Consider the following 55263-nt stretch of genomic DNA (forward strand, 5'->3'; position numbering starts at 1 on the left):
AAGAACGTGCGCTCTGGTCTATTCACTATCGTCAAGCGGATTCTTTGAATTGCGTATCGCATTGAGTAAAGCATCAAAGTCGCAAACGCGAAAGCCGCCAGTTGAATGCGGGTGTTCATGCGCATTCATGTCATAGCGTCTTCTTCGAACGCTTGATGTATTATTATTGCTCACAAGCGTAGCACAGCCAGTCGCTGTTTCCCTTGATATGCATCATGCTCTTGCCCTGTCTTTATAACCAAACAGCTATCTTCCAAGGATCTGCATATGTTCAATCTTCATTCACAGCTCGTCAATGATGGCATTTGGATAGGAGACTTCGAGTTAAGCACTCTCCTGCTGATGAATGACCGTCAATTCCCTTGGTTCATCCTGGTGCCGCGCAGGGAGGATGTCACTGAAATATTCCAATTGGATCAAGAGGATAGAGTTCAGTTGTTGAATGAGTCCTGCTGGCTGGCCGAGGCCCTGAAAGATGGTTTTGCTGCGCACAAGATCAATGTCGCCGCATTAGGCAATATGGTCAGTCAGTTGCATATTCATCATATTGTTCGTTATCGGGAGGACCCGGCATGGCCTGCACCAGTGTGGGGCAAGTTGCCGCCAGTAGCCTATGGCGAAGAACAATTGAATGAGTGTGTCAGCCGTTTGCAGGCAGTGTTGACAGCCAACTTCACCTATGCGGAGCGGTTCAGTCGATGAGTGACGAGCTGGTAAACAGGATGGACGAGTTGGAAACCCGGCTGGCTTTCCAGGATGACACCATACAGGCGTTGAACGATGTGGTGAGTCGTCAGGAGTTGGAGCTGGAGAGATTGCAGCGGGCGCTGGAGTTGTTGGCGCGTCGGCAGGCCGACCTGGCGGCATCCATGCCGGGGGAAGCGGAGGACGATCAGCCCCCGCCCCATTATTGATCCATCGGCTCGCTGTTCAGTCGAGGGGTTCGACGTCCTCGGCCTGCAGGCCTTTCTCGCGGCGCGCGACGACGAACTCCACGCGCTGGCCTTCTTCCAGCACACGATGGCCCTCGCCACGGATGGCGCGAAAGTGCACGAATACATCTTCACCCTGATCCCGGGAGATGAAGCCGAAGCCCTTGCTGGTGTTGAACCACTTGACCGTGCCCGTTTCCCGCGGGCTGCTGCCGAGGTGGCGACTGCCGCCCGGGCGGGACAGCATGCTGGTGAGGGTAAGTACGGCAAACAGGCAAACGCCGGCGATGCTGATACCAACCGCTACTGTCAGCAACGGGCCGGCCATGGGGCTGACCAGCAGGACGGCCAGGGGTGTCAGGGCGCCTACCAGTAGGAGCAGCGAGCCGAGCATGGCCAGGGCGCTGCGTACTCCGGAGCGGCTGGCGAAGTTGTTGCTGAACTGCTGGATGTTGACCAATCCCAACAGCATGGCGGTGATTGCCGATAGATCGAGGAGGCCGTTCTGGGTGAAGAAGGGGATGCTGAAATACAGGCCGCACAGCAAGGCTGCAAGACCAATGACCAAATGAAGATAACGGATACTATTCAAAGCGATTCATCCTGTTGCAACGGTATCTTTGACGTGATTCCGGCGTGCTTGTGCGACGACCGGGAGCGCACTCTAACCCGAAATCGTTGCCGTCACAAAGAGGATGGCAGAAAGGGAGGGGGCGGATGATCATCCGCCCCGCAGGGTCTTACTTTTCCAGCAGGCTGCGCAGCATCCAGGCGGTCTTTTCATGGGCCTGCATGCGCTGGGTCAGCAAGTCGGCGCTGGGCTCGTCACTGGCTTTCTCGCAGGCCGGGAAGGCTTCGCGAGCGGTGCGGGCACAGGCTTCCTGGCCCTCGACCAGCAGGCGGATCATGTCGGTAGCATCCGGCACGCCTTCCTCTTCCTTGATCGAGCTCAGCTCGGCGAAGGCCTTGTAGGTGCCCGGAGCGGGGAAACCCAGGGTGCGGATGCGCTCGGCAATATCGTCGACGGCCAGTGCCAGCTCGTTGTACTGGGTCTCGAACATGGTATGCAGGGTCTGGAACATCGGGCCCTTGACGTTCCAGTGGAAGTTGTGGGTCTTCAGGTACAGGGTATAGGTATCCGCCAGCAGCAGGGACAGGCCCTTGGCAATTTGTTCGCGATCCTTCTGGCTGATACCGATATCAATCTTCATGTCTGTCTCCACGATCGAAGCGAAAATGTCCATCCAGTATATGCCGTGCCCGGCCGGGCTCAAGCCCTGTTTGCCAATCACCGGCATTGTGGTTGTCTATGGGCGTCTTTGCGCTGGGCGTGGCATTGCGCTGGCAATGCTCGCCTGCCGGTGGTCACTTCGGGTATATTATGGCGCTTTTATCTATCCGCGCTGACGGATGGGCCAAGGCGATTGGCCAGGACGCAGCTGCTCTGTCGACAACAGGATTCCACACTCATGATGCGTACCCACTATTGCGGCCAGTTGAACGAAACACTGGCGGACCAGGAAGTTACACTCTGCGGCTGGGTCCACCGCCGCCGCGACCATGGTGGGGTGATCTTCCTCGATATTCGTGACCGTGAGGGTCTGGCCCAGGTGGTGTTCGACCCGGATCGCGAAGAGACCTTCGCCCTGGCCGACCGGGTGCGCAGCGAGTACGTGGTCAAGGTGCGTGGCAAGGTGCGCCTGCGCCCGGCTGGTGCGGTCAACCCGAACATGGCCTCCGGTGCGATCGAGGTGCTGGGTTACGAGCTGGAAGTGCTGAACCAGGCCGAGACCCCGCCGTTCCCGCTGGACGAGTATTCCGATGTCGGCGAGGAAACCCGCCTGCGCTATCGCTTCATCGACCTGCGTCGCCCGGAGATGGCCGCCAAACTGAAGCTGCGTTCGCGGATCACCAGCAGCATCCGCCGCTACCTGGACGACAATGGCTTCCTCGACGTGGAAACGCCGATCCTGACCCGTGCCACCCCCGAGGGTGCCCGTGACTACCTGGTACCCAGCCGCACCCATCCCGGCAGCTTCTTCGCCCTGCCGCAGTCGCCGCAGCTGTTCAAGCAGTTGCTGATGGTCTCCGGCTTCGACCGCTACTACCAGATCGCCAAGTGCTTCCGTGACGAAGACCTGCGTGCCGACCGCCAGCCGGAATTCACCCAGATCGATATCGAGACCAGTTTCCTCGATGAGCAGGACATCATGGGGCTGACCGAAGGCATGATCCGCGGTCTGTTCAAGGAAGTGCTGGATGTGGAGCTGGGCGACTTCCCGCACATGAGTTTCGAAGAGGCCATGCGCCGCTATGGCTCGGACAAGCCGGACCTGCGCAACCCGCTGGAACTGGTGGATGTCGCCGATCAACTGACTGAGGTCGACTTCAAGGTGTTCAGTGGCCCGGCCAGCGATCCCAAGGGCCGCGTGGCCGCACTGCGGGTACCCGGTGGCGCCGCCATGCCGCGCAAGCAGATCGACGACTACACCAAGTTCGTCGGTATCTATGGTGCCAAGGGCCTGGCCTATATCAAGGTCAACGAGCGCGCCAAGGGTGTCGAAGGCCTGCAGTCGCCGATCGTCAAGTTCATTCCCGAGGCCAACCTCGAGATCATCCTCGACCGCGTCGGCGCGGTGGATGGCGATATCGTGTTCTTCGGTGCGGACAAGGCGAAGATCGTCTCCGAGGCGCTGGGTGCCCTGCGCATCAGGCTGGGCCATGACCTGGAGTTGCTGACCTGTGAATGGGCGCCGCTGTGGGTGGTCGACTTCCCGATGTTCGAGGAAAACGACGACGGTAGTCTCAGTGCGCTACACCATCCGTTCACCGCGCCCAAGTGCACCCCGGAAGAGCTGCAGGCCAACCCCGGTGCCGCGCTGTCGCGCGCCTACGACATGGTGCTCAATGGTACCGAGCTGGGTGGCGGCTCGATCCGTATCCACCGCAAGGAAATGCAGCAGACGGTATTCGATATCCTCGGCATCAGCGCCGAGGAGCAGCAGGAGAAGTTCGGCTTCCTGCTCGATGCGCTGAAGTACGGTGCGCCGCCGCACGGTGGCCTGGCCTTTGGTCTGGATCGCCTGGTGATGCTGGTGACCGGCGCGCAGTCCATCCGTGAAGTCATCGCCTTCCCGAAAACCCAGAGCGCGGCCTGCGTCATGACCCAGGCGCCGGGTGCGGTGGATGCCAAGGCGTTGCGTGAGCTGAACATTCGCCTGCGTGAGCAGCCGAAGGTCGAATAAGGCGCTGCCGGCAGGCCCATGGATTGCCGCGGGCCTGCGGCCCTCGCAATGACGAGAGGTGGGGCTATGGAGAGTGAGGTTGGGCGGGCAGCGACGGGGCCTTATCACTCACCGTCATTGCGAGTCGGCATCGCCGACGTGGCAATCCAGGCCAGGGCGCAGATGTTGCAGTAGAAGATGATTGTTGTCAGGAGGTTTCTATGGCTGGTCATTCCAAATGGGCCAATATCAAGCATCGCAAGGCGGCCCAGGACGCCAAGCGGGGCAAGATCTTCACCAAGCTGATCCGTGAACTGACGGTCGCTGCCAAGCTCGGCGGCCCGGTGCCGGCGGACAATCCGCGGCTGCGTGCAGCGGTGGACAAGGCGCTGACCGCCAACATGACCCGCGATACCATCGACCGGGCCATCGCCCGCGGTGCCGGCAGCAACGATGCCGACAACATGGAAGAGCTGACCTACGAGGGTTACGGCTCCGGTGGTGTGGCGGTACTGGTCGAGGTGATGACCGACAACCGCAATCGCACCGTCAGCGAAGTGCGCCATGCCTTCAGCAAATGTGGTGGCAATCTGGGTACCGATGGCTCGGTGGCCTATCTGTTCACCCGTCGGGGGCAGATCAGCTATGCGCCGGGCGTTGATGAGGATGCCCTGATGGAAGCCGCGTTGGAAGCAGGCGCCGAGGATGTGGTCGGTAACGAAGACGGCTCTTTCGATGTGTTTACCGCCTTCGAGGATTTCGGCACGGTCAAGGACGCCCTGGAAGCGGCCGGTTTTCCCAGCGAGGCGGCGGAAATCAGCATGATTCCCTCGACCACCACGGCCCTGGACCTGGAGACCGCCCAGAAGGTGATACGCTTGGTCGACATGCTGGAAGATCTGGATGACGTGCAGAACGTCTATTCCAATGCCGATATCCCGGATGACGTGCTGGCACAGATGGAGTGACCGGCCCTTTCGACGCACTCGGTAAAAGGGAGGCGGTGCCTCCCTTTTGCATGTCAGGCACAGGACAATTGAAACTATGGCGCTGATTCTCGGTATAGATCCAGGCTCACGTATCACCGGCTTCGGCATTGTCCGGGAGGGCCGCCATGGCTGTGAGTACGTCACCTCCGGTTGCATCCGGCTGGGCGATGGGCCGTTTCCGGAGCGGCTGAAGCAGATCTTCGACAATCTCAGTGAGCTGATCGGCAACTACCAGCCGCAGGTGCTGAGCATCGAGCAGGTATTCATGGCGCGCAACCCCGACTCTGCCCTCAAGCTGGGTCAGGCCCGCGGCGCGGCGATTGTCGCTGCCGTGCACGCGGGGCTGCAGGTGCATGAATATACCGCTCGTCAGGTAAAGCAGGCGGTGGTGGGCACCGGGGCGGCGGACAAGGTCCAGGTACAACACATGGTCACCCAACTGCTGGGATTGTCCGGCACGCCCCAGGCCGATGCCGCCGATGCCCTGGCCATCGCCTTGTGCCATACCCATTCCAGCGGGCTCAAGGAGCAGGTGGGTGCAGGGGCATTGATCGGGTTGCGCAGCGGCCGCATGCGGCGACGTTAGGGAGCGAACGAGATGATAGGTCGACTCAGCGGAATTCTGCTGGAAAAACAACCGCCGCACATCCTGCTGGATGTGAATGGCGTGGGCTACGAGGTGGACGCGCCCATGAGCACCTTCTACCGCTTGCCGGCAGTGGGGGAGAAAACCACCCTGCATACCCATCTGGTGGTGCGTGAGGATGCCCAACTGCTGTATGGCTTCGCTGAGAAGCGTGATCGCGAGCTGTTCCGCGAACTGATCCGGCTCAATGGTGTGGGGCCGAAGCTGGCCCTGGCGTTGATGTCCGGGCTGGAAGTGGACGAGCTTATCAGTGCCGTGCACGCCGAGGATACCAGTGCGCTGACGCGCGTGCCGGGGGTCGGCAAAAAAACCGCCGAGCGGTTGCTGGTCGAACTCAAGGGCAAGTTCAAGGCCTGGGAAACGCTGCCCGGGGTGACTGTGCCGATAGCTGCGGGCAGTGCCGCACCGGCCGCCAGCTCCGCTACAGCCGATGCGGTCAGCGCGCTGATCGCCCTGGGCTACAAGCCGCAGGAGGCCAGTCGCGCCGTGGCCGCGATCAAGGAAGACGGGCTCGGCAGTGAAGAGTTGATTCGCCGTGCCCTCAAGGGCATGGTTTAATTCCCCCATTGGTCACCCATCAACCGAAGCACCACGGAAGCCCCATGCTGGAAGAAGATCGTTTGATTGCCGCCGCGCCCCGGCAGCAGGAAGAAATCATTGATCGGGCCATTCGCCCGTATCGTCTGGCCGACTATATCGGCCAGCCTGCAGTGCGCGAGCAGATGGAGCTGTTCATGGCGGCGGCCAGGGGGCGCAGCGAGGCGCTGGACCATGTGCTGATCTTCGGCCCGCCCGGCCTGGGCAAGACCACATTGGCCAACATCATCGCCCAGGAAATGGGCGTGAAGATCAAGAGCACCTCGGGGCCGGTGCTGGAGCGGGCAGGGGACCTGGCGGCGATGCTGACCAGCCTGGAAGCCGGCGATGTGCTGTTTGTCGATGAGATTCACCGACTGTCGCCGGTGGTGGAGGAAATTCTCTACCCGGCGATGGAGGACTACCAGCTCGATATCATGATCGGCGAAGGCCCGGCCGCGCGTTCGATCAAGCTCGACCTGCCCCCGTTTACCCTGGTCGGTGCCACCACCCGTGCCGGCATGCTGACCAACCCGCTGCGTGATCGTTTCGGTATCGTCCAGCGCCTGGAGTTCTACGGTACCGAGGACCTGGCCACCATCGTCTCCCGCTCCGCCGGTATCCTCGGGCTGAAAATCCAGCCTGAGGGCGCCTTCGAGATCGCCCGCCGCTCCCGTGGTACGCCACGGATCGCCAACCGCCTGCTGCGCCGGGTGCGTGACTATGCCGAGGTGCGCGGGCAGGGCAGTATCAGCCAGGAGATCGCCGACAAGGCGCTGGACCTGCTGGATGTGGATGCCCAGGGCTTCGATCATATGGACCGCCGCCTGCTGCTGGCGATGATCGACAAGTTCGATGGTGGCCCGGTGGGTGTCGACAGCCTGGCTGCGGCGATCAGCGAGGAGCGCCATACCATCGAGGATGTGTTGGAGCCGTTCCTGATCCAGCAGGGCTTCATCATGCGCACGCCGCGTGGCCGCGTGGTCACCCGGCATGCTTATCTGCATTTTGGCCTGAATCTGCCGGCGAACATGGCGCAGCAGGCCGGCGATCTGTTCAGCCCGTGACCCGGGCCGCTGGCAGCGTCGCCTCAGTCAAAAATATTTTCAATTTGGAGGCTACTCCCGCTATGCAAACCACCAACTTGGCTCTACATTATGCCGGCTGACATTCCAGGGCAGCCATTCGCGCTGAAGGCCCGAGTCTACTTCGAGGATACCGATGCCGGCGGCATTGTCTATTACGTCAATTATCTGAAGTTCATGGAGCGTGCCCGCACCGAGCTGGTTCGTTCCCTGGGGTTTGATCAGAGCGCGCTGCAACGCGAAAACATCATCTTTGTCGTCCATTCGGTAAGCGCTCGTTACCACGCGCCGGCGCGCCTGGACGATGAACTTGTGGTGAGTGCCGCTGTCTTGGAACTCAAGCGCGCGAGTGTCCGCTTCGCTCAGCAGGTGCGACGGGCAGACGGTGTGTTGTTGTGTGAGGGGGAAGTACTGGTGGCCTGTGTCAGTGCCGATCGTTACAAGCCCAGAATTATTCCAGCGGACCTGAGCAGCGCCTTCGCGCTGATGCAGGGTCGCCAAGAGAAGCAAGAGCAAGGAGTGGCAAAGAGTGCAAGCTGATCAAATGTCGATGTGGCACCTGATAAGCGGTGCCAGTGTTCTGGTGCAGCTGGTCATGCTGACGCTGCTGGCGGCGTCCGTCGCCTCCTGGGTGCTGATTTTCCAGCGCAGCGCGGTTATCCGTGCGGCGAAGAAAACCCTGGATGATTTCGAGGATCGCTTCTGGTCCGGTATCGACCTGTCCAAACTGTACCGCCAGGTGACTGGCAACCCCGACCCGGATTCCGGCCTGGAGCAGATATTCCGCGCCGGCTTCAAGGAATTCTCGCGTATGCGCCAGCAACCGGGAATGGAACCGGAGGCAGTGATGGAGGCGGTACAGCGTGCCATGCGGGTGGCGATCTCGCGGGAAGAGGAAAAGCTCGATCAGCATTTGCCGTTCCTCGCTACCGTCGGCTCCACCAGCCCCTATATCGGCCTGTTCGGTACCGTTTGGGGGATCATGAACTCCTTCCGCGGGCTGGCTACCGTGCAACAGGCCACCCTGGCCACCGTCGCACCGGGGATTGCCGAGGCGCTGATCGCCACCGCGATCGGTCTGTTCGCTGCGATTCCCGCCGTTATCGCCTATAACCGCTTCTCGGCCCGCTCGGAGACGCTGATCGGTCATTACTATACCTTCGCCGACGAATTCTCCAGCATCCTGCATCGCCGCGTGCACGCCAGCGAAGGGGAGTGAGCATGCAAGCCAGAGGCAGACGTCCGAAGCGCAAGCCAGTAGCGGAGATGAACGTCGTCCCCTATATCGACGTGATGCTGGTGTTGCTGGTGATTTTCATGGTGACCGCGCCGATGCTCAACCAGGGCGTGAAGGTCGACCTGCCGCAGGTTGCCAGCGAGGTACTGCCGTCGGATTCTAACCAGCAGGTGCTGACACTGTCGGTGCTGGCCGACGGCACCTATTACTGGAACCTGGGCGAAACGGTGGATACCGAGAACCAGAGCGATACCGCCGTGTCCCTGGAGCAGATGACCGACGGCGTGACCAAGATCATGCGTGCCCGCCCGGATACCCTGGTGTACATCCGTGGTGACCGCGATGTGAACTATGGCGTCGTGGTTACCGCCATGGCCTCTCTGCAGCAGGCGGGCGTGCCCAACGTCGGCCTGATCACCGAGGCCCCGTGAAGAACAAGCCTATGCCGGAATCGCGCCAGGATCGTCTCACCGCGCCGGTGATCAAAGCGCTGGGGCTGCACCTGCTGGTGCTGCTCCTGCTGTTCGTGTCATTCAGCACGGCGCCGCAGTTCGAGCCGGCCAAGCCGATCGTGCAAGCCACTCTGGTACAGCTGAACTCGAAGAGCCCGGCAACCACCCAGACCGATCAGAAGATCGCCGGCGAAGCCGAGCGTACCGCGGCCCAGCGGCATGAGGCCGAGGAGTTGCAGCGCCAGCAGGAGAAGCAGCAACAGGAGCAGGAGGCGGCGCGCCGTGCTGCCGCCGAGCAGGAGCGCCAGGCCGCCGCAGCCACAGCCGCGGCCAAGGCAGCGGAAGACAAGGCAGCTGAGGAACGTCGGCAGGCTGAGCAGGTCGAAAGGCAGAAGGCGGAGGAGGCCAAGCGCAAGGCTGACGCAGCGAAGAAGCTGGCTGAAGAAGAGGCGGCGAAGAAGGCCGCCGAGGAAGCAGCCAAGCGCAAGGCGGCCGAGGAAGAGGCTAAACGCAAGGAAGAGGAAGCCAGGCGCCGCGCAGCGGAAGAGAAGCGCAAGGCCGATGAGGCGGCCAAGAAGGCGGAGGCCGATCGTGTGGCCCGGCTCAAGCGCGAGCAGGAGGAAGCCAAGGCCAAGGCGCTGGCCGACCTGCTGGCCAGCGAGACACAGTACCAGCGGGCACAGGCCGACCAGGTGGGTGATGAAGTGGCCGCCAGCTATGATGACGTTATCCGCCGTTACGTCAGCGAGCAATGGCGACGTCCGCCTACCGCGCGTAATGGCATGGTCGTCGAAGTACGCATCAGCATGCTGCCATCGGGTGATATCACCGATGCGGTCATCCTGCGCTCCAGTGGTGACGCCGGTTTTGACCAGTCGGCACTGCAGGCGGTACGGAATGTGGGTCGCATTCCGGAAATGCAACAGCTGTCCAGGGAAAGTCCGGCAACCTTCGATCGTTTGTACAGACAGCGTACCTTGCGCTTCAAACCAGAGGATTTGGCATTTTGATGAACACAATGAAGTACTGGCTGACATGTGCTGCCATGCTGCTGCTGGCTCAGGTCGCCCTGGCCCAGGAGGCCATCGAAATCACCCGGGGCAGCGACCGGGCCACGCCTATTGCGGTAGTCCCCTTCGGCTGGCAGGGCAGTACCCCGCTGGCCGAGGACCTGGCTGAAATCACCGGCAATGATCTGCGCAACTCCGGCATGTTCCAGCCCTTTGCCCGGGAAAACATGCTCAGCCATCCCACCCGCGCCGAGGAGATATTCCCGCGGGACTGGAAGATGCTGGGTGTGGAGTATGTGCTGGCCGGGCAGGTAACCGGCAGCGCCGAGGGCTATCAGGTGCAATACCACCTGTACAATGTGGCGCGGGAACAGGTTCTGCTGTCACGCACTGTCAGCGGCACCCAGAACCAATTGCGCGATATGGCCCACCGGGTCAGCGACGAGGTGTTCGAGCATATCACCGGTATCAAGGGCGCCTTCAGCACCAAGCTGCTGTATGTGGCTGCCGAGCGTTTCTCCGCTGACAATATCCGCTATACTCTGCAGCGTGCGGATTACGATGGTGCGCGTACGGTTACCCTGTTGCAATCGCGGGAGCCGATCTTGACGCCGTCCTACGCCCCGGATGGGCAGCGTATCGCCTATGTTTCGTTCGAATCGCGACGCCCGGAAATCTTCGTGCATTACATCCAGACCGGTCGGCGTGAGCGTATCACCAGTTTTGAGGGTCTGAACGGTGCCCCGGCCTGGTCACCGGATGGAAAGCGCCTGGCATTTGTCCTGTCACGTGACGGCAACCCGGAAATTTACGTCATGGATATGGATAGCAAGCAGATGCGCCGGGTAACCAACCACTATGCGATTGATACCGAGCCGACCTGGCTGGACAACAATACGCTGGTGTTCACCTCCGATCGCGGGGGGCGGCCACAGATATACAAGCAGAACTTGAATAGCGGCACTACAGAACGCCTGACCTTTGTCGGCAACTATAATGCCAATGCCAAACTGTCAGTTGATGGGCGGACCATGGTCATGGTCCATCGCCAGGATGGCTACCGGAATTTTCATATTGCAACTCAGGATCTGGAAAGGGGCAATCTGAAAGTTTTAACAGAAACGTCGTTGGATGAGTCGCCTACTGTCGCACCTAACGGCACTATGTTAATTTACGCTACCCGTCAACAGGGACGGGGTGTACTTATGCTGGTTTCGACCAATGGTCGTGCACGGTCGGAGATTCCGACGAAGTTCACAGACCTGCGCGTACCATCATGGTCCCCATACCTGCCATAGGGTATACCAATACTAAACCATACGGGGTTTATCAGGAGTCTATGATGGAAGTTATCAAGTTCGGCAAGTTTGCAGCACTGGTTGTCGCTTTCGGCGTTGTGGTTGGTTGTTCTTCCAAGGGCGGTGATGCAGCTGGCACAGGTGCAGTCGACCCGAACGCTGGCTATGGCAGCTCCACTTCTTCCACTTCTGGCAGCAGTGTCAGCAGCGAAGAAGCGGCCCTGCGCGCCATCACCACTTTCTACTTCGAGTTCGACAGCTCCGAGCTGAAGCCTGAAGCCATGCGCGCCCTGGATGTACATTCCAAGGACCTCAAGGCCCAAGGCAACCGCGTAGCGCTGGAAGGCCACACCGACGAGCGTGGTACTCGCGAGTACAACATGGCTCTGGGTGAGCGTCGTGCCGCTGCCGTTCAGCGTTACCTGGTTCTGCAGGGCGTGTCTCCTGCTCAACTGGAGCTGATCTCCTACGGTGAGGAAAAGCCGGCCGCCACTGGTTCCAGCGAAGAAGCCTGGGCCCAGAACCGTCGCGTAGAACTGCGTAAGTAAGAGGTCGCATGAAAGGGTATCAGGGATTCGTACTGGGTTGTCTGCTATTGCCGGCTGCGGCACTGGCTCAGGTTCCGGTAATGGAAGGCAGTTCGGGCAACAATGCCCGCAACTACCCGCAGGCGCAGGCCCAGTCGCTGCCTGATACCCGATCTTCCTCGGCTGGCCTTTCAATGGAAGGCCAGCTCATGCAACAGCTGTATCAGATGCAGCAGGAAGTCTCCATGCTGCGCGGCCTGCTGGAAGAGCAGGAGCATCGACTGAAGAAGTTGGAAAAGGATCAGCTTGATCGCTATCAGGATCTTGATCGCCGACTTTCCATGATTTCCACAGGTTCGTCTGCGCCGACCAGGCCGAACGGATCTGCCGGCGAGCACAGCCTGCCGCCGATAACGCCAGCGCCCAATGGCGAGCGTGCCGATCAGGCTGGCGAGCAGCCCGCCGACCCGGCGCGGGAAAAACTGCTGTATGAAGCTGCCTTCGACCAGGTCAAGGCGAGGGACTTCGAAAAGGCGGAAATGGCTTTCAATGCCTTTCTGCGGCGTTACCCCAACAGCGAGTACGCCGGCAATGCCCAGTACTGGCTGGGCGAGGTGTATCTGGTACAGGCGGACCTGGATTCCGCCGGGCAGGCTTTTGCCAAGGTCATCAGCCAGTATGCCGGACACCGCAAGGAGGCTGACGCACTGTACAAGCTCGCGGAAGTGGAGCGGCGGCTGGGCAACCGGGACAAGGCTGTACAGCTTTATCAGGAAGTCCTCAGCAAGCACCCCGATGCGTCCGCAGCCCAGCTGGCGCGGCGTGAGCTGAATGCCTTGCAGTAACGGCACCGGCCTGCAAAAAAATAAAAAAATTTCTTGAGTTTCTTATTCAAATCAGTAAGATATCGCGCATCCAACGGGTCGTTAGCTCAGTTGGTAGAGCAGTTGGCTTTTAACCAATTGGTCGTAGGTTCGAATCCTACACGACCCACCATCTCTTGCCGCAAATGCGGCATTCTGGCCGGCAGGCCGCCCTGTTCACAAGCTTAAGCACACCCCGGTATTTTCCTGTCGAATCGTTGCAGCTTCTGTTCGGCTGCTCGTTTTTGGTTTGATACCTCCCGCTCCCGTCATGACCTTTGCGCCCCGATGCGTTCGATGCCGGCCGGCCCGGTGTGCAGTGTGCTGCTGGTGAAATTAGGTTGAACCACCGTTCCGGCGCTACGGTCCCTTGTTTACCACTCACTTGCAATACCCGTAGGAGCTACTTCATGAGCACCGATTCGAAAGAAGTGATTTCCACCCTGAACGACCTGATCGAAACCTGCAAGGATGGTGAGGAAGGCTTTCGCGTTTGCGCCGAGGACATCAAGCGGCCGGAATTGAAAACCCTGTTTACCCAGCGTTCCACCGAGTGCGCGCAGGCGGCTCAGGAGCTGCAGGCGATCGTCATTCGCCTGGGCGGCGACCCCGAGGACAGCACCAGTGTGGCCGGAGACCTGCATCGCCGCTGGGTAGACCTCAAGTCGCTGGTTACCGGCAAGAATGATGAGGCGATACTCAACGAGTGCGAGCGTGGCGAGGATGTGGCCAAGAAGAGCTATCGCAAGGCGCTGGAAAAGACATTGCCCGCCGATATCCGCGATGTGGTGCAGCGCCAGTATGATGGCGTGCTGCGCAACCATGACCAGGTGAAGATGCTGCGCGACGCCGAGCGTGCCCGCAGCTGACGCGGCATAGCCTACATGAAGCCGGCGCCAGCTGCCGTGGCGGCCGCCACCAGTTGCCCGCCGGCGCTTCACTACGTCACCGACAATACGCCAGGCTACGGCCGTACCATCGTCAAGGGTAAAGCTGTCTATTTCGATGAGAAGGGGCAGCGCATAGGCGACCGCCAGATCATCGCCCGTCTCGATTCGCTGGCCATTCCTCCGGCCTACCGTGAGGTGTGGATCTGCACTGATCCATTGGGCCACCTGCAGGCCACCGGACGCGATGACCGGGGCCGCAAGCAATACCGCTATCACCCGCTCTGGCGGGAAATCCGTGATACCGCCAAGTATGATCGTCTGCTGGCTTTCGGCAACGCGCTGCCGCGCTTGCGTCGGGAGTTGGACCGGCGCTTGAGAGCCCGCAGCCTCAGTCGCGACCGGGTGGTTGCCGGAGTGATCATGCTGCTGGATGAAACCTGCATCCGGGTCGGTAATCCGGAATATACCCGACACAACAAATCCTACGGCCTGACTACCTTGCGCAACCGTCATGTGAAGGTGCGCGGGGATAATATCCGTTTCCAGTTTCGTGGCAAGAGCGGTATAGAGCAGCAGGTGAGTCTGCGCCACCCCCGTCTGGCCAGGATCCTGCGTCGTTGCCGCGAGCTGCCAGGCCAGCACCTGTTCCAGTATCTGGGCGATGATGGTCAGCCGTGTGCGATCAGCTCATCGGATATCAATGCCTGCCTGCGGGAGCTGACCGGGGCGGACTTCACCGCCAAGGACTATCGCACCTGGGCCGGCAGTGTGCTGGCGCTGGCCTGCCTGCGGGACAGACTGGCCGAGGGGCAGGCGCCGAGCAAGCAGGCGGTGGTCGAGGTGGTGAAGGAGGTGGCCGGGCAGTTGGGCAATACGCCGGCGGTATGTCGCAAATGCTATATCCATCCGGCGATCATCGAGGCGTTCCTGGATGCTGATCTCGGCAATATCCGCTGGAGTGCCGGCCGGAGCCGGCGGCGCTGGCTCAAGCCGGAAGAGGTCGATCTGCTGCTGTTCCTGCGTGATTGCCCGGCTGATCGGTCAGGGTAGTCGCTGCTGGTCGCGCTGTTCCTCGATACCCTGGTATTCACCGGGCGGGGAGACCGCACGCCAGCTTTCCAGGTAGAACACGCCAATGCTGACGATGGCCAGCATGCCGGCACCGATGATGCAGGCACCATAGAAGTAGGCCTTGTCCTGATGCAGACGCATGAAGTGCGGCAAGCCGAAATACAGCTGCAGGGCGGAGAACGCCGCTGCTATCGGCAGTACCAGCAGCACCAGCCAGCGCTCGGGATACAGGGCGGCCAGCCCGGCCAGCATGAAGGGCACCGAGAGGAAGGTGGCGAAGGCGATACCATGCAGCGCGGAAGGGCGGAACGGTGTGCGAAACAGTACCCAACGCACGATATAGCCCATGACGATGGCATTGGTGACAAAGGCCAGCCAGACCGCGACTGCCAGCAGGGAGGCACTGGTGCTGCTGAGGAAGTGGCGCTTCTCCGAGCCGAACAGCGCCCAGCCGGCCACGCTGCTGCCATAGTAGACGCACAGGGCGGGAATCAGCGAGCCGATCAGAAGTACCGGGATGAAGCCGTAGGGGCTGTGTTCAACGCTGTCATGGATGCGCTGCCAGGTGCTGCGTGGCGCATAGAACAGGCCGGGGACGTATGTGAACATGGGGCACCTGTTTTTCTTGGGGGCTTGTAGTTCTTGACTGGGGGCGCCGGGGATAGTTCCGGTTGGCTTGGCCGGGGCTTTTCCTTGCGCATCGGTACAAGTCGGCGGTCGTGGTATGATGTGGCCATTCTGTTCCCGGAGGGGTTGTTAGATGTCTCAGATTTCCGAAAGGTTGCTGGTGCAGGCCCATCTGGCCGCAAAGCAGCCTGCCCCGCTGACCGATGCCGAGAAGTCCGATTACAAGGCTCGCATCGCGGCGGCGCTGAAGGCGCACGATGCCGTGCTGGTTGCGCACTACTACACTGATCCGCTGCTGCAGGAGCTGGCAGAGGAGACTGGCGGCTGCGTTTCCGATTCCCTGGAAATGGCCCGTTTCGGCAAGAACCATCCGGCGACCACCCTGGTGGTGGCCGGCGTACGCTTCATGGGTGAAACCGCGAAGATCCTCAGTCCCGAGAAGCGGGTGCTGATGCCCACGCTGGATGCCACCTGCTCGCTGGATATCGGTTGCCCGATCGACGAGTTTTCCGCCTTTTGCGACCAGCACCCGGATCGCACCGTGGTGGTCTATGCCAATACCTCGGCGGCGGTCAAGGCGCGTGCCGATTGGGTGGTGACCTCCAGTTGCGCGCTGCCCATCGTCGAGAGTCTGATGGACAAGGGCGAGAAGATCCTGTGGGCGCCGGACAAGCACCTGGGCGGTTATATCCAGAAGCAGACCGGGGCCGACATGCTGCTGTGGGATGGCGCTTGCATCGTGCATGAGGAGTTCAAGGCCAAGGCTTTGCTGGATCTCAAGGCGGTGTATCCGGAAGCGGCGATCCTGGTGCACCCGGAGTCACCGGCCTCGGTGGTCGAGCTGGCCGATGTGGTCGGTTCCACCAGCCAGTTGATCCGGGCCACGCAGGAGTTGCCGAATCCGACCTTCATCGTGGCGACCGACAAGGGTATCTTCTACAAGATGCAGCAGGCTGCGCCTGACCGTCGTCTGATCGATGCGCCTACCGCCGGTGACGGCGCCACCTGCCGCAGTTGCGCCAACTGCCCGTGGATGGCGATGAATACCCTGCCGCGTCTGCTGCAGAGCCTGGAGCAGGGCACCAATGAAATCCTGGTTCCGGAGCAGTTGATCCCCGCGGCGGTGCGTCCGCTGCAACGGATGCTCGACTTCACCGCTGCGCTCTGAGCAGAGGCTCTGCTCAGAAGTTCTTGAGAATCTCCCGCCGACGCGCGATTTCATCCTTGCGTGCGTTGATGCGGGAGCTGATCACGAAGTTGTCGCCGGCGCGCTTGAGGGCCTGGTCGAGCTGCTGCTCGGCCTGGTCCAGATCCCCTGCCAACATGAAATACTCCGCGCGAGCCTGGTGCACACCGAGGATGTTCTTGGCCAGCCCGCGTATTTCCGATACCAGATACCACACATCCGGATCATCGCTGCGCAGACGTGCCAGTCGATCGGTGACCTGTTCTGCGGCGCGGTAGTCGCGCTGGCGCAACAGCACATCGGCCTTGGCATTGAGCAGCGGATAGTTGTCGGGCTGGGTGCGCAGTAACTGGTCGAGGCGGGTCAGGGCCTGGTCCAGGCGGTTGCGGCTGCTGTCCAGTTCGACCTGGGCCAGTTGCACGGCGATATTGTCCGGATGCTCGGCCAGCAGGGGTTCCAGTTCCTGTTCGGCGGTGTCCAGCTGGCCGCTGCGGATCAATGCCAGTACCAGGCCGTAACGGGCTGCGGCATGTTCGCCGTCATGTTCCTCCAGCAGCGCACGGAAGCGTTGTGCGGCCAGGCCGGGACTGTCTTCATAGAACAGCTGCACACGGGCGCGCATCATCTGATAGTACAAACTGTCACGGCGACCGTCGCTGCTGAGCTGCCCGGCACGGTTGCGCGAGTCGGCGATCCGCGACTGGCTGACCGGGTGGGTCAGCAGGAATTCCGGGGGCGTCTGGCTGAAACGGCTGAGCCGGGCCAGCCGCTCAAACATATCCGGCATGGCATTGGGATCATAACCGGCACCCTTGAGGTTGAGCAGGCCGATACGATCGGCTTCCTGCTCGTTCTGACGCGAGAAGCGGCGCTGCTCCTGGATGGCGGCGGCCTGGGTCGAGGCCAGTGCCGCGAAACCGGCATCGCCACCGCCGCTGGCGGCAAGGATGATACTGGCGAGCATGGCGGTCATCAGCGGGATGCGGGTCTGCTGTTGTTGCTCCAGCCCGCGGGCAAAATGGCGTTGGGACAGGTGAGCCAGTTCGTGGGCCATGACCGAGGCGAACTCGGCCTCGCTATGAGCGTGCAGGAACAGCCCGCCATTGACCCCGATAACCCCGCCGGGCGCGGCGAAGGCGTTGAGCTGGGGGCTGTCGATGGCGACGAAGGTCAGCCGCCGGTCATCCAGCTGGCTGGTTTCGGCCAGGCTGAAGACGTGCCCCTCGACGTAATCCTTGAGCAGCGGGTCTTCCAGGGTGCGCACCGAGCCGCGCAGCATGGACAGCCAGGCACGACCGAGCTGGTACTCTTGCTCGCGGGACATAATCGAGGAGCTGGTATCGCCCAGGGACGGCAGGTTGAATTCGGCGGCGCCGACCGGTACGCCAATAACGACCATCAGTGAAAACAGCAGGACTTTGACAGGCGCTCGGACCGCTTTGATACATTGCATGGACGCACTCTAACCCTTTTTTGCCTGGATTGTCTGCTGTTCTGGGAAGGCCCTGGGTATACTCGCAGGCCAGTTGTGGAGTGTAAGCATGTTTGATGAAAAAAGTGAATTGCAGGCTGACCAGTCGGTGGATGCCCGTGGCCTGGCCTGTCCGTTGCCGCTGTTGCGCGCCAAGGTGGCGCTCAATGGCATGAATGCCGGGCAGGTGTTGCATCTGTCGGCGACCGACGCCGGCTCGCAGCGGGACATCGCCCGCTTTGCCGAGTTGGCCGGGCATGCATTGCTGCGCGCCGACGAACGGGATGGGGAGTTTCACTACTGGCTGCGCAAGGCCGGGCCGGAGTAGGGGCGGCGTACTCATCTTCGGTCGACACCGAGGATGAGTACGCCGAGAAGTATTTTCTAACCCAACTGGCGCGCCGCTTCCAGCACCTCGGCAACATGCCCGGGGACCTTCACCTTGCGCCATTCCCGGCGCAGCACGCCTTCGCGGTCGATCAGGAAGGTACTGCGCTCGATGCCTTCGTATTGCTTGCCATACAGCTGCTTCTGGCGGATCACATCGAACAGGCGGCACAGGCTTTCATCGGCATCGCTGATCAGTTCGAACGGGAAGCCCTGCTTGGCGCGGAAGTTCTCATGGGTGCGCAGACTGTCGCGCGAGACACCGAACACCAGGGTGTCGGATGCCAGGAACTGCTCATGCATGTCACGAAAGTCCTGACCTTCGGTGGTGCAGCCCGGGGTGTGGTCCTTGGGGTAGAAATAGATAACCACTTTTTTGCCGGCCAGCTCAGAGAGAGTGACGGCCTTGTCGCTGGTGGCCTGCGCTGTGAAGTCGGGCAGGGCGGAATCCACTTTGATGGTCATGACAGCCTCGTTATCGGTATCAGTGAAGCGGACGCCAGGGTTCAATCACGGCATCCAGGTTGAGTTCGTCGCAGAAATCGAGAAACTGCTCGCGCAGCCAACTGAGCTGGGTCTTTACCGGAATGGCGATGGTCAGCGTCAGGTTCAGCATGGCGGTGCCAGTATGCTGGGCCATATAGGTGAAACTGAGCATTTCCTCGATGTCGATTTCCAGGTGCTGGAAGAAGGCGCACAGCTCGGCGACCAGTTCGGGGCGCTGCGCCGCGGTCACGAAGACGTTGTAGGGCAGCGCCGAAGGGCGTTCCTCCAGCGCGCTGCTGCGATACATGGATAGCGTGAAGTGCTCGCGCTTGGCCAGCGGTGGCAGCAGCGTCTCCAGTCTTGCCAGGGCATCCCAGTTGCCGCTGACCTGCAGCAGCAGGGCGGTGCAGGTGCCATGCCGGCTCATGCGGCTGCTGACGATCAGGCAGCGCTGCTCCATGCACAGGCGGGTGAGCATGCTGGCCAGGGTAGTGGTTTGCTGCCCCATGGCATTGATCACCAGAAATTGCTCCCGGGGGCTGGGCACTGTGGACATAATATTCCTCGAAGACTGGATTGCCGGGCCGGACCGCCACTTGGGCATGCCGGCAAGCTGCCTATTGTCCCCGTCTGCTGCCGGCGGTTCAACCTCCAGTTTTTTCGCCGTTTGCCGGCTCGTAACCCCGCGTCCCTTGTGCTTGATCCATGGCGAAAGTACCATTGCGGATCAACATGTTTCTTGTGGAGCCCCTTGCATGATTTCAGGCAGCCTCGTGGCGCTGGTAACCCCTATGGATTCGCACGGCAACCTGGATTGGCAGGCGCTTGACCGTCTCATCGAATTTCATCTGGAGCAGGGCACCGACGGCATCGTCGCCGTTGGCACTTCCGGCGAGTCGGCCACGCTGGACATGGACGAGCACAAGGAAGTCATCCGCCGGGTGGTCGACCAGGTCGCCGGACGGATTCCGGTCATCGCCGGCACCGGCGCCAACTCCACCAGCGAAGCTGTGGAGCTGACCGAAGCGGCGCGCAGTGTCGGCGCCGACGCCTGTCTGCTGGTGACCCCGTACTACAACAAGCCCACCCAGGAAGGCTTGTACCAGCATTTCAAGTTCATCGCCGAGGCGGTGGCCATCCCGCAGATCCTCTATAACGTGCCCGGGCGCACCGCCTGCGACATGCTGCCGGATACCGTGGTACGGCTGGCCGATATCGATAACATCATCGGTATCAAGGAAGCCACCGGCGACCTGCAGCGGGCCCGCGAGCTGATCGAGCGGGTCGATGGGCGCATGGCGATCTATTCCGGTGACGACCCGACCGCCGTGGAACTGATCCTGCTGGGCGGCAAGGGCAATATTTCGGTCACCGCCAACGTCGCTCCCAAGGCCATGCATGACCTGTGCGCCGCTGCCCTGCGCGGCGATGCCGAGACCGCCCGCCGTTTGAACGAAATGCTCATGCCGTTGCACCAAAAGCTGTTTATCGAGTCCAACCCGATTCCGGTGAAATGGGCACTATATGAAATGGGCCTGATTGCCGATGGCCTGCGCCTGCCGTTGACCAGTCTCAGCGAAGGCTGCCAGCCGGCGGTACGCGAGGCCCTGCAGCAGTGCGGCCTGTTGTGACTCCGAGGAATCAGACAATCAAGGAATTCCAAATGAAGCCTGTGCTCAATGCACTGACGCTGGTAGTGATGGGGGTTGGCCTGAGCGGCTGCGGTTATCTGTTTGGCGAGGACGGGTATTTCCGTGACCGCGGTTCGGACTATCAGGCTGCGGTGGTCGAACCGCGCATGACCGTACCGGCCGAACTGGACAGCAAGCCGATCGGCGACCTGCTGCCGGTTCCCGGTGAGATCCGCGCCGGCGGTACCGGCAAATACCGCGTACCGCGCCCGCAGGGTTTGAGCGTCGGCGCCGATTTCAGCGAGTTTTCCCAGCAGCAGAACGGCGGCGAACGCTGGTTGCTGGCGCAGCGCGCACCCTCCGGCCTGTGGCCCCAGGTGCGCCAGTTCCTGAGTGAATACCAGGTGCCGGTGGCCCGTGAGTCCGCCACCCTGGGCGAGATGGAAACCGGTTGGCTGGCCTTCGACAGCAATGCCGACAACCCGCTGGTGCGTCGACTGCTGCCGGCGGTGGGTCTCAACCGCCGTGCCGACGGCGAGCAGCGCTTCCGCCTGCGGGTCGAGCCAGGTGTGCAGTCCGGCACCAGTGAGATCAAGGTGTTGCACATGCAGCGCAGTCAGGGCAGTGAGCGCGCCGAATGGCCTGCCACCTCGGACAACAGCAATCTCGAGCGGGCCATGCTGGCCGAGCTGGAAACCTATCTGAGCCAGACCGGTGAAGCGGACTCCGCTGCACTGTCGAGCGTCGACGAGCTGCCAGCAGCGCGGCGCAGCACACTGGAACAGGATGGTGCCGGCAACCCGGTGCTGACCCTGCAGACCGACTTCAATCGTGCCTGGGCAGCGGTAGGGCAGGCCCTGGCCAGGGCCGATATCCTGGTCGATGACCTCAACCGCAGCGCCGGTGTGTACTACGTCAATCCGCAGCAGAGCGCCAGTGACGACAAGCCGGGCTTCTTTGGCCGCCTGTTCCGTCGCGGCAAGTCGGCAGACACTACCGCGGTCCAGCGCACCCAGGTTCGCCTGACGTCGGTCGGCAACCGGGTTCAGGTCACCGTGGAAGACAGCATCGATACCAGCAGCGACTCCGGCCAGGCCAGGGAACTGCTCCGGCGGATTCACGACAACCTGAACTGAGGGCGGTCCCGAAGTGCGTTACTGCTCCCTCGGAAGCGGCAGCCGGGGCAATGCCACGCTGATCGAATACCAGCGTACCCGGTTGCTGGTGGATTGCGGCTTCAGCCTGCGCGCCACCGAACAGCGGCTGGCGCTGGCCGGGCTGAGCCCGCGACAGCTGACCGCGATCCTGGTCACCCATGAGCACTCCGACCATATCAAAGGGGTCGAGCGACTGGCCCAGCGCTACGGTCTGCCGGTGTACATGACCGCCGGTACCCGGCAGGCACTCGGTGATAGCGAGCTGCCGGTGCAGTTGATCCGCTTTGGTGAAGATTTTGTCATTGGCGATATCCAGGTCACCCCGGTGCCGGTGCCACATGACGCTCGCGAGCCCTGCCAGTTCATCTTCGACAGTGGCAGTCATCGCCTCGGCGTGCTCACTGATACCGGTACCATCACACCGCTGATCGTGGAAATGTACAGTGGCCTGGATGCGCTTTTTCTCGAAGCCAACTATGATCCGCAGATGCTGGCCAGCGGACCCTATCCGCCTTTTCTGCGGGCGCGGGTCGGGGGTAGCCTGGGGCACCTGAGCAATCAGCAGGCGGCCGGTCTGCTCGAAGCAATCGACATCAGTACCTTGCGGCACGTTGCCATTGCGCATATCAGTGAAAAGAACAACAGGCCGGAGCTGGCCCTTGGCGAGCTGTCCAGAGTGCTGGATGGCTGGTCGGGCGAGTTGCGGCTGGCAGTACAGAACCAGGGGCTGCCCTGGCAAGACATAGCAGGGCTCACCGCCCAACCTCAATTTGCCTGCATCGGGAGCCGATAATGGAAAAACGCACTGAACTCTATCGCGGCAAGGCCAAGTCGGTTTACACCACCGATGATCCGGATCGCCTGATCCTGCTGTTCCGCAACGATACCTCGGCCTTCGATGGCAAGAAGATCGAACAGCTGGAACGCAAGGGGATGGTCAACAACCGCTTCAACGCCTTCATCATGCAGAAGCTGCAGGATGCCGGCATCCCGACCCAGTTCGACAAGCTGCTGTCCGACACCGAATGCCTGGTCAAGAAGCTGGACATGGTGCCGGTCGAGTGTGTGGTGCGCAACTACGCCGCTGGCAGCCTGGTCAAGCGCTTGGGCATCGAAGAGGGCAAGGAGCTGCTGCCGCCGACCTTCGAGCTGTTCCTCAAGGACGACGCCAAGGGCGACCCCTTCATCAACGAATCCCATGTCGTCACCTTCGGCTGGGCCAGCGCCGAACAGCTGCAGCGCATGCGCGAACTGACGTTCAAGGTCAACGACATCCTCAAGCAACTGTTCGATGATGCCGGCCTGCTGCTGGTGGACTTCAAGCTGGAGTTCGGTCTGTTCAAGGGCGAGATCGTTCTCGGCGACGAATTCAGTCCCGACGGCTGCCGCCTGTGGGACAAGGAAACCCGCAAGAAGATGGACAAGGACCGCTTCCGCCAGGGGCTGGGCGGTGTCATCGAGGCCTATGAAGAAGTTGCGCAAAGACTGGGCGTTCCGCTGTCTTGACCCTTTATCGGCCGCAGCGAAGCTGCTATCATGCGCGCCGACTTGGAGAGTTGCCGGAGTGGTCGAACGGGACGGATTCGAAATCCGTTGTACCCGCAAGGGTACCCAGGGTTCGAATCCCTGGCTCTCCGCCAGACGCATGAAGATCAGCCCTTGATTCCATCAGGTTTCAAGGGCTTTTTTGTGGCCAGCCATCTCTGGCGGCCACCCTTCGGGCCGCCACTGCGTGGCGTCAAAAATGGCTCCTGGCCATTTTTTGTGCCTGATCGGGGAGGGTATTGAAGACGTGTCGAGATTTTGGCTGGCCAGAAGGTCAGAGAGTCCCGCAGACGATCAGGTGCGGCCTATACTCTGTTCTACTGCCTCGCCGCCACAGCCTTTTCGCGCCGGCCTGGCTATTGTCTTGGGCTGATGCGGTTGCGGCAATTGTTCCGGGGGTGCCATGAACTCGAAAGCGGTGCTTGATATCCTGCTGCAGGCTATACCCAGCCTGTCCGCGGTGTACCTGTTTGGCAGTCAGGCTAGTGGTCATGCCGGGCCGGATAGCGACGTCGATCTGGCTATTCTTGCGGATGCGCCACCCGATGCACTGGCGTTGTGGTCGCTGTCGGGCAGGCTTGCCCAAGTACTGAACCGCCATGTCGATCTGCTGGATCTGCGGGCTGCCTCCACTGTGATGCAGTACCGCATCATCACCACGGGCGAGCGATTGTGGGTTCGAGACAGCGGGCCGTTGCTGTATGAAAGTTTCGTTCTTGGCGAAAAAACCAGACTGGACGAGGCACGCTCGGCCCTGCTGGAGGATATTCGAAAAACGGGGACTATCTATGGTTGATGATGTACTGATCAACAAGGCCGCCACCATTGAACGCTGCGTCAAGCGCGCTCATGAAGAGTACGCCAAGGAGCCTGACAGCTTTGCTGATGACCATACCCGCCAGGATGCTGCGATTCTGAATATTCAGCGCGCTTGCGAGGCCGCGCTGGATATGGGGCAGCATCTGATTCGTCGTGAGCGGCTAGGTGTGCCGCAGAGCGCTCGGGATGTATTTGCCCTGCTGGGTAGTGCGGATTGGATTGCTGCCGATCAGGTCAAGCCTTTGCAGAACATGGTTGGTTTTCGCAATATTGCCGTGCACGATTATCAGGCCCTGCAATTGCCGATAGTCGTGGCGATCATCACCCGGCATCTGAGTGATTTCACCGATTACAGCAAGCGGCTTCTGCTGCAGGATGCCAGTCGCGCCGGGCGTGATTGAGCTACGCTGCTGATTCATCCCACACAATCTTGCCGTTGCCGGCCCATCCTGAAGAGCAGGACGTACATCATGCCGAGATCGAAGCTGCCCGGGTTCATTGCGCTGTCATTGGTTCTGCTGTTTCTGCCGGCTGCGCTGGTATCCGCGCAGCCGGGCGAGCGGACCGAAGTGAACCCGGAGCAGGCGCGGCAAGTGCTCGACACCCTCCAGGATGATGAGCGGCGAGAGGAGGTGCTCCGCACGCTGGAGGCCATCGCCAGTGAGGTGCCGGCTGATGACGAAGCCCCCGTCGTGGAGGATGACTCGCCGCTGAGCACCATAGTGCCGCTGGAAGCCGGTGGCCTGGTTGCCCGCACTCTGGATCAGGTCGGCGACTGGGCCGATGGGCTGCGCGCACAGCTGGTGCGGATTGCCCAGGCGCTGGGAGAGCTGCCCAGCTGGTTCCAGGCTGCCTTCTTCAACGAGGGCGGCCGCATGCTGTTGCTGCAGACGCTGGTTGACCTGGCCATCGTATTCGGTGCCGGCCTGTGCCTGGAATGGCTGCTGCGCCGCCTGTTGCGCAGATCCGTCAGCAGTCTGATGAGCAGCGCCAATCAGGCGGAGTCGCGCCGACCGGCCCCGGTCGCTGTATCGGCCTCCCTCCCGCAAGCCACCGACCCTGCGGCGCAGGCCGCGCTGCGCCCGCTGGATGACAGCGTTGCACTGGTCCAGACCCAGCGTGATGGTATTGAATACGTGGAAGAGGTGCAGGTTGGCATCAACGATTCCGGCGTTGATGCAGCACCGGAGCCTGCCGAGTGGCTCGATCCCGCTGCGGTACGTACGGAGCCGCCAGCCGCGGTATCGACTGCCGCAGCATCGGCTGCCGCAGCACCTGTCGAATCCGAGCTGAAGGCATTGCGTCGGCTGCCCTTCGCCCTGGCCAGTTTCGTACTGGATTTGCTGCCATTGGGGCTGTTCTTCGGCATTGCGGCGCTGGTATTGCAGCTGCTACCAGGGCTGGATGCGCGGACCCACCTGGTGACCCGCGAATTCATCTATGCCTATGTGATCACCCGCGTGGTCATGGCCGTGGTGCGCCTGTTGCTGTCACCGGCCGATGCCAGTCTGCGTATCGTCCAGATCGGTGACCTTGCCGCCGAACAGATACACCGCTGGACGCGCCGGTTGGTCGTCCTTGCCACCTTCGGTGTGGCGATCGGCAATGCCCTCGGCATTCTCGGTACCGATCCTGCTGCCCAGTTGGTGATCGTCAAGACCACCTCCCTGCTGGTGCACCTGAACCTGATATTCCTGGTATTCCGGTTCCGTCAGCCGGTGGCGGTGTGGATTGCCGGTCCGTCTGACCGTCACGGTGCGCTGCAGGCGCTGCGGCACTGGCTGGCCGGTGTCTGGCCACTGCTGATGGCGGTGCTGATCATGGGCGTCTGGGTGGTCTGGGCGCTGCGCATCGAGGATGGCTTCACCAGACTGCTCGAGTTCATCGGCATTTCCGCAGCCATCATCGTGCTGGGGCGCCTGGCTGCCGTGCTGGCGCTCGGTGCCTTGGGTCGCCTGGCGGGTATTACCGAGGACAGCCAGGCTGAGCGCAATCCCGCCAACCGCAGCAGCCTGGGCAGCCAACTGGTCGAACAGTATTACCCTTTGCTGCGCTGGTTGGTCTCGCTGGTGATTACCGTAGCGACTCTGGTCGCGCTGCTGGAGGCGTGGGGGCTGGATGCCCTGCACTGGTTCGCCCCTGGCACCATTGGCAGTAGCCTGGCCTCCGCATTCGTCACCATAGTCGTCGCCGTGGCGATCGCGCTGGTGGTCTGGCAAGTGGCCAACTCCTCCATCGAGCGGCGCATTACCCGCTGGCGCGAGCAGGGCGACATGTTGCGTGCCGCACGGCTCAATACGTTGCTGCCCATGCTCCGTGCCGGCCTGTTCCTGGTGATTGCACTGATTGTCGGCCTGACCGCGCTGAACCAGATCGGTGTCAACACCACACCATTGATCGCTGGTGCCAGCATCATCGGTGTCGCTGTCGGCTTTGGCTCGCAGAAGCTGGTGCAGGACTTCATCACCGGGATCTTCCTGCTGATGGAAAACACCATGCAGGTCGGCGACTCGGTGACGGTGGCAGGGGTGTCCGGCACTGTGGAGAACCTGTCGATCCGCACCGTGCGCCTGCGCGCCGGTGATGGTTCTCTGCATATCGTGCCGTTCAGTTCGGTCACCACGGTCAACAATGCCCACCGCGGCATCGGCAACGCGGCCATACGCATCAGCGTCAACTACGACACCGACATCGACCTGGCCATCAGCGAACTCAAGGCCATCGGCGCAGAGCTGCGCAAGGACCCGGCGTTCGCCTCGCGGATATTGGCGGATATGGAAATCTGGGGCGTCGATGCGGTGGATGGCTCCATGGTCACCCTGGCTGGCCAGATGCGCTGCACCGACAAGGCCCGTTCCGGAGTCCAGCGGGAAATCAACCGGCGGGTGCTGGAGCGCTTCCGGCAGTTGGGTATCGGCATTGCCGATCCGCGGGAGCGGCCGTTGATGACAACTTCGGCGGCCAGTCCATTGGCGGACGATGCTTGAATGCCCCGTGTGCTTGTAGCTGATCAGCAGGCAGCCAGTGGCACCTGCTGCACTGCTGGTTGTTACCCTTGCGGCCGGACAACACCGCACCCATTGTAGGAGCCGCGCCTCGCGGCGATTGGGACGTGCCGGCTATCCATGACAAACAAGAATTTTCCCCACCTGCCCGGCAGACGCACCAAAACGGGTTCCCCGGATCGCTGGGTTGCCCCGCCGTGGTTCAATCATGCGCTCCTCCCATGCTGGCACAGTGCACTCTTATGGTGATGGCGGGTACCGCTACAGCCCTTGAATATGGGCGTTTGCGCTGTCTGGCGCAATGCTGATCGGCTAGCTGGCACGCGGCTTGCTCTGCTCCTGATATTGGTCAGTTGGACTGTTGAAGGGGAAGGGTATGAGCGGTAACGTCGCATCGATCCGCAGCGCAACACTGGTGGTGATCGGCAATGGCATGGTCGGCCATCACTGTGTCGAGCAACTGGTTGAACTGGGCGCGCTGTCTCGCTATGAAATCCATGTATTCGGTGAGGAACGCCAGCGGGCTTATGACCGCGTGCATCTGTCCGAGTACTTTGCCGGGCGCGATGCCGAGTCGCTGGCGCTGGGGGTAGCGGAACTGTATCAGCAGCCGGGTCTGCATCTGCACTTGGATACACCGGTGCTGGAGATCGACCGGCAACGCAAGGAAGTGGTCACCCGTGATGGGCGCACCCGCTACGATCAGTTGATTCTGGCTACTGGCTCCTTTCCCTTCGTGCCGCCGATAACCGGCGCTGAAGGTACGTCACGCTTGGTCTACCGCACTCTCGAAGACCTGGATGCCATTCGCCAGGCTGCCGAGGGCGCGCGCTGCGGCGTGGTGGTCGGTGGCGGGTTGCTCGGGCTGGAGGCGGCCAATGCGCTCAAGTCCTTGGGCCTGCAGGCACATGTGGTGGAGTTCGCACCACGCCTGATGCCGGTGCAACTGGACGAGCAGGGCGGTGCCGCACTGCGTGCACAGATCGAGGCCTTGGGCGTGGGCGTGCACCTGTCCCGTGCCACTACGGCGATTACGCCAGGTGAGTCCTGCCGCTGGCGCATGCAGTTTGCCGATGGCGAGCATCTTGAGACCGACCTGGTGGTGTTTTCTGCCGGGATTCGTCCGCAGGACGCACTGGCGCGCCAGGCCGGCCTGCACATTGCCGAGCGCGGCGGCGTGGTGGTGGATGAGTACTGCCGTAGCAACGATGCGGATATCTACGCGATCGGCGAGTGCGCCAGCTGGAATGGCAGCGTGTTCGGCCTGGTCGCACCGGGTTATCGCATGGCGCGCAGTGTTGCCGCGCAGCTGACCGATCAACCCTGCGAGCCTTTTACCGGCGCCGATATGTCCACCAAGCTCAAGCTGCTGGGAGTGGATGTCGGTTCCATCGGTGATGCCCATGGTGTCACGCCGGGTTCTCGCAGCTACCGGTTCATCGACGAGCTGAGCGGCAGCTACCGGCGCCTGGTGGTTTCGGCGGACGGCAAGCAGGTGCTCGGTGCGGTACTGGTTGGCGACAACAGCTATTACGACACCCTGTTGCAGTATGCGCTGAACGGTATCCGTTTGCCGAAGGACCCATCGAGTCTGATTCTGCCGCAATCCGAAGGTGTCGTGGCGCTGGGTGCCGAGGCGTTGCCGGATGCGGCGATCATCTGCTCCTGCCACAACGTCAGCAAGGGAGCGGTGTGTTGCCAGGTGGCGGACGGGGTGACCGAGCTGGGGGCGTTGAAGGCTATCACCCGGGCCGGCACCGGCTGTGGCGGTTGCAGTGCGCTGCTCAAGCAGGTGTTCGAGCATGAATTGAGTGCCCGCGGCATCGCGGTGGACAAGAGCCTGTGCGAGCACTTCGCCCATACCCGCCAGGAGCTGTACGGCATCGTCCGGGTCGAGGGTATCACCCGCTTCGAGGAGCTGCTGGAGCGGCATGGCCGGGGCAGCATCGGCTGTGATATCTGCAAGCCGGCGGTGGGCTCGATCCTGGCCTCCTGCTGGAACGAGCCGGTCATGGACCCGGCGCTGGTGCCGCTGCAGGACACCAACGACACCTTCATGGCCAACATGCAGAAGAACGGCACCTATTCGGTGGTGCCGCGCATCGCCGGCGGCGAGATTACCCCTGACAAGCTGATCGTGCTGGGTGAGGTGGCGCGCAAGTATGACCTGTACACCAAGATCACCGGTGGCCAGCGCATCGACCTGTTCGGTGCCCAGCTGCACGAGCTGCCGGCTATCTGGGGCGAGCTGATCGCCGCCGGCTTTGAGACCGGCCACGCCTATGGCAAATCCCTGCGCACGGTGAAGTCCTGTGTCGGCAGTACCTGGTGCCGCTACGGCGTGCAGGACAGCGTGGGCATGGCCCTGCACCTGGAGCATCGCTACAAGGGGCTGCGTGCGCCGCACAAGATCAAGTTCGGTGTTTCCGGTTGCACCCGCGAATGCGCCGAGGCGCAGAGCAAGGATATCGGCGTGATCGCCACCGACAGCGGCTGGAACCTCTATGTGGCCGGCAATGGCGGGATGCGTCCGCGACATGCGGAGCTGTTCGCCACCGACCTGGATGACCAGACCCTGGTGCGCTACATCGACCGCTTCCTGATGTTCTACGTGCGCACCGCCGACCGTCTGCAACGCACCTCGGTGTGGCGTGAAAGCCTCGATGGCGGCCTGGACTATCTCAAGCAGGTGATCATCGACGACAGCCTCGGGCTGGCTGCCGAACTGGAAGCGCAGATGCAGCTGGTGATCGATCGCTATGAATGCGAGTGGGCCAATGCCCTGCAGGACCCGGAAAAACTCAAGCGCTTTCGCACCTTCGTCAATGCCGCGGGTGCCGATCCCGATATCCGTTTCGTTACCGAGCGCGGCCAGCGCCGCCCGGCGACCCCGAGCGAACTGACACTGATTCCCGCAACCGAGGAGGTACTCTGATGAGCCAGGCCAACGCTGTCACCCTTGCATCGAACCCCGCCGCAGCCAGCTGGCATCCGCTGTGCAGTCGCCAGGAGCTGGTGGCCAACTCCGGCATCGTCGCCTGGTTTGCCGGCACCCAGATAGCGCTCTTCTACCTGCCGCAGACTCAGGGCGGCGAACAGCTGTACGCAATCCACAACCGCGACCCGCAGTCAGGTGCCAATGTGATCGGCCGGGGCATTGTCGGGCAGCTGGACGGCGCGCTGGTGGTTGCCTCGCCGCTGTACAAGCAGCACTTCCGACTGGATGACGGACAATGCCTGGAGCAGCCGGACCAGTCGCTCACCGTCTGGCCTGCCCGCTTCAAGGATGACCAGGTAGAGATTCTCGCTGTCGGCAACGGCGCCGCCGCCAACTGATACCCGCAAAAGGAAACAACCCATGTCCTATCTCGTACCGAGCGAATTCGTGTCAAAAATGGTGGATGCTGGCGAGTCCAAGCTGTTCATGTCCACCCGCGATACCCTGATCAGGGCCTTCATGGCAGGGGCCATCCTGGCCCTGGCGGCGGTATTCGCCATTACCGTGACCATACAGACCGGCTCTGCCCTGCTGGGTGCGGTGTTGTTCCCGGTCGGCTTCATCATGCTCTACCTGATGGGTTTCGACCTGCTGACCGGTGTGTTCATGCTGACGCCTCTGGCGCTGCTCGACCGGCGGCCGGGCGTGACGCCCGCAGCGATTCTGCGTAACTGGGGCTGGGTGTTCCTCGGCAACTTCGCTGGTGCGCTGACAGTGGCGGTGATGATGGCCTTCGTCTTTACCTATGGTTTTTCCATCGATGGCGGTGAGGTGGGGGAGAAGATCTCGCATATTGGCGAAAGTCGTACCCTGGGCTATGCCGAATACGGCGCGGCTGGCTGGGCGACCATCTTCTTGCGCGGCATGCTGTGCAACTGGATGGTGTCGATGGGGGTGGTCGGCGCGATGATCTCCACCACCGTCGGCGGCAAGGCGATCGCCATGTGGATGCCGATCATGCTGTTCTTCTACATGGGCTTCGAGCATTCGGTGGTGAACATGTTCCTGTTCCCCTTCGGCATGATCATGGGCGGCGACTTCTCGGTCATGGATTACATGATCTGGAACGAAATCCCCACCGCGCTTGGCAACCTGGTGGGCGGACTGGCCTTCACCGGCCTGACCCTGTACACCACGCATATCAAGACCGCACCCAAGCGGGTCCAGCTGCGCCAGACCGTATGAGTTCCTGCGACGCCCGGGCGGACTCCGCCCGGGCATCCTCGCCTGGAGGTCTGCAGATCGCCCTCGGCCAGGCATCCGAGCGGGGGTGCAAGGATATCAACCAGGACTTCCATGGCGCCTGCATTGCACGGCAACCCCAGCTGGGCTCAAAGGGCATCGTGGTCGCACTGGCCGACGGCATCAGCACCAGTGCGGTCAGCCATGTCGCCAGCCAGACGGCGGTAGCCGGCTTCCTGGCGGACTACTACTGCACGCCGGACGCCTGGTCGGTGCGCAAGTCGGCCCAGCGGGTGCTGGCTGCGACCAACTCCTGGTTGTACTCCCAGACCCGCCGCAGCGAATACCGCTATGACAGCGACCGCGGTTACGTCTGTACCTTCAGCACGCTGATCATCAAGTCCGCTACGGCTTATCTGTTTCATGTCGGCGACTCACGCATCTATCGCCTGCGCGGCGATGATCTGGAGCAGCTGACCACCGATCACCGGCTGCGGATATCCGCGGATACCAGCTATCTGGCCCGGGCCTTGGGTGTCGGCCCGCACCTGGAGATCGATCACCTGTCACTGGGTGTCGAGCTGGGCGACCTGTTCATTCTCACCACGGACGGGGTGCATGAGTTCATCGATGCGGTGACCTTGCGCACGCTGGTCGCGGCGCATGACGACGATCTGGACCTCGCCGCGCGGCGGATGGTCGAGCATGCCCTGGGCCAGGGCAGCGGGGATAACCTGACGGTACAGCTGGTCCGTATCGACGGGTTGCCGGCACCCACCGCAGACGAGTACAGCCAGCAACTCGCGGACCTGCCCCCAGCACCGCTGCTGGACAGCCGCATGCTGTTCGATGGCTATACCATCGAGCGCGAGCTGCATGCCAGCAGTCGCAGCCATGTCTACCTGGCTACCGACAACGATACCGGCGAGACCCTGGCGTTGAAGGTACCTTCCATCGACCTGCGCGGGGACCGGGCCTATCTTGAACGCCTGATGCTGGAGGAGTGGGTCGCCCGGCGGATTCACAGTCCGCATGTGCTCAGGGCCGCTGCGCAGCATCGTCCGCGTGGCTACCTGTATACCGTCAGCGAGTTCGTCGAGGGCCAGACCCTGCACCAGTGGATGCTCGATCACCCGGCCCCGGAGCTGCAGGTGGTGCGCGATATCGTCGAGCAGATCGCCAGGGGGCTGCGGGCATTCCACCGGCTGGACATGCTGCACCAGGACCTGCGCCCGCAGAACATCATGATCGACCGTGCGGGCACGGTCAGGATCATCGATTTCGGTTCCGTCAGCGTAGCCGGGCTCAATGAAATGGAGCACGCTGACAGTGCAGCGCCACTGCTGGGTACCCTGCAGTACTCGGCGCCGGAATATTTCCTCGGCTATGCGGGTACATCCCGTTCGGACCTGTTCTCGCTGGGCGTGATCACCTACCAGATGCTCACCGGCAGGTTGCCCTATGGCACCGGAGTGGCCAGCGCCACCACGCGCGCCGCGCAACTGCGACTGAAATACCGCAATGTGACAGCTTACCGCCAGGACCTGCCGGTATGGCTGGATGAGGTGCTGAAAAAGGCACTGCAGCCGGACCCGAACAAGCGTTACGCGGCACTGTCCGAATTCACCTTCGCACTTTGCCAGCCTGGCAGCGGAAGCCTGGCAAAGGCGGGTGTGCCACTGCTGGAGCGCAATCCGGTGGCGGTGTGGCAAGGCATCTCATTGCTGCTGGCGGTGGCTTTGCTGGCAGCGCTTCTGGGAGCGGGAACAGGCTAGGCGAAAGCCCTGCGGACTCCGGCTGGCAGGCTCGCCGGTGTCATTTTTCCGTCGTCAAACTTTCACCGGACAGTCGTCCCGCTTTCATCTGCGCACTTCATCCTCTACCGATCATAACCATAGCCTGTAGAGGGAAGTACGGATGTCTGATGAAATTCGCAACAACATCACCATCGTTGACAATGGTAACGGTGACGAGCCGCAGCTCAGCCACACCGAGAACCGTACCTTTGCCAGCGTACTGGAAGCCCGCCTGGCCCGGCGTACCCTGCTCAAGGGCAGCGCCGGTGCTGCCGGTCTGGGCTTTCTGAGCTTGGGCCTGGCCGGTTGCCTGAGCAACTCCAGCAGCCGTGATGATGATGAAGCGCCGGGCAATGGCGACGGCGAGCCGGGTCCGCTGCTCGGCTTCACCGCCGTGCCGACCAGCGAGTCGGACGAGATCGTGGTTCCAGAAGGCTACAGCTACCAGGTGATCCTGCCCTGGGGCACGCCGATCACCGGCGACTATCCGGCCTTCGATGTGGCCAACACCGGGGCCGAGCAGGGCATGCAGATGGGCTCGCACCATGACGGCATGCACTTCTTCCCGATCGACGGTCAGGAACCCTTTGACGGCAACTCCGACGAAGGTCTGCTGGTAATGAACCATGAATACGTCGAGCCGCGTTTCATGCACCTCGACCATATCGGTGTGTCGCTTGGCAGTGGCGCGGTGGTCATGCGTGGCGATGGCACGCGCGATCGTGACCAGGCGCTCAAGGAACTGAACGCCCATGGCGTCTCGGTGGTGCATGTGAAAAGACGTGCCGACAGTCGCTGGGAGGCGGTGCAGAGCGACTACAACCGCCGCATCACCGGCCTGACACCGATGGAACTGCACGGCCCGGTGCGTGGCAGCAACCTGGTGAAGACCAAGTACAGCCCCGAAGGTCATGCTACCCGCGGCACCCTGAACAACTGCGCCATGGGCGTGACGCCCTGGAACACCTATATGGCCGCCGAGGAAAACTGGGCCGGTTATTTCGGCAACCGTGACAATCCGCTGCCGCGCGAGCATCAGCGCTACGGTATCCGCGCGCAGGACAGCCGCTATCGCTGGGCGCTGGCCAATGGCGGTGGCGAGGAGTTCACTCGTTTCGATGCCACCAGCACCGGTGCCAGCGCCACCGAAGACTACCGCAACGAACCGAACTGCTTCGGCTGGATGGTGGAAATCGATCCCTTTGACCCGCACAGCGTTCCAAAAAAGCGTACCAGCCTCGGTCGCTTCGGCCACGAAGGCGTGGTCTTCGGCCCGGCGGTCGATGGCCAGCCGGTGGTCTGCTATTCGGGTGATGATTCCACCAACGAGTTCATCTACAAGTTCGTCAGCGAGCAACCGTATGTGGCGGGTTCCACCGACGGCTCCATCCTGGACACCGGCGTCCTGTACGTTGCCAAATTCAATGACAACGGTACGGGTGAGTGGCTGCCGCTGGTCCATGGCCAGAATGGCCTGGATGCATCCAACGGCTTTGCCGATCAGGCCGACGTGCTGGTCAATACCCGCCTGGCCGCCGGCATCATGGGTGGTACGCCGATGGACCGCCCGGAGTGGGGCGCGGTCGATCCGAACAATGGTGATGTATATTTCACCCTGACCAACAACAGTGGTCGCTCAACCGAGATCGGCGCCAACCCGCGCACCAATAACCTGCATGGCCATATCATCCGCTGGCAGGAAGCCAACGGCGAGCACGCCTCCACCACCTTCGAATGGGATATCTTCCTGTTCGGTGGCGATGATGGTGACAGCGGCCAGGCCAATCTCGAGGGCAGGATTCCAGGCGAAGCGCCGGATGGTTCGCAGGATGTTACGTTGACCGCAGACAACCTGTTGAGCTCACCGGATGGCCTGTGGATCGACCGCGACAGCCGCGTCTGGATCCAGACCGACATCGGCGAAGGCAGCCAGAACACCGGCGTGTTCGAGATCTTCGGCAACAACGCCATGCTCTGCGCCGATCCCGTCACCGGCGAGCTGCGCCGCTTCCTGACCGGCCCCATCGGCCAAGAGATCACCGGCGTGATCACCACCCCTGACCAGAAGACCATGTTCATCAACGTGCAGCACCCCGGTGCCACCACCACACCGGCGGAATGGGCCGCTGACCGTCGCTTCGTGCGCAGCACCTGGCCGGACCGCAACCCGGGCAGGATGCCGCCGCGCTCGGCGACCGTGGTGATCTGGAAGGATGACGGTGGTGTGATCGGTAGCTGATCCACCTCCCGACTGGATCGCGTGGCCGCGGTACCCTCGCCGCGACTACGCGATCTGTCTCCGCAACAGCTTTCTCGATCTGCCCAACAACCTTGATCCCGCGTCCTTAACGCAGCCGTTGCGGCCGCCCGGATGGGACACTTTCACCTTTCTGACTCACCCAAACAGGTTATTGAGACCGGTCTCTGTCGACCGGTAGCGTGCTATGCCTCTGTTATTTGAGATTGAGGGGTTGCTGGTGTATGGCAAATTCGTGACAATCGGTCAGCTGAAAGAATATTTCAGGGATATAACAATAAAACTGCAAAGAAAGATCGGTAGCCTCTGGCGGCTGATCATGCGGCCCGTCGGCCGCGGACTTTGCCAGGAGAGTGCATGCCATTGGTAGCCCGTTTCACATTGGATTCTGTGGTCAGGTTCGCAACCTTTGTGTTGGTGGCTATCACTGCTATCTTGCTGGGACGCCTGACCTGGGCGGTGCTGGAGCCTTCGAGCATCCTGCCAGCAGCTGCCACTGCCCCTTCCGCTGTCATCCAGTCCGAGCCGAGCGCTGCGGAGCGCGGCGGCTTCCAGGAACTGGCCCGTCTTTCCGTGTTCGGTAGCGCCAGGACGCAGGCCGCCAGCCGCGCGGTACACGTCCCGGAGACCTCTCTGAGCTGGTCGCTCAAGGGCGTGCTGTCCGACCCTGATCCGAGCCGCAGTGCGGCCATCCTGCTGCCCCAGGGACAATCAGAGAAACTGTATCGCGTGGGCGCCTCCCTGCCGGGTGATGTGACGCTGCAGGAGGTGCTGCCTGATCGGGTCATCCTCAATCGCGCTGGTCGCCTGGAAACCCTGCGCCTGAAACGCCACGACAGCGCTGCCAGCCCCGCCGCCGCCCGCCGCGCTGCGCCGGCATTGCCGACCAGCAGTGTGGCGGACAGTACCCCGCGTATCGATCGCGATGCCTGGGTCAATAACCCCCAGCGTTTTCTCGAGGTGATCAGCGCCAACCCGGTCATGCAGGATGGTGCCCTCTATGGCCTGGAGGTCAGCCCGGCACGCAATGCCCGGGAATTCGAGGCGGCCGGGCTGGTAGCCGGTGATGTGATCACCGAGGTCAATGGCAGTCCGGTATCGGAGATCAACGACTACCGTGACCTGCTGCAGGAGCTGGCCGATGCCAGCTCGGTATCGGTCGCGCTGGAGCGTAACGGAGAGCCGATGAACATAACGATTAGCATGGATTGAGACCAGGATGCCCAAGATGTTGTTGCCCAAGACCCGTTACGCCCTGCCGTTTGCCCTGACCCTGAGTCTGCTGGGCGGTGCCGTGACGGCCCAGACCGCGGGGGAGCAGAGCAGTGGCGAGGAGCTGGTGCTGAATCTGCGCGATGCCGATATCAATGGCCTGATCGAGATTGTCAGCCAGGAAACCGGGATCAATTTCATCGTCGATCCGCGGGTGCGGGGGCAGGTCAATGTGGTGTCCGGCCAACCGATCAGGCGCGGTGAACTCTACGACCTGTTTCTCGGCGTGCTGAAATCCTATGGCTTCGCCGCGGTGACCGGTGCCGAGGGCACGGTGCGTATCGTGCCCGAGGTGCAGGCCAAGGAGAACGAAGTCGGCACACTGGAGCGTGACAGTCGCGGTGATGAGTTCATCACCCATGTGATCAGCGTGCGCCACCTGGATGCCAGCCAGCTGGTGCGTATCCTGCGCCCGCTGGTGCCCAAGGGTGGACATCTGGCGGCGGCGGCCGAATCCAACTCGCTGGTGATTGCCGACACCGCCGCCAACGTGCGTCGTATCGAAGGACTGATCCAGCGTATCGACCAGGAATCCATGGAGGATTTCGAGGTGATTGTGCTGGAGCATGCCTCGGCCCTGGAACTGGTGCGTATCACCGAGGGGCTGCATATCGCCCGGCCCGAGGAGAATGCCACCAAGCGCGTGCGGGTGATCGCCGACGAACGCACCAATGCACTGGTGCTGCTGGGCGACCCGCAGAAGCGTCTGTCCTACCGCGCCATGATCCGTCAGCTGGACGTACCGGGGGATGAAGGCAATACCCAGGTGCACTACCTGCGCTACGCCAAGGCTGAGGACGTGGCCGAAGTGCTGCGTGGGATCGCCGAAGGGCGGGATACGGAAAGCGGCATCACCGGCAGCAGCTCATCGGGCAGCACCGGCAGCAGCGGCTCCTACGGTTACGGCAACCGCGAGACGCGGGTGCGTATCCAGGCCCATGAGAGTACCAACTCGGTGGTGATCTATGGTCCGGCGGAACTGAGCCGGGAAATGGCGCAGATCATTCGCCAGCTGGATATCCGCCGCGCCCAGGTGCTGGTCGAGGCGGTCATCGCCGAGGTGTCCTACGACCGGGCCAAGGAGCTGGGGGTGCAGTGGGCCTTCGCCAATGAGAACAGGGGCGTGGGGGTGATCAACTTCGCCCGCGGCAGTGGCGGCATTCTCAATCTTGCCGCCGGTATCAGTGGTTTTCTCGACGGCGATATCACCACGCCGCCGTCGCTGTCCGACGGCGCCACCCTTGGCGGTGTCGGCACCATCGGCAGCACCCAGATCGGTCTGCTGATCAATGCCCTGCAGGGCGACAGCTCGAGCAATATCCTGTCCACGCCGAGTCTGCTGACGCTGGACAACGAAGAGGCGGAAATCGTCGTCGGTCAGAATGTGCCCTTCATCGTCGGCCGTTCGGTGGAAAACTCCGGCCAGGCGTTCGATACCATTCAGCGCGAGGACGTGGGTATCAAGCTGCGCATTCGTCCGCAGATCAACGAAGGCAACGCGGTACGCCTGGAGATCGCCCAGGAAGTCTCGCAGATCGCCCCCGGCGCCAGCGGTGCGGCGGACCTTATCACCAACAAGCGTAGCCTCAATACCCATGTCATGGTCGATGACAACCAACTGATCGTGCTGGGTGGCCTGATCGATGACCAGATGGTCGAGACCCGCGACAAGGTGCCGCTGCTGGGCGACGTGCCGGGGCTGGGGCGGCTGTTCCGCTACGACACTGCCAGTGTGGAAAAGCGCAACCTGATGGTGTTCCTGCGGCCGGTGATCGTGCGCGATACCGCGGTGGCGGAAAGCCTGACCCATGCCAAGTACAGCTATATTCGTGATCAGCAGCTCAAGGAGCAGGGACGCAATGACAGCCTGTTACCGCGCCGTGATATGCCGGTACTGCCGGACTGGAACTACCTGCTGACGCTGCCGCCGCCGTTCGAGAATGTCAGCCAGGACAATCTGGCGGTAAGAAACCCGATTCCGGCACCGCCGGGGGCACGATGACCAGTAGGGAGGTGCCTGTGAGCGACACTGATATCAGCAGCGTGGCACTGCCCGAGGCAGGGTTGCAGGCCGAGACCGGGTATCGCTTCGCCAGGCGTTTCGGTGTGCTGCCCGATCAGTTGCGCGACAACCAGCTGGATGTGTTCGTGCGGGCCGATTGCGATCCGCAGGCGCTGCTGGAGTTGCGCCGCCTGGCCGGGCACCCGCTGCGCCCGCAATTGCTGGATGACGACGCCTTCGCCGCCCGCCTGCGCGACCGCTACGAGCGCTCGGCCAACGACGCCATGCAATTCGTCGAGGGCCTGGGTGAGGATGCCGACCTGATGTCGGTAGCCCAGTCGCTGGCCGAGCCGGAGGACCTGCTCGAATCCCAGGACGAGGCGCCGATCATCCGTCTGATCAACGCGCTGCTGTCCGAGGCGGTCAAGGAGAACGCCTCGGATATCCATATCGAACCCTTCGAGAATCGCCTGTCTATCCGCCTGCGGGTCGATGGCGTACTGCGTGAGGTGCTGGAGCCGCCACGCGCGCTGGCGCCGGTCATCGTCTCGCGGATCAAGGTCATGGCCAAGCTGGACATCGCCGAGAAGCGCTTGCCGCAGGATGGGCGTATCGGCCTGCGGCTGGTCGGCCGGGCGGTGGACGTTCGGGTCTCGACGCTGCCGTCCGGGCATGGCGAGCGGGTGGTACTGCGCCTGCTGGACAAGCAGGCCGGGCGCCTGGAGCTGCGTCAGCTGGGCATGTGCGACGGGCACTACCAGGCGATGGAGCGGGTGATCAACCGTCCGCACGGCATCGTGCTGGTGACCGGGCCGACCGGCTCGGGTAAGACCACCACGCTGTATTCGGCGCTGATGCGGCTGAACGACCGCAGCCGCAACATCCTCACCGTGGAAGATCCGATCGAATACTACCTCGACGGTATCGGCCAGACTCAGATCAACACCAAAGTCGACATGACCTTCGCCCGGGGTCTGCGTGCCATCCTGCGCCAGGACCCGGACGTGGTCATGGTCGGCGAGATCCGCGACCTGGAAACCGTGCAGATCGCCATCCAGGCGAGTCTGACCGGTCACCTGGTGTTTTCCACCCTGCACACCAATACCGCCATCGGCGCCATTACCCGCCTGCGGGACATGGGGGTGGAGCCGTTCCTGCTGGCCTCCACGCTCAACGGCGTGCTGGCCCAGCGCCTGGTACGCACCCTGTGCCCGGACTGCCGCAAGGCGCATGTTGCCACGCCCAGCGAGTGCCGTCTGCTGGATATCGACCCGCAGCGGGCACCGACCCTGTACAGCCCGGTCGGTTGCCCGCAGTGTAATGGCAGCGGCTATCGCGGGCGCACCGGTATCTACGAGCTGATCGAGATCGACGATACCCTGCGCGGCCTGATCCATGACGGTGCCAGTGAGCAGGCCATGGTCCGCCATGCGCGGCTGGCGCAGCTGGGCATCCGCCAGGACGGCCTGCGCCGGGTGCTGGCCGGTGACACCACGCTGGAAGAAGTCCTGCGTGTGACCCGGGAGGACTGAGCATGCCGGCTTTCGAGTACGTCGCCCTGGATCAGGCCGGTCGCACCCGCAAGGGTGTCGAGGAGGGTGATTCCTCGCGCCAGGTACGCTCGCGCCTGCGCGAGCAGGGGCTGATGCCGATGGCGGTGACCGAGGTGGCGGAAAAGCCATCGCTATTGCGCATGCCGGTATTGCAGCGGCGCATCAAACCGCTGGAACTGTCCCTGGCGACCCGGCAGATGGCGACCCTGGCCAAGGCGGGCATGCCGATCGAGGAAGTGCTCGGCACCGTCGCCCGGCAGAGTGAATCGCCCAAGGTCAAGGCGACCCTGTCGGCGGTGCGCACCCGGGTCATGGAGGGGCTGCCGCTGGCTCATGCGATGGGCGAGTTCCCTTCGGTATTCCCGGCCATCTATCGCACCACCATCGCCGCTGGCGAGCAGGCCGGGCGCATGGACCTGGTACTGGAACGCCTGGCCGACAACGTCGAGGCGCAGAATGCCATGCGCCAGAAGATCCAGCTGGCGATGTTCTATCCGGCGATCCTCACCGTGGTGGCGCTGCTGGTGGTGGTGGCCCTGCTGACCTATGTGGTGCCGGAGGTGGTACAGGTGTTCGCCGGCATGAACCAGCAGTTGCCGTGGCTGACCCGGGCATTGATCGCCACCAGTGACAGCGTTCGCCACTGGGGTTGGCTGATGCTGCTGGGGATCGTCGGGGTGGTGCTGCTGACCCGGCAACTGCTGAAACGGCCCGCCGCCCGCCACCGCTGGGATAACGCGCTGCTGCGGCTGCCATTGATCGGACGCCTGGTGCGCGGGCTGAATACCGCGCGTTTTGCGCGTACGCTGAATATCCTCGCCGGCAGTGGCGTGCCGCTGCTCGAGGCGCTGAACATGAGCGCCAGCGTGATCACCAACACGCCAATGCGCGAGGCGGTCACCGAGGCGGCGAAGAAGGTCCGGGAGGGCTCGGGTATCGGCCATGCGCTGGAGCGCAGCGGTTATTTCCCGCCGATGACCCTGAGCCTGATCAAGAGTGGCGAAAGCAGTGGCACGCTGGACAAGATGCTCGAGCGTGCGGCGGAAACCCAGGAGCGGGAACTGGAGGCACGGATCGCCATGGTCATGGGTGTATTCGAGCCCTTGCTGATTCTGGCGATGGGGGGTGTGGTACTGATTATCGTGCTGGCCATCCTGTTGCCGATCTTTGAACTCAATCAACTGGTTAACTGACATGTCCCATAACGTACGAAACTCATCCCTGGCCCAGCGCGGCTTCACCCTGATCGAGGTCATGGTGGTGGTGGTCATCCTCGGTATCCTGGCGGCGGTGGTGGTGCCACGGGTGATGGACCGGCCCGACCAGGCACGGATCACCAAGGTGCAGAACGACATCCGTGCGCTGGAAAGCGCGCTGAACCTGTACCGCCTGGACAACTTCAATTATCCGACCACCGAGCAGGGCCTGCGCGCGCTGGTCGAGCGGCCGAGTGGCAATGACACCGCGCGCAACTGGCGCGCCGGCGGCTATATCGACCGCCTGCAGAAGGACCCCTGGGGCAACGAGTATCAGTACCTGCGCCCGGGCCGCGATGACCGTGAGTACGATCTGTACAGCCTGGGCGCCGACGGCCGACCCGGCGGTACTGACGCAAATGCTGATATTGGCAACTGGAATGTGGAAGATCCAGAGAGCAATCAGAGACGTTGATGGAGTGGCTGAGTCGTCGAGCAGGCGCTCGACAACCCGGGGGCAGCGCACGTTTCGGGGTGTAGCCCCTCGGTCCGATCGCGGCCCGAGCCGCTCGACAACCCGGCGGCGGTGCTGGTCGGGGGGGCGGGGTGTCGGGGTGTAGCGCCCCCGCGCTACGCCTGCGATCTTGCAGCGGCAGTAAAGCTGTCGTCGAGCAGGGGCTCGACAACCCGAAACAAGGTGCGGTCAAACACATGAGGAGTGCGTTCCAGGTATGAGTGTCCGCCAGTTACAGCGCGGCATGCACGCACCCCAGCACGGCTTCACCCTGATGGAGCTGCTGGTGGTGCTGGTGCTGATCGGTATCGTCGCCGGCCTGGCGACCCTGTCGCTGGGCGATGGTTCCGAGCGCAAGCTGCGTGCCGAAGCGGAGCGGCTGGCCGCCACCTTGCGCCTGGCCCGGGATGAGCTGCTGATTACCGGCGAATCGGACCGGGCGCTGGGCCTGCGCCGTGATGGCTACAGCTTCCTCGAGCTGATGGTGCTGGATGGCAGTACCCGCGAGTGGCGTCCGCTGGTCGATCCGCAGCTGGGACCGCGACAGTTCGAGCAGGGCCTGATCGAGGTGCGCCTGGAACTGGACGGCGAATACACCGCCTTGCCGCAGACCAGCGGCTGGGAACCGCATGTACGCCTGGGCAATACCGGCGAGATGACTCCGGCGCTGATCACCCTGCAGGTACCGGGCAAGGACCTGGTACGCCATATAGAAGTCGGCCTGGAAGGGCGTATCGAGGTGCTGGATGCGATCACCACGCCGTAGCCGGCAAACCGGCTTCACCCTGCTCGAGGTGCTGGTGGCGCTGACCGTGCTGGCGGTGGCACTGGCGGCCCTGGTCAAGACCGGCGCCGACCATGCGCGCAACACCGCCTACTTGCAGGAGCGCACCCTGGCGCACTGGGCCGGGCAGAACCTGTTGACCGAATTCCAGACCGGCATGCGCTCGATTGCCGAGGGCGGGCGTACCGGGGATGTGCTGATGGGACCGTACCGCTATGCCTACCGGGTGGAAATGAGTGACTACACGGCGAGCACGCCGTTTCCGCTGCCGCCGGTCAAGCGTGTGGACATCCGCCTGTGGTTGGCCGACCAGGGTGAGCAGGCGCAGCGTGCCAGCGTATCCGGATTCATGTTGCCATGATCCGCAGGCGCGCTGGCCGGCAACGCGGCTTCACCCTGCTGGAAATGCTCATTGCCATGGCGGTGTTCGCGGTGATGAGCATGGTTGCCTACCAGGGCTTGCGGGCGGTGCTGAACGCCGATCATGTCACCCGCGAGCAGGCCCAGCACCTGGCTGATCTGCAGGTCACCCTCAGCGTACTGGAGCGCGATCTGGCGCAGGTAGTGGATGTGACGGTGCGCGATGAGTTCGGTGATCCGCTGCCACCGCTGCGTTTGCGTGCCGGTGGTGAGCAGCAGTTGCTGGAACTGGTGCGTGCCGGGGCCGGTGGCGAGCAGCGCCTGCGTCGCAGCGCCTGGCAGATCACCGAGCGGGGGCTGGAGCGCCGGCTGTGGCCGGGCGTGGATATCGTTGATGCCGAGAGCATGCGTGTCCGGCCGTTCGCCGATCTGGTGGAAGAGCAGCAAAAGCTGGGTATGGAGAGCGCCTTTCTGTTCATCGTACGCACGCCGTCGGGACTGGAGCGGGTGGATGCCTGGCCGCTGGCCGACGCCGACCCACAGGCCGGCGGCCTGCCAGTGGCGATCGAGGTGGTGCTGGACATACCTGGGCTGGGTGAAATTCGCCGGCTGATGGCGGTGGGGCTGTGAGCGGTCGGCGGCAGCAGGGCGTGGCGCTGATCACCGCGCTGCTGGTGATGGCGCTGGCGGTGGTCGCCGCGGTTGGCATGGCGATGCGTGGGCAGGCGGATATTCGCCGTACCAGTGCGGTGTTCGAGCGGGACTTTTCCCGCCAGGTGGCGCAAGGCGCGGAAAACATGGTGCTGCAATTGCTGGAGCGGGCCAAGGGGCCGGAGGACCTGTTGTGGGATACCTGCCGGTCACCGGTATTGCCCTTCGAGGTCGATGGCGTACGGCTGGAGGCCATGCTCGACGACATGCGCTGCCGCTACAACCTGAATGCGCTGGCCGGCGGCGATGAAACCGAGCAGGGCTACTTCGCCCGGCTGGTGGATCAGGTCGGTCAGCAAAGTGGCGTGCGCATGCCGCCGGGGGCGCAGTTGGCGCTGGCGGTGAGCGACTGGATGAGTGCGGAAACCGACGACCCGGTATATCGGCTGGAAACGCCGCCGCGGGTCTCGGGCAACCGGCCGATGCTGGTGGCTTCGGAGCTCAACAGCGTCGCCGGGATGACGGCCGAGGCCTGGCAGGCACTGGCGCCGTGGGTGACGGCCTATCCGGGTACGGCCAGCCCGATCGATCTGGAGCGCAGTGCGGAGTTGATGCAACAGGTGTTCGCCGATCGCCCCCCCGCCGAGAATGCGCCCTGGTACATGCGTTTGCAGATAGTGGCACAGTTCGCCGAACGGCGGTTTTATCAATGCACATTGCTGGATGCACCCAACGGCAAGGTGGTCCTCAGAGAACAGACGGCCTGCGAGCCATGACAGACGGATCGGACGGATTCACGACATGTTGATAGTGCTATTGCCGGAAGCACCGGAAATACAGGGCCTGGAGCCGGCCCGACTGCATTGGTGGCGCACTGGCCGTGAAGGCGCGCTGCTGGAGTCCGGCGAGGATGACCTGGTCGCGCTGCGCAGCCGCTTTGCCGGTGAACGCCTGCGGGCGCTGGCACCGGCTGCGGCGGTTAACCTGTATCGGGTAGCCATGCCGGTACGGCGGCCCGCTGCGGTAAGGGCGGCATTGCCCTTCGCCCTGGAAGACCACCTGGGGCAGGAGTTGGAGGAACTGCATCTGGTGGCCGGGCCACGGCGTTCCGATGGCCGTTTCGTGGCCGCGGTGACCGAGCGCCAGCGCATGGAGGCCTGGCTGGAACTCTGCCAGATGGCCGGCTGGCGCCTTGATGCGCTGCTGCCCCAGGCCAGCCTGCATGATGATCTGGCACCGGAGGTCGGGCTGCGTGTGCAACCTTCGCCCTGGCCTGCTGACAACCAACTGGCGCTGGTCAGCAGCGCCGATCAGGAACCGGCGCTGATCGAACAGGGCATGCTCGGCTTCTGGCTCAGGCAGCGGTTGGCGCAACTGGATGAGCAGCAACGGGTTCTCGAACTGGCTGGCTACAGCCTGGCCGAGCTGGGGCTGGTGGAGACCGATTGCGAGGTACGGCAGGCATCACCGGTACCGGCACTAGAGGCGGCGCTCCGGTGCGCCCAGCAGTCGGCCCGGGCGCTGAACCTGCTCTGTGGCAGCTATGCCAGCGGCATGGCCACGCCGCCTTGGCGCAAGTTGCGTCCGGTACTGGTCGCCGCCGGGGTGTTGCTGGCGGTGGTAGTGGGCCAGCAGGTGTTTGAAGGTATCGCCCTGAGCAGCGAGCGGGAGCGGTTGCAGGCGCAGATCGACCAACTGTTCGACAGCACCCTGCCACGCAGCCGGCGGGTGGAGCCGGTTACGCAGTTTCGCCAGGTGCTCGAGAGTGGTGGCGCACAAATGGCGGCAAACGGCACCGGCAGCCTACTGTACGAGGTGCTGGCGGCGGTGCGGGAGGATGGCGGGGGCGATATCCGCCAGTTCCGTGCCACAGCAACCGAGGTGGAACTGGAGCTGCGATTGCCATCCTTTGCCGAACTGGAGAATATCCGCAGTCGGCTGGCTGCGGGCGCCGGCCTCAGCGAGACCCTGCAGGGCGCCGATTCCGGTAGCGATGGGGTCACCGCACGACTCAGAGTACAGAGGGACGGACCATGAATGCCTGGTGGGCGGGGCTGGCCCCGCGTGAACGTGTGATCCTGGGCGGTGGTGCCGCGGTATTGGCGTTACTGCTGCTGTGGCTGATGGTCTGGGAGCCGCTGGCGCAGAAGCGCGAGCGGCTGCGTGGTGATATCAGTGCGCTGTCCGCTGACCTGGCGTGGATGCAGCAGGTGGCCGGACAGGTCAAGCGCCGGGCGGCGCAACAGCAGACCCAGGGCAATACTGCTGCCGCCGGCGGCTCGATATTGACCCTGGTGGAGGTTTCCGCCAGCGCCGCCGGTCTGCGCACTTCGCTGGAACGGGTGCAGCCCGAAGGGCAGGGCGCCCGGCTGTGGTTCAATGAAACCGGATTCGATGCGCTGCTCGGCTGGCTCGGCGAGCTGGAACAGCGCCATGGCCTGCAGATCAGCCAACTGGCGGTGGATGCGGGGAATGCGCCGGGGCTGGTCAGCGCCCGGGTCAAGGTGGAGCCGCGTTGATGCTCAAACGATGGAACCTGAAAGCCACGCTGATCTGCGCTGTGCTGCTGTATCTGCTGACCCTGGTGTGGAACCTGCCGGCGGCGGTGGTCTGGCAGCGACTGCAACACCAGTTGCCGGTGCCGGTCACCCTGCATGGGTTGACGGGGACGCTGTGGTCCGGCCAGATCGGCCAACTGGAGGTCGACGGGGTCAACCAGGGTCTGCTGCGCTGGCAATGGCAACCAGCCCAGCTGCTGCGCGGGCGCATCGGCCTGGAACTGCTGTGGCAACCACGCAATGGCAAGGTCGATGCGCAACTGCAGGCGGGCCTGGGCTCGCTGGTACTGCGCGATATCCGCGGCAGCCTGGATGCCGCGAGCATGGCGGCAATCAATAACGCGCCCTTCGTGCTGGGTGGCAGCTGGCTGCTGGATGTGCCGGAGCTGGCGCTTGAGAGTTTCGACTCGGTAGCGGCTGCCAACGGCCGCCTGGTATGGCAGGATGCCGCCGGCGGCTTGCCGCAGGCGATGCCGTTCGGGCATCTGACCGCGGCGCTGAGCGATGCCGACGGCTGGCTGCTGCTGCAGTTGCAGGACCAGGGCGGTCCGCTCGGGCTGCGCGGCGACGCGCGCTGGCGCCCCGGCCAGCCAATGAAGATCGAGGCCCAGCTGCAGGCGCGGGCCGATGCCGAGCCTGGACTGGCTGGCGGCCTTGGGCTGCTTGGCCGGCCCGATGCGCAGGGCTGGGTCAATTGGCGGGTGCAGCTGCAATGAAACGGAACAATGCTGGTTTTTCTGGGAGATATTTGATGCGTTCATGTGTATTGCTGCTGTTGTTGGCGGGACTGACGGGGTGCGCCGGCATGGCTTCGCAGCAGGGCAATGAAGCCGGTCTGGCCGACGCCCGGGCCAAGATCAGCCTGGGCCGCTGCGATGACGGCCTGGTGGCGGACCTGCGTCGCCACAAGGCACCGGAACTGGAGCAGCAGGCGGCCTACGTATGTCTGCAGCAAGGGGAGATCGTTGCGGTGGAAACCCTGTTGCAGGACTACACCAAGCGGCATGTGGACCCGCCCTATCCGGATTACTCGGCCTATCTGCTGGCGTTGGCCCAATACGGCCGCTTCGAGTTGACCGCCGAGGACGATGCCATGCGCCTGCAGGAAGGACGCAAGGTGCATGCGCGTTTTGCCGAGTTCGTGCGTCGTTATCCCGAATCGGAGTACCGCAGTGAAGTGGCCCCGCATCTGTATGAGCTGTTGCAGGACATGGCCGTTACCGAATACCGCCTGGCCATGCAGGCAATCGAGGCGGGGGACCTGCAGACCGGGGAAGCACGCATGCGTTATATCGCCCGACATTATGCGCATACCGAGTCGGGGCGTAACGCCAACCAGTGGCTGGATCGGCTGACCGAGCAGTAAGCCTCCGGCACTGCGCCGTCGCCACTCCCGGCGGCGGCATCACCTGTAAACGCCTGCCGCCACCGACCTGGAAATCAGCTCCGCGTCAACAGCTGAACAGCCTTTGATGAGTGGTATTTTTCCCCAGGATTGAGACATTGGCGCTTGACATTGTGCACAGCACGAAAAACTTCCTGAACCTTCTGCAACAAAACCGTCGTAAGTCTCTGAAAAATCAATGCGACTTTGTAAGTCGTTGATTTTGCTGATAAATTATTTGGTCATATTTTGAGCATTCTGACTGGCGGCCACGTATTACTTGCCACGGAACGAGTTTTAGGCAGGCTATCCACAGAGTTTTCCACAGCTTTTGTGGATAGCTTGCCCCAATCTCGGGGAGACCGCCCGGTCACACTCCCTGGGGAATGTCTTCGCCGCCGAGGGCGCTGGTCAGGGCCGGCAACAGTTCCGACAGGGTACGCGACATGATGATGAAGCTGGCGTCCAGCTGACCGGCCATGTCGTCACCGCCCTGGTCGTCGGCCTCGTCACGCAGCAGCTCTTCGAAGCGCAGGCGCTTGACCGCCAACTTGTCATCCAGGGTGAAGGACAGCTTGTCATGCCAGTGCAGGGCCAGTTGGCTGACCTGTTTGCCCACTGTCAGGTGTTGCTGGATCTCGTCGCTGGACAGGTCCTGGCGCTTGCAGCGGATCACCCCGCCATCCTCACCGGTATCGCGCAGCTCGCATTCATCGGAAATGATCAGGCCCTCGGGCGCCTGGCCGGTCTTGACCCAGTCGGTCATGCAGGCGGCGGGGGCGATCTTCACGTTCATCGGGCGCACCGGCAGGCTGCCGGTGCCTTCACGCAGCAGGCTGAGCAAGTCCTCGGCGCGCTTGGCGCTGGAGGTGTCCACGGCGATCCAGCCTTCACGTGGCGCGATGCAGGCGAGGGTGGTCTGGGTACGGGTGAAGGCACGGGGCAGCAGGGACATGACGATCTCGTCCTTGAGCGTATCCTTCTCCTTCTTGTAGACCTTGCGCGCATCCCGGGCTTCGATCTCCTCGACCTTCTCGGCCAGGGCATCCTTCACCACACTGCCGGGCAGGATGCGTTCTTCCTTGCGCAGCGCGACCAGCCAGTAACCCTCGGCTACCTGCAGCAGGTTTTCCGAATGGCGACCGAAGGGGGTGGTCCAGCCCAGGGTATGGGTTTCCTGGCTGGCGCAGGGGCGGGCGGGGCGCTGTTCCAGCGCAGCCAGCAACTCGGCTTCGGTGAAGGGTACATCCTGGCTGAAACGGTAGAGCAATAGATTACGGAACCACATGGGCAATCCTTGTGACTATGGATAAATGGAAGGGTTGGAAAGGGCGGGCATTATTGCGCGCGACAACGGTTTCAGCCAGTCCTGCCCGATGATTGCATAACATATTGAAAAAGAGTGGGATTTTTTTCACAAAAGGTATTGCCAGAAGGCCAAAACCTGCCTAGAATGCGCCCCACTTCGAGAGCAAATGGGTGATTAGCTCAGCTGGGAGAGCATCTGCCTTACAAGCAGAGGGTCGGCGGTTCGATCCCGTCATCACCCACCACTCGAAGTAATGCGCAGCGGTAGTTCAGTTGGTTAGAATACCGGCCTGTCACGCCGGGGGTCGCGGGTTCGAGTCCCGTCCGCTGCGCCATATACAAAGCCCTCGCATCAAGAGATGTGGGGGCTTTTTTCGTTGGGCCATCGCACTCGCCGCCCACTCCTGAGCTGACCTGAAGCAATGTGGGATGGCTCTCTACCTCGTCATCCTTCGTGCTTCTACCCATCATCCTTCGCGCTTCTACCCCGTCATCCTTCGCGCGGGCGAAGGATCCAGGGTGCCGGCTGACCTGGAGTGTCCTATGGATCCTTCGCCTACGCGAAGGATGACGAAGTTTGGGGAGGCATGCGGTGATTGAGCTTGTCTACGCTATTGCCTTGCGTCCCCGGCTGTCATTGCGAGCCTCGAAGAGGCGTGGCAATCCATCAAGCTCAATGACTGTTGCCAGATCGCTAAAAGCTCATTAGAATGCGCGCTCGCTTCGAGACAGGGTGATTAGCTCAGCTGGGAGAGCATCTGCCTTACAAGCAGAGGGTCGGCGGTTCGATCCCGTCATCACCCACCACTCGAAGTAATGCGCAGCGGTAGTTCAGTTGGTTAGAATACCGGCCTGTCACGCCGGGGGTCGCGGGTTCGAGTCCCGTCCGCTGCGCCATATACAAAGCCCTTGCATCGAGAGATGCAGGGGCTTTTTTCGTTTGTGGAGCAGTCCTGTTACCTCGCGAAGCTGAGAAAGAACAACATGAAAAACGGCGCCGCTATGGTCAGGATCAGGCCGCTGATGATGGCCATCGGGACATATTCGTAGTCGCAGGCCTTGCGTACGAAGGGCAGGGTGGTGTCCATGGCGGTGGCGCCACAGACGCCGACGCTGCTGCTGGCGAAGTTGCGACCGCAGGTGAACACCACCATCAGGCCGATCAGTTCGCGCATCAGGTCATTGAGCAGGGCGACGCTGCCGTAGATGTCGCCAAGCTGCTGTCCGGCCAGTGCCCCTGACAGGCTGAACCAGCCGAAGCCGCTGCTCAGCGCCAGGGAAACCGCCAGGCGCTCGCCGGTGATGAAGCTCAGCAGCACCCCGGCCAGCAAGGAGCCGAGGATCACCCGCAGCGGGATCTGCAGGACCCGTGGCGCCAACCAGGAGCGGCTGATGGCGACCTGGGCCAGGTCCAGGCCGATCAGCAGCAGCAATGCATACAGCCACCAGGAAATGTTCAGCAGCACCGCGCCGACCGTGTGTTCATGCCAATGCAGACGGTAGGCGAACGCGCCGAGCATGACCAGGCCGAAGGCGATCAGACATTCCTTGAGCGGATACCACAGGCTGCGCCAGCCGCCGCTGTCCTCCGCTGCCGTGGCGCTGCGGCGATTCAGCGGCAGGATGCAGATGAACACCACTGCGCTGATGGTAACGGCATAGAGGGCCGCCTGCTGCAATACCTGGATGCCGGAGGCGAAGCTGCTGAAGGCCTCGCCGGACTCCAGGCCGATGACGAACAGTATGACCCAGACCACCGGGGTAATGCCGCGAATCAGCGGGCGACTCAGCGCTTTGGGCAGGCGTTTGCCCAGCAGGTAGCCCGCCAGCAGGTATAGCAGGATGGGCAGGATGGTGGTGAAGATATTGGCGAGTTGGGCAAACACGGAAAACCTGATGCGCAAGGCCTGACGGCTGTCTGGTGTTACGGACGCAACACTATAGCGCCGGGCAGGGCTGGCGGGAAGTTCGGGCTGCAACATGCAAGCTGTTAGACTTGGTCCTTGTCTGGATTGCCGTGGGGGCCGGAATGAAGCTGTCGTTGTTCAATCGTTACACCTTTTTCGTGCTGTGTGTGCTGGTCACTCTGGTGACGCTGCCGCTGGTGGTTCGTTTCGGCTGGCTGTGGCCGCTGCTGCTGGTGGCCGCGGCGCTGAGCCTGCTCGGCATCTACGACCTGCTGCAGACTCGGCACGCGGTGCGGCGCAATTACCCGATCCTCGGCAACGTGCGCTACCTGGTGGAGAGCATCCGCCCGGAAATCCGCCAGTACCTGATCGAGAGTGACAACGAGCAGTTGCCGTTCTCGCGCACCCAGCGCTCGCTGGTGTACGCCCGGGCCAAGAGCCAGACCTCGGATCGACCGTTCGGTACCTTGAAGGACGTGAACCAGACCGGCTACGAGTTCATCAGTCATTCCATGCTGCCGGTGGTGCCGGGCAATCCCGATGAATTCAGGGTACAGATCGGTGGGCCGCAGTGCCGCCAGCCGTATTCGGCATCGATCTTCAATATCTCGGCGATGAGCTTCGGCTCGCTCAGCGCCAACGCCATCCTGGCCCTGAACAAGGGCGCGCAGCTGGGCAACTTCGCCCACGATACCGGCGAGGGCAGCATCAGCCCCTACCATCTGCAGCACGGCGGCGATCTGATCTGGGAGCTGGGCAGTGGCTATTTCGGTTGCCGTGACGACAACGGCGCCTTCGATCCGCAGCGCTTCGCCGAGCAGGCCCGCCGGCCGCAGGTGAAGATGATCGAACTCAAGCTGAGCCAGGGCGCCAAGCCGGGGCATGGCGGGATTCTGCCGCGGCACAAGATCACTGCCGAGATCGCTGCGACCCGGGGCATCCCGCGGGACCGTGACTGCGTTTCCCCGGCGCGGCACGCGACCTTTTCCACGCCGATCGAGCTGTTGCAGTTCCTCCAGCGGCTGCGCGAACTGTCGGAGGGCAAGCCGGTCGGCTTCAAGCTGTGCCTGGGGCATCCCTGGGAGTTCATGGCGATCGCCAAGGCCATGCTGGAAACCGACATCCTTCCGGACTTCATCGTGGTCGACGGCAAGGAGGGCGGTACCGGGGCTGCGCCGTTGGAGTTCTCCAACCATATCGGCGTGCCGCTGCGCGAGGCGGTGATGTTCGTGCACAACACCCTGGTGGGGGTTGGCCTGCGCGAGCACATCCGCATCGGTGCCAGTGGCAAGCTGATCAGTGCCTTCGATATTGCCTCGGTACTGGCGATCGGTGCTGACTGGGCCAATTCCGCGCGCGGCTTCATGTTCGCCATCGGTTGCATCCAGTCGATGTCCTGCCATACCAATCAATGCCCGACCGGCGTCGCCACCCAGGACCCGCGGCGCCAGCGCGCGCTGGTGGTCTCGGACAAGGCGCAGCGGGTCTACAACTTCCATCGCAGCACCATGCATGCGCTGTCGGAGATGCTGGCGGCGGCGGGGCTGTCGCACCCGGCGCAACTGGAGCCGCGCTTTCTGGTGCATCGCCTGTCGGCCAACGAGATCAAGCTGTATTCGCAGATGCATGTGTTCCTCGCGCCGGGAGCATTGCTCGGTGGTGAAGTCGAGGGCGATTTCTACAAGCGCATGTGGTCGATGGCGCGGGCCGACAGTTTCGAGCCGGCAACGCCAATGGCAGCCAGCTGATTTTTGCGCTTCGGGAGGCGTTGAAGTTAAGACATTTTGCGCTCTTGGCTTTATCCTGAGCGGGCATTTTCGATCGGCAGGGGTTGGCACGTCCGCCCCTGGCACGATCAATGCAGATAATTCATGTAAACGGGCTCGACCCGGTATTGGCGACGGAATCTTGTCATGGCGAAAAATCAGGCAGGGGCTCAGGACGGGGCTCCGCAGGCGACAGCAGCGGGTAATCGCAAGCTCATCATCTTGATCTGCGTCGGTTTACTGGCGCTGCTGCTGTCCGCTGGCGGGCTGACCTATGCATTGTTGTCGAGCCGTGACAGCGGTGGCGCCGCGCCGGTCGTGCAGGAGCCAGCCAGGCTGCCGGCACTGTACCAGCCGCTGGAGCCGGCATTCACCGTCAACTATGCTCACGGCGGCAGGCAGCGCTACATGCAGGTCAATGTGGTGCTGATGGGGCGTGATCCCCAGGCGATGGCGGCGGCAGCCGAGCATCTGCCGCTGATTCGCAATCAGCTGGTGATGCTGTTCAGCAGCGTGGATTTCGACCAGTTGATGACCACGGAAGGCAAGGAGGCGCTGCGCGAGCAGTCTACCCTTGCGGTGCAGACGCTGATGGAACAGGAACTCGGCAAGCCGACCATCGAGTCGGTCCTCTTTACCAACCTGGTTCTGCAATAGGAAAACAATCATGGCCGTTCAGGATCTGCTGTCCCAGGATGAAATCGACGCGCTGCTGCATGGCGTGGACGAAGGCGTCATTGATAGTGAGCATGACAGCGAGCCGGGCTCGGTCAAGAGCTACGACCTGACCAGCCAGGATCGTATCGTACGTGGGCGCATGCCGACGCTGGAGATGATCAACGAGCGTTTCGCCCGCTACACCCGCATCAGCATGTTCAACCTGCTGCGCCGCTCGGCGGATGTGTCGGTCGGCGGCGTGCAGGTGATGAAATTCGGTGAGTACGTACATACCCTGTACGTACCGACCAGTCTCAACCTGGTGAAGATGAAGCCGCTGCGCGGCACCGCGCTGTTCATCCTGGACGCGCGGCTGGTGTTCAAGCTGGTCGACAACTTCTTCGGTGGTGATGGCCGGCATGCCAAGATCGAGGGGCGCGAGTTTACGCCCACCGAGCTGCGCGTGGTACGCATGGTGCTGGAGCAGGCCTTCGCCGACCTGCGCGAGGCCTGGCAGGCGGTCAAGGACGTGCAGTTCGAATACGTCAACTCCGAGGTCAACCCGGCCCTGGCGAATATCGTCAGCCCCAGCGAGGTGGTGGTGGTGTCCACCTTCCACATCGAGCTGGATGGCGGTGGCGGCGAGATGCACGTGACGTTCCCGTATTCGATGATCGAACCGCTGCGCGAAGTGCTGGACTCGGGCGTGCAGTCGGATGTGGACGAGCATGACGAGCGCTGGGTGCGTGCCCTGCGCGAGGAAATCACCGCTGCCAAGGTGCCGCTGAGCGCTACTGTGGTGCGCCGCGAGCTCAAGCTGCGCGACCTGCTGAGTATGCAGGCCGGCGACGTGATCCCGGTGGAAATGCCCGAGCACATGGTGATGTGCGCCAACGGCGTACCCACATTCAAGGCCCGGCTCGGCTCGGTCAAGGGTAATCTGGCATTGCAGATACTGGGGCCGGTCACGCGTCCGCGTTGAGGCTCCGCAACCGCGATATATTCGTACCACAGGTATAAATGAGGATCAGGCAAGATGGCTGAGGACAAAAAGGACGAGATCAGTCCGGAAGAGCAGGCGCTGGCCGACGAGTGGGCCGCGGCGCTGGATGAGGCGGGCAACGCCAGTCAGGATGACATCGATGCCATGCTGGCGGGCAACGACACTTCCCGGCCGCTGCCGATGGAAGAGTTCAACGCGCCGGAGCGGCAGTTGGGCGGTGATCTGTTCGGGGGTGCCGATGGTCCGAACCTGGATGTGATCCTGGATATTCCGGTGACCATTTCCATGGAAGTGGGTAATACCGACATCACCATCCGCAACCTGCTGCAGCTCAACCAGGGCTCGGTGGTGGAACTCGACCGCCTGGCCGGCGAGCCGCTGGATGTGAAGGTCAACGGCACGCTGATCGCCCACGGCGAGGTGGTGGTGGTCAACGAGAAATTCGGTATCCGCCTGACCGATGTGATCAGCCAGTCCGAACGCATCAAGAAGTTGAGCTGACATGCGGTCGTTGCGCTCGCTGTTTCCGGCCGCGCTGCTGGGGCTATCGCTGCCCCTGGCCGCGGCGCCGGCCGAGGGTGGTTCCGGTGGCGATCTGATCGGTCAGCTGGCCCAGCTGGGGCTGGGGTTGATCGTCGTCGTCGGGCTGATCTTCCTGCTCGGTTATCTGATGCGCCGGGTCGGACCGCTGGCGCCACAGGGCGGCCAGCATATCCGGGTGATCAGCAGCTATCCGCTGGGGCCGCGTGATCGCCTGGCGCTGGTCGATGTCGCTGGGCAACAGCTGCTGCTGGGCATTTCGCCGGGCCGCATCACCACCCTGCATGTATTCGATGAGCCGGTGGCCGGCGTCGAGGGCGAGGCCGCCACTGGCGATTTCGCCCGCAAGCTGCAGGCCATGCTCAAGCGGGAGAACAAGCCATGATGCGCTGGAGCCTGTTGCTGCTGGGCCTGCTGGCGCCTATGGCCCTGGCTCAGACGGCGGCTGACCCGCTGAGCCT

The 55263-nt window shown here is 62.6% G+C and carries 57 protein-coding genes and 6 tRNA genes (1 of these 63 running past the window's edge); 55 read left to right on the forward strand and 8 right to left on the reverse strand.

Annotated elements, in window-relative coordinates:
• Positions 1-267 precede the first annotated feature (267 nt).
• Both H6X51_RS07455 and H6X51_RS07460 read left to right on the forward strand, forming a co-directional pair.
• Entirely contained in the window at positions 268-702 is a 435-nt protein-coding gene (locus H6X51_RS07455) for an HIT domain-containing protein (protein WP_185266908.1), read from the forward strand.
• Entirely contained in the window at positions 699-914 is a 216-nt protein-coding gene (locus H6X51_RS07460) for a SlyX family protein (protein WP_185266909.1), read from the forward strand. The genes H6X51_RS07455 and H6X51_RS07460 overlap by 4 nt, the downstream gene beginning before the upstream one ends.
• 16 nt (positions 915-930) lie before the next feature.
• On the opposite strand, the gene H6X51_RS20315 is transcribed toward H6X51_RS07460, so the two are convergent.
• Entirely contained in the window at positions 931-1524 is a 594-nt protein-coding gene (locus H6X51_RS20315; RefSeq protein WP_328795632.1) for a cold-shock protein, read from the reverse strand.
• A 148-nt stretch (positions 1525-1672) separates the two neighbouring features.
• Positions 1673-2143, reverse strand: a complete 471-nt coding sequence (locus tag H6X51_RS07470) for a Dps family protein (RefSeq protein ID WP_185266910.1) — start codon at positions 2141-2143, stop codon at positions 1673-1675.
• Positions 2144-2401: 258 nt separating this feature from the next.
• Between H6X51_RS07470 and aspS the strand changes: the two genes are divergently transcribed.
• The 15 genes from aspS to H6X51_RS07545 all read left to right on the forward strand — a co-directional run bounded on the left by aspS (position 2402) and on the right by H6X51_RS07545 (position 14779).
• Positions 2402-4177 (forward strand): aspartate--tRNA ligase, encoded by a 1776-nt coding sequence (aspS, locus tag H6X51_RS07475; RefSeq protein WP_185266911.1) that lies wholly within the window; start codon positions 2402-2404, stop codon positions 4175-4177.
• A 200-nt stretch (positions 4178-4377) separates the two neighbouring features.
• Positions 4378-5124 carry a YebC/PmpR family DNA-binding transcriptional regulator gene (locus tag H6X51_RS07480; RefSeq protein WP_185266912.1) on the forward strand — a complete coding sequence of 249 codons (747 nt, stop codon included), beginning with the start codon at positions 4378-4380 and terminating at the stop codon, positions 5122-5124.
• A gap of 76 nt (positions 5125-5200) precedes the next feature.
• Positions 5201-5731, forward strand: a complete 531-nt coding sequence (gene ruvC, locus H6X51_RS07485; protein ID WP_185266913.1) for a crossover junction endodeoxyribonuclease RuvC — start codon at positions 5201-5203, stop codon at positions 5729-5731.
• A 12-nt stretch (positions 5732-5743) separates the two neighbouring features.
• Positions 5744-6349 carry a Holliday junction branch migration protein RuvA gene (ruvA, locus tag H6X51_RS07490; protein ID WP_185266914.1) on the forward strand — a complete coding sequence of 202 codons (606 nt, stop codon included), beginning with the start codon at positions 5744-5746 and terminating at the stop codon, positions 6347-6349.
• Positions 6350-6393: 44 nt separating this feature from the next.
• Complete coding sequence (gene ruvB, locus H6X51_RS07495) at positions 6394-7434, forward strand: Holliday junction branch migration DNA helicase RuvB (RefSeq protein WP_185266915.1); 1041 nt, start codon at positions 6394-6396, stop codon at positions 7432-7434.
• A 90-nt stretch (positions 7435-7524) separates the two neighbouring features.
• A complete protein-coding gene (ybgC, locus tag H6X51_RS07500; protein WP_185266916.1) occupies positions 7525-7992 on the forward strand; it encodes a tol-pal system-associated acyl-CoA thioesterase in 468 nt (155 codons plus the stop codon).
• A 4-nt stretch (positions 7993-7996) separates the two neighbouring features.
• Positions 7997-8671 carry a protein TolQ gene (tolQ, locus tag H6X51_RS07505; protein WP_185266974.1) on the forward strand — a complete coding sequence of 225 codons (675 nt, stop codon included), beginning with the start codon at positions 7997-7999 and terminating at the stop codon, positions 8669-8671.
• A 2-nt stretch (positions 8672-8673) separates the two neighbouring features.
• Positions 8674-9120, forward strand: coding sequence for a protein TolR (gene tolR, locus H6X51_RS07510; protein WP_185266917.1), 447 nt, complete (start codon positions 8674-8676; stop codon positions 9118-9120).
• 11 nt (positions 9121-9131) lie between these two features.
• On the forward strand, positions 9132-10151 hold the full coding sequence (tolA, locus tag H6X51_RS07515; protein WP_185266975.1) for a cell envelope integrity protein TolA: 1020 nt from the start codon (positions 9132-9134) through the stop codon (positions 10149-10151).
• Entirely contained in the window at positions 10151-11449 is a 1299-nt protein-coding gene (gene tolB, locus H6X51_RS07520; protein WP_185266918.1) for a Tol-Pal system beta propeller repeat protein TolB, read from the forward strand. Before tolA ends, tolB begins: the two co-directional genes overlap by 1 nt.
• Positions 11450-11493: 44 nt before the next feature.
• Positions 11494-11997, forward strand: coding sequence for a peptidoglycan-associated lipoprotein Pal (gene pal / locus H6X51_RS07525; protein WP_185266919.1), 504 nt, complete (start codon positions 11494-11496; stop codon positions 11995-11997).
• A gap of 8 nt (positions 11998-12005) precedes the next feature.
• Positions 12006-12821: a tol-pal system protein YbgF gene (gene ybgF, locus H6X51_RS07530; protein ID WP_185266920.1), complete on the forward strand. Its 816-nt coding sequence runs from the start codon at positions 12006-12008 to the stop codon at positions 12819-12821.
• Between the two features lie 75 nt (positions 12822-12896).
• Positions 12897-12972 (forward strand) — tRNA-Lys (locus tag H6X51_RS07535).
• Positions 12973-13249: 277 nt separating this feature from the next.
• A complete protein-coding gene (locus H6X51_RS07540) occupies positions 13250-13708 on the forward strand; it encodes a ferritin-like domain-containing protein (RefSeq protein ID WP_185266921.1) in 459 nt (152 codons plus the stop codon).
• 15 nt (positions 13709-13723) lie between these two features.
• Positions 13724-14779: a DNA topoisomerase IB gene (locus H6X51_RS07545; RefSeq protein ID WP_185266922.1), complete on the forward strand. Its 1056-nt coding sequence runs from the start codon at positions 13724-13726 to the stop codon at positions 14777-14779.
• Here the strand turns inward: H6X51_RS07545 and H6X51_RS07550 are convergent.
• Positions 14771-15409 carry a Yip1 family protein gene (locus H6X51_RS07550; protein WP_185266923.1) on the reverse strand — a complete coding sequence of 213 codons (639 nt, stop codon included), beginning with the start codon at positions 15407-15409 and terminating at the stop codon, positions 14771-14773. The genes H6X51_RS07545 and H6X51_RS07550 overlap by 9 nt on opposite strands.
• Positions 15410-15560: 151 nt before the next feature.
• On the opposite strand from H6X51_RS07550, the gene nadA reads away from it, so the two are divergent.
• Entirely contained in the window at positions 15561-16595 is a 1035-nt protein-coding gene (gene nadA / locus H6X51_RS07555) for a quinolinate synthase NadA (protein WP_185266924.1), read from the forward strand.
• A 13-nt stretch (positions 16596-16608) separates the two neighbouring features.
• Here nadA and H6X51_RS07560 read toward each other — a convergent pair whose 3' ends face one another.
• Complete coding sequence (locus H6X51_RS07560; RefSeq protein WP_185266976.1) at positions 16609-18012, reverse strand: M48 family metalloprotease; 1404 nt, start codon at positions 18010-18012, stop codon at positions 16609-16611.
• 142 nt (positions 18013-18154) lie between these two features.
• Here H6X51_RS07560 and H6X51_RS07565 point away from each other — a divergent pair, with 142 nt between their 5' ends.
• A complete protein-coding gene (locus H6X51_RS07565) occupies positions 18155-18412 on the forward strand; it encodes a sulfurtransferase TusA family protein (RefSeq protein WP_185266925.1) in 258 nt (85 codons plus the stop codon).
• Positions 18413-18468: 56 nt separating this feature from the next.
• On the opposite strand, the gene H6X51_RS07570 is transcribed toward H6X51_RS07565, so the two are convergent.
• Entirely contained in the window at positions 18469-18936 is a 468-nt protein-coding gene (locus H6X51_RS07570) for a peroxiredoxin (RefSeq protein WP_185266926.1), read from the reverse strand.
• Between the two features lie 19 nt (positions 18937-18955).
• Positions 18956-19513 (reverse strand): glycine cleavage system protein R, encoded by a 558-nt coding sequence (locus tag H6X51_RS07575; RefSeq protein ID WP_185266927.1) that lies wholly within the window; start codon positions 19511-19513, stop codon positions 18956-18958.
• A 199-nt stretch (positions 19514-19712) separates the two neighbouring features.
• Here H6X51_RS07575 and dapA point away from each other — a divergent pair, with 199 nt between their 5' ends.
• From dapA to bamD, 26 genes are all read left to right on the forward strand, one after another.
• Positions 19713-20588, forward strand: a complete 876-nt coding sequence (dapA, locus tag H6X51_RS07580) for a 4-hydroxy-tetrahydrodipicolinate synthase (RefSeq protein ID WP_185266928.1) — start codon at positions 19713-19715, stop codon at positions 20586-20588.
• Between the two features lie 32 nt (positions 20589-20620).
• A complete protein-coding gene (bamC, locus tag H6X51_RS07585) occupies positions 20621-21724 on the forward strand; it encodes an outer membrane protein assembly factor BamC (RefSeq protein WP_185266929.1) in 1104 nt (367 codons plus the stop codon).
• Positions 21725-21737: 13 nt separating this feature from the next.
• Positions 21738-22538 carry an MBL fold metallo-hydrolase gene (locus tag H6X51_RS07590; RefSeq protein WP_185266930.1) on the forward strand — a complete coding sequence of 267 codons (801 nt, stop codon included), beginning with the start codon at positions 21738-21740 and terminating at the stop codon, positions 22536-22538.
• Positions 22538-23251: a phosphoribosylaminoimidazolesuccinocarboxamide synthase gene (gene purC, locus H6X51_RS07595; protein ID WP_185266931.1), complete on the forward strand. Its 714-nt coding sequence runs from the start codon at positions 22538-22540 to the stop codon at positions 23249-23251. The genes H6X51_RS07590 and purC overlap by 1 nt, the downstream gene beginning before the upstream one ends.
• A gap of 44 nt (positions 23252-23295) precedes the next feature.
• Positions 23296-23385 (forward strand) — tRNA-Ser (locus H6X51_RS07600).
• Positions 23386-23693: 308 nt separating this feature from the next.
• Positions 23694-24086: a type VII toxin-antitoxin system MntA family adenylyltransferase antitoxin gene (gene mntA, locus H6X51_RS07605; RefSeq protein ID WP_185266932.1), complete on the forward strand. Its 393-nt coding sequence runs from the start codon at positions 23694-23696 to the stop codon at positions 24084-24086.
• Positions 24079-24510: a type VII toxin-antitoxin system HepT family RNase toxin gene (gene hepT / locus H6X51_RS07610; protein ID WP_185266933.1), complete on the forward strand. Its 432-nt coding sequence runs from the start codon at positions 24079-24081 to the stop codon at positions 24508-24510. The genes mntA and hepT overlap by 8 nt, the downstream gene beginning before the upstream one ends.
• A gap of 69 nt (positions 24511-24579) precedes the next feature.
• Entirely contained in the window at positions 24580-27096 is a 2517-nt protein-coding gene (locus H6X51_RS07615) for a mechanosensitive ion channel domain-containing protein (RefSeq protein ID WP_185266934.1), read from the forward strand.
• A gap of 394 nt (positions 27097-27490) precedes the next feature.
• The gene (gene nirB, locus H6X51_RS07620) at positions 27491-30049 is read left to right on the forward strand and encodes a nitrite reductase large subunit NirB (protein WP_185266935.1); all 2559 of its coding nucleotides are present in this window, start codon (positions 27491-27493) and stop codon (positions 30047-30049) included.
• Complete coding sequence (gene nirD, locus H6X51_RS07625) at positions 30049-30450, forward strand: nitrite reductase small subunit NirD (RefSeq protein ID WP_185266936.1); 402 nt, start codon at positions 30049-30051, stop codon at positions 30448-30450. Before nirB ends, nirD begins: the two co-directional genes overlap by 1 nt.
• Before the next feature lie 22 nt (positions 30451-30472).
• A complete protein-coding gene (locus tag H6X51_RS07630; protein ID WP_185266937.1) occupies positions 30473-31297 on the forward strand; it encodes a formate/nitrite transporter family protein in 825 nt (274 codons plus the stop codon).
• Complete coding sequence (locus tag H6X51_RS07635) at positions 31294-33069, forward strand: bifunctional protein-serine/threonine kinase/phosphatase (protein WP_185266938.1); 1776 nt, start codon at positions 31294-31296, stop codon at positions 33067-33069. The genes H6X51_RS07630 and H6X51_RS07635 overlap by 4 nt, the downstream gene beginning before the upstream one ends.
• A 142-nt stretch (positions 33070-33211) precedes the next feature.
• Positions 33212-35329, forward strand: coding sequence for a PhoX family protein (locus tag H6X51_RS07640; protein WP_185266939.1), 2118 nt, complete (start codon positions 33212-33214; stop codon positions 35327-35329).
• Between the two features lie 375 nt (positions 35330-35704).
• A complete protein-coding gene (gene gspC / locus H6X51_RS07645; protein ID WP_185266940.1) occupies positions 35705-36559 on the forward strand; it encodes a type II secretion system protein GspC in 855 nt (284 codons plus the stop codon).
• A 7-nt stretch (positions 36560-36566) separates the two neighbouring features.
• Positions 36567-38621, forward strand: coding sequence for a type II secretion system secretin GspD (gene gspD / locus H6X51_RS07650; protein WP_221627267.1), 2055 nt, complete (start codon positions 36567-36569; stop codon positions 38619-38621).
• Entirely contained in the window at positions 38618-40153 is a 1536-nt protein-coding gene (gspE, locus tag H6X51_RS07655) for a type II secretion system ATPase GspE (protein WP_185266941.1), read from the forward strand. The genes gspD and gspE overlap by 4 nt, the downstream gene beginning before the upstream one ends.
• Before the next feature lie 2 nt (positions 40154-40155).
• On the forward strand, positions 40156-41367 hold the full coding sequence (gspF, locus tag H6X51_RS07660; protein ID WP_185266942.1) for a type II secretion system inner membrane protein GspF: 1212 nt from the start codon (positions 40156-40158) through the stop codon (positions 41365-41367).
• A 1-nt stretch (position 41368) separates the two neighbouring features.
• Entirely contained in the window at positions 41369-41845 is a 477-nt protein-coding gene (gene gspG / locus H6X51_RS07665) for a type II secretion system major pseudopilin GspG (protein ID WP_185266943.1), read from the forward strand.
• Positions 41846-42101: 256 nt separating this feature from the next.
• Positions 42102-42650: a type II secretion system minor pseudopilin GspH gene (gene gspH / locus H6X51_RS07670; protein WP_185266944.1), complete on the forward strand. Its 549-nt coding sequence runs from the start codon at positions 42102-42104 to the stop codon at positions 42648-42650.
• Positions 42631-43029, forward strand: coding sequence for a type II secretion system minor pseudopilin GspI (gene gspI / locus H6X51_RS07675; protein WP_185266945.1), 399 nt, complete (start codon positions 42631-42633; stop codon positions 43027-43029). The genes gspH and gspI overlap by 20 nt, the downstream gene beginning before the upstream one ends.
• The gene (gspJ, locus tag H6X51_RS07680; RefSeq protein ID WP_185266946.1) at positions 43026-43658 is read left to right on the forward strand and encodes a type II secretion system minor pseudopilin GspJ; all 633 of its coding nucleotides are present in this window, start codon (positions 43026-43028) and stop codon (positions 43656-43658) included. The genes gspI and gspJ overlap by 4 nt, the downstream gene beginning before the upstream one ends.
• On the forward strand, positions 43655-44455 hold the full coding sequence (locus H6X51_RS07685) for a type II secretion system minor pseudopilin (RefSeq protein WP_221627268.1): 801 nt from the start codon (positions 43655-43657) through the stop codon (positions 44453-44455). The genes gspJ and H6X51_RS07685 overlap by 4 nt, the downstream gene beginning before the upstream one ends.
• 25 nt (positions 44456-44480) lie before the next feature.
• On the forward strand, positions 44481-45716 hold the full coding sequence (gene gspL / locus H6X51_RS07690) for a type II secretion system protein GspL (protein ID WP_185266947.1): 1236 nt from the start codon (positions 44481-44483) through the stop codon (positions 45714-45716).
• Positions 45713-46198: a type II secretion system protein GspM gene (gene gspM / locus H6X51_RS07695; protein WP_185266948.1), complete on the forward strand. Its 486-nt coding sequence runs from the start codon at positions 45713-45715 to the stop codon at positions 46196-46198. Before gspL ends, gspM begins: the two co-directional genes overlap by 4 nt.
• Positions 46198-46953, forward strand: coding sequence for a type II secretion system protein N (locus H6X51_RS07700; protein WP_185266949.1), 756 nt, complete (start codon positions 46198-46200; stop codon positions 46951-46953). The genes gspM and H6X51_RS07700 overlap by 1 nt, the downstream gene beginning before the upstream one ends.
• A 35-nt stretch (positions 46954-46988) precedes the next feature.
• A complete protein-coding gene (gene bamD / locus H6X51_RS07705) occupies positions 46989-47603 on the forward strand; it encodes an outer membrane protein assembly factor BamD (RefSeq protein ID WP_185266950.1) in 615 nt (204 codons plus the stop codon).
• A gap of 388 nt (positions 47604-47991) precedes the next feature.
• Here the strand turns inward: bamD and rdgC are convergent, their stop codons facing one another.
• Positions 47992-48909: a recombination-associated protein RdgC gene (gene rdgC / locus H6X51_RS07710; protein ID WP_185266951.1), complete on the reverse strand. Its 918-nt coding sequence runs from the start codon at positions 48907-48909 to the stop codon at positions 47992-47994.
• Between the two features lie 189 nt (positions 48910-49098).
• Between rdgC and H6X51_RS07715 the strand changes: the two genes are divergently transcribed.
• From H6X51_RS07715 to H6X51_RS07730, 4 genes are all read left to right on the forward strand, one after another.
• Positions 49099-49174: transfer RNA gene (locus tag H6X51_RS07715), tRNA-Val, on the forward strand.
• Between the two features lie 13 nt (positions 49175-49187).
• Positions 49188-49264: transfer RNA gene (locus H6X51_RS07720), tRNA-Asp, on the forward strand.
• A 396-nt stretch (positions 49265-49660) separates the two neighbouring features.
• A tRNA-Val gene (locus tag H6X51_RS07725) sits at positions 49661-49736 on the forward strand.
• Between the two features lie 13 nt (positions 49737-49749).
• Positions 49750-49826: transfer RNA gene (locus H6X51_RS07730), tRNA-Asp, on the forward strand.
• Between the two features lie 59 nt (positions 49827-49885).
• On the opposite strand, the gene H6X51_RS20320 is transcribed toward H6X51_RS07730, so the two are convergent.
• On the reverse strand, positions 49886-50815 hold the full coding sequence (locus H6X51_RS20320) for a lysine exporter LysO family protein (RefSeq protein ID WP_185266952.1): 930 nt from the start codon (positions 50813-50815) through the stop codon (positions 49886-49888).
• A gap of 143 nt (positions 50816-50958) precedes the next feature.
• Between H6X51_RS20320 and H6X51_RS07740 the strand changes: the two genes are divergently transcribed.
• From H6X51_RS07740 to fliP, 6 genes are all read left to right on the forward strand, one after another.
• Complete coding sequence (locus H6X51_RS07740) at positions 50959-52584, forward strand: FMN-binding glutamate synthase family protein (protein ID WP_185266953.1); 1626 nt, start codon at positions 50959-50961, stop codon at positions 52582-52584.
• 165 nt (positions 52585-52749) lie between these two features.
• On the forward strand, positions 52750-53259 hold the full coding sequence (locus H6X51_RS07745; protein WP_185266954.1) for a flagellar basal body-associated FliL family protein: 510 nt from the start codon (positions 52750-52752) through the stop codon (positions 53257-53259).
• A 10-nt stretch (positions 53260-53269) separates the two neighbouring features.
• Positions 53270-54241, forward strand: a complete 972-nt coding sequence (gene fliM / locus H6X51_RS07750; RefSeq protein WP_185266955.1) for a flagellar motor switch protein FliM — start codon at positions 53270-53272, stop codon at positions 54239-54241.
• 54 nt (positions 54242-54295) lie between these two features.
• Positions 54296-54763: a flagellar motor switch protein FliN gene (gene fliN, locus H6X51_RS07755; RefSeq protein ID WP_185266956.1), complete on the forward strand. Its 468-nt coding sequence runs from the start codon at positions 54296-54298 to the stop codon at positions 54761-54763.
• 1 nt (position 54764) lies between these two features.
• A complete protein-coding gene (gene fliO, locus H6X51_RS07760) occupies positions 54765-55187 on the forward strand; it encodes a flagellar biosynthetic protein FliO (protein ID WP_185266957.1) in 423 nt (140 codons plus the stop codon).
• On the forward strand, positions 55184-55263 hold the 5' portion of the coding sequence (fliP, locus tag H6X51_RS07765; RefSeq protein ID WP_185266958.1) for a flagellar type III secretion system pore protein FliP. Its footprint extends 673 nt past the window's final position; only the first 80 of its 753 coding nucleotides appear in the window; its start codon is at positions 55184-55186; the stop codon falls past the right edge of the window. The genes fliO and fliP overlap by 4 nt, the downstream gene beginning before the upstream one ends.

Origin of the sequence: Halopseudomonas xiamenensis (assembly GCF_014219065.1) — a bacterium.
GTDB lineage: Bacteria > Pseudomonadota > Gammaproteobacteria > Pseudomonadales > Pseudomonadaceae > Halopseudomonas > Halopseudomonas xiamenensis.

What these genes read in the sequence shown, in the direction of transcription:
- H6X51_RS07455 (WP_185266908.1), top strand. Translation starts at nt 268, where the DNA reads ATGTTCAATCTTCATTCACAGCTCGTCAATGATGGCATTTGGATAGGA.
- H6X51_RS07460 (WP_185266909.1), top strand. Translation starts at nt 699, where the DNA reads ATGAGTGACGAGCTGGTAAACAGGATGGACGAGTTGGAAACCCGGCTG.
- H6X51_RS07470 (WP_185266910.1), bottom strand. Translation starts at nt 2,143, where the DNA reads ATGAAGATTGATATCGGTATCAGCCAGAAGGATCGCGAACAAATTGCC.
- aspS (WP_185266911.1), top strand. Translation starts at nt 2,402, where the DNA reads ATGATGCGTACCCACTATTGCGGCCAGTTGAACGAAACACTGGCGGAC.
- H6X51_RS07480 (WP_185266912.1), top strand. Translation starts at nt 4,378, where the DNA reads ATGGCTGGTCATTCCAAATGGGCCAATATCAAGCATCGCAAGGCGGCC.
- ruvC (WP_185266913.1), top strand. Translation starts at nt 5,201, where the DNA reads ATGGCGCTGATTCTCGGTATAGATCCAGGCTCACGTATCACCGGCTTC.
- ruvA (WP_185266914.1), top strand. Translation starts at nt 5,744, where the DNA reads ATGATAGGTCGACTCAGCGGAATTCTGCTGGAAAAACAACCGCCGCAC.
- ruvB (WP_185266915.1), top strand. Translation starts at nt 6,394, where the DNA reads ATGCTGGAAGAAGATCGTTTGATTGCCGCCGCGCCCCGGCAGCAGGAA.
- ybgC (WP_185266916.1), top strand. Translation starts at nt 7,525, where the DNA reads ATGCCGGCTGACATTCCAGGGCAGCCATTCGCGCTGAAGGCCCGAGTC.
- tolQ (WP_185266974.1), top strand. Translation starts at nt 7,997, where the DNA reads ATGTCGATGTGGCACCTGATAAGCGGTGCCAGTGTTCTGGTGCAGCTG.
- tolR (WP_185266917.1), top strand. Translation starts at nt 8,674, where the DNA reads ATGCAAGCCAGAGGCAGACGTCCGAAGCGCAAGCCAGTAGCGGAGATG.
- tolA (WP_185266975.1), top strand. Translation starts at nt 9,132, where the DNA reads ATGCCGGAATCGCGCCAGGATCGTCTCACCGCGCCGGTGATCAAAGCG.
- tolB (WP_185266918.1), top strand. Translation starts at nt 10,151, where the DNA reads ATGAACACAATGAAGTACTGGCTGACATGTGCTGCCATGCTGCTGCTG.
- pal (WP_185266919.1), top strand. Translation starts at nt 11,494, where the DNA reads ATGGAAGTTATCAAGTTCGGCAAGTTTGCAGCACTGGTTGTCGCTTTC.
- ybgF (WP_185266920.1), top strand. Translation starts at nt 12,006, where the DNA reads ATGAAAGGGTATCAGGGATTCGTACTGGGTTGTCTGCTATTGCCGGCT.
- H6X51_RS07540 (WP_185266921.1), top strand. Translation starts at nt 13,250, where the DNA reads ATGAGCACCGATTCGAAAGAAGTGATTTCCACCCTGAACGACCTGATC.
- H6X51_RS07545 (WP_185266922.1), top strand. Translation starts at nt 13,724, where the DNA reads ATGAAGCCGGCGCCAGCTGCCGTGGCGGCCGCCACCAGTTGCCCGCCG.
- H6X51_RS07550 (WP_185266923.1), bottom strand. Translation starts at nt 15,409, where the DNA reads ATGTTCACATACGTCCCCGGCCTGTTCTATGCGCCACGCAGCACCTGG.
- nadA (WP_185266924.1), top strand. Translation starts at nt 15,561, where the DNA reads ATGTCTCAGATTTCCGAAAGGTTGCTGGTGCAGGCCCATCTGGCCGCA.
- H6X51_RS07560 (WP_185266976.1), bottom strand. Translation starts at nt 18,012, where the DNA reads ATGGTCGTTATTGGCGTACCGGTCGGCGCCGCCGAATTCAACCTGCCG.
- H6X51_RS07565 (WP_185266925.1), top strand. Translation starts at nt 18,155, where the DNA reads ATGTTTGATGAAAAAAGTGAATTGCAGGCTGACCAGTCGGTGGATGCC.
- H6X51_RS07570 (WP_185266926.1), bottom strand. Translation starts at nt 18,936, where the DNA reads ATGACCATCAAAGTGGATTCCGCCCTGCCCGACTTCACAGCGCAGGCC.
- H6X51_RS07575 (WP_185266927.1), bottom strand. Translation starts at nt 19,513, where the DNA reads ATGTCCACAGTGCCCAGCCCCCGGGAGCAATTTCTGGTGATCAATGCC.
- dapA (WP_185266928.1), top strand. Translation starts at nt 19,713, where the DNA reads ATGATTTCAGGCAGCCTCGTGGCGCTGGTAACCCCTATGGATTCGCAC.
- bamC (WP_185266929.1), top strand. Translation starts at nt 20,621, where the DNA reads ATGAAGCCTGTGCTCAATGCACTGACGCTGGTAGTGATGGGGGTTGGC.
- purC (WP_185266931.1), top strand. Translation starts at nt 22,538, where the DNA reads ATGGAAAAACGCACTGAACTCTATCGCGGCAAGGCCAAGTCGGTTTAC.
- mntA (WP_185266932.1), top strand. Translation starts at nt 23,694, where the DNA reads ATGAACTCGAAAGCGGTGCTTGATATCCTGCTGCAGGCTATACCCAGC.
- hepT (WP_185266933.1), top strand. Translation starts at nt 24,079, where the DNA reads ATGGTTGATGATGTACTGATCAACAAGGCCGCCACCATTGAACGCTGC.
- H6X51_RS07615 (WP_185266934.1), top strand. Translation starts at nt 24,580, where the DNA reads ATGCCGAGATCGAAGCTGCCCGGGTTCATTGCGCTGTCATTGGTTCTG.
- nirB (WP_185266935.1), top strand. Translation starts at nt 27,491, where the DNA reads ATGAGCGGTAACGTCGCATCGATCCGCAGCGCAACACTGGTGGTGATC.
- nirD (WP_185266936.1), top strand. Translation starts at nt 30,049, where the DNA reads ATGAGCCAGGCCAACGCTGTCACCCTTGCATCGAACCCCGCCGCAGCC.
- H6X51_RS07630 (WP_185266937.1), top strand. Translation starts at nt 30,473, where the DNA reads ATGTCCTATCTCGTACCGAGCGAATTCGTGTCAAAAATGGTGGATGCT.
- H6X51_RS07635 (WP_185266938.1), top strand. Translation starts at nt 31,294, where the DNA reads ATGAGTTCCTGCGACGCCCGGGCGGACTCCGCCCGGGCATCCTCGCCT.
- H6X51_RS07640 (WP_185266939.1), top strand. Translation starts at nt 33,212, where the DNA reads ATGTCTGATGAAATTCGCAACAACATCACCATCGTTGACAATGGTAAC.
- gspC (WP_185266940.1), top strand. Translation starts at nt 35,705, where the DNA reads ATGCCATTGGTAGCCCGTTTCACATTGGATTCTGTGGTCAGGTTCGCA.
- gspD (WP_221627267.1), top strand. Translation starts at nt 36,567, where the DNA reads ATGCCCAAGATGTTGTTGCCCAAGACCCGTTACGCCCTGCCGTTTGCC.
- gspE (WP_185266941.1), top strand. Translation starts at nt 38,618, where the DNA reads ATGACCAGTAGGGAGGTGCCTGTGAGCGACACTGATATCAGCAGCGTG.
- gspF (WP_185266942.1), top strand. Translation starts at nt 40,156, where the DNA reads ATGCCGGCTTTCGAGTACGTCGCCCTGGATCAGGCCGGTCGCACCCGC.
- gspG (WP_185266943.1), top strand. Translation starts at nt 41,369, where the DNA reads ATGTCCCATAACGTACGAAACTCATCCCTGGCCCAGCGCGGCTTCACC.
- gspH (WP_185266944.1), top strand. Translation starts at nt 42,102, where the DNA reads ATGAGTGTCCGCCAGTTACAGCGCGGCATGCACGCACCCCAGCACGGC.
- gspI (WP_185266945.1), top strand. Translation starts at nt 42,631, where the DNA reads ATGCGATCACCACGCCGTAGCCGGCAAACCGGCTTCACCCTGCTCGAG.
- gspJ (WP_185266946.1), top strand. Translation starts at nt 43,026, where the DNA reads ATGATCCGCAGGCGCGCTGGCCGGCAACGCGGCTTCACCCTGCTGGAA.
- gspL (WP_185266947.1), top strand. Translation starts at nt 44,481, where the DNA reads ATGTTGATAGTGCTATTGCCGGAAGCACCGGAAATACAGGGCCTGGAG.
- gspM (WP_185266948.1), top strand. Translation starts at nt 45,713, where the DNA reads ATGAATGCCTGGTGGGCGGGGCTGGCCCCGCGTGAACGTGTGATCCTG.
- H6X51_RS07700 (WP_185266949.1), top strand. Translation starts at nt 46,198, where the DNA reads ATGCTCAAACGATGGAACCTGAAAGCCACGCTGATCTGCGCTGTGCTG.
- bamD (WP_185266950.1), top strand. Translation starts at nt 46,989, where the DNA reads ATGCGTTCATGTGTATTGCTGCTGTTGTTGGCGGGACTGACGGGGTGC.
- rdgC (WP_185266951.1), bottom strand. Translation starts at nt 48,909, where the DNA reads ATGTGGTTCCGTAATCTATTGCTCTACCGTTTCAGCCAGGATGTACCC.
- H6X51_RS07740 (WP_185266953.1), top strand. Translation starts at nt 50,959, where the DNA reads ATGAAGCTGTCGTTGTTCAATCGTTACACCTTTTTCGTGCTGTGTGTG.
- H6X51_RS07745 (WP_185266954.1), top strand. Translation starts at nt 52,750, where the DNA reads ATGGCGAAAAATCAGGCAGGGGCTCAGGACGGGGCTCCGCAGGCGACA.
- fliM (WP_185266955.1), top strand. Translation starts at nt 53,270, where the DNA reads ATGGCCGTTCAGGATCTGCTGTCCCAGGATGAAATCGACGCGCTGCTG.
- fliN (WP_185266956.1), top strand. Translation starts at nt 54,296, where the DNA reads ATGGCTGAGGACAAAAAGGACGAGATCAGTCCGGAAGAGCAGGCGCTG.
- fliO (WP_185266957.1), top strand. Translation starts at nt 54,765, where the DNA reads ATGCGGTCGTTGCGCTCGCTGTTTCCGGCCGCGCTGCTGGGGCTATCG.